A 57671-nucleotide genomic window follows, 5' to 3' on the forward strand; every position below is an offset into this window, starting at 1 on the left:
GAGACGTAGTGGAATCCGTGGTGGCGCATTTCCTCGGGGCGGTAGACATTGCGCAGGTCCACCACCACGGGAGCAGCCAGCGCCGCCTTCAGGCGTCGCAGATCCAGCGCCCGGAACATGTCCCACTCGGTCACGATCACCAGCGCATCYGCATCGCGCGCGCAGTCATAGGCGTCCTTGGCATAATCCACATCCGTGAGCATGTGGCTTGCCGCAGCCATGCCCTCGGGGTCATAGGCCCGCACCCTKGCCCCCGCATCCTGCAGCGCCGCGATCACGTCGATCGAGGGCGCCTCACGCATGTCGTCGGTGTTGGGCTTGAAGGTCAGCCCCAGCACCGCGATCGTCTTCCCCCGCACCGAGCCGCCGCAGGCCGTGATCACCTTGCGGCCCATGGCACGCTTGCGCTGGCCGTTGACCGCCGCCACCGTCTCCACCAGCCGCATCGGCGCSGCRTGRTCCTGCGCCGTCTTGATCAGCGCCAGCGTGTCCTTGGGAAAGCACGAGCCGCCATAGCCCGGRCCCGCATGCAGGAACTTCGAGCCGATGCGGTTGTCGAGGCCGATGCCGCGGGCCACGTCCTGGACATTGGCGCCGACCTGCTCGCACAGGTCCGCGATCTCGTTGATGAAGGTGATCTTGGTGGCCAAAAATGCATTGGCCGCGTACTTCGTCAGCTCCGCCGTGCGCCGCGACATGGCGAGCAGTGGTGACTGGTTGAGGTAGAGCGGGCGGTAGACATCGTTCATCGCGGCCTTGGCACGCTCGTCCTCGGTGCCGATGACGATGCGGTCGGGGCGCTTGAAGTCGGCAATCGCCGCGCCTTCGCGTAAAAATTCCGGGTTCGAGACGACCGCGAAGTCGGCGTCAGGGCGTGCCTCGCGGATGATGCGCTCGACCTCGTCGCCGGTGCCCACGGGCACGGTCGATTTGGTGACGACCACGGTGTAGCCGTCCATGGCCCCGGCGATCTCCCGGGCCGCCTGATAGACATAGGACAGGTCGGCATGGCCGTCGCCGCGGCGGGACGGGGTGCCCACCGCGATGAACACGGCCTCGGCGGCTTTGACGGGGCCTGCCAGCTCGGTGGTGAAGGTGAGGCGGCCCTCGCGCACATTCTTGGCGACGAGTTCGGCGAGCCCCGGCTCGAAGATGGGGATTTCGCCGCGGTTGAGGGCCTCGATCTTGGCCGGGTCCTTGTCGACGCAGCTACGGTTAGCCGGGTCATCTGTCACGCGCCTCATTCTTGCCGAAGGGCCATAGGTCGCATCGCCTACACTATGGAAATCTCGGCGGCAAGCAGGGCAGGGCCGCCACACCAGCGTGTCTAAGTCTAGAAAACCCAACGCTCACGCTTAAGGGCGATTCTCGGCTTATCTGCGCCCGAATTCTCACGTGACTTGGTTGGTCTTAGAGCTCCCTCAGATAGGCAGGAACCTCGCTGCGGCAGAGAGGCGAAATCCAAAGCCCGTCAGGCAACTTTCGTTAAAAGAAAGGGGTTGACCGGCGCACCTGTAGTCCCTACGCGTTCATAACAATGAAACGTTGGCCAATTTTTCCGAATTGGGCGAAATCTGCGATAAAGTCAGGCTTTGACGTAGGCAACTCATGAATGAGATCGCCGTCACGGTACGTTTCTAGAGACTTTTTGCCGTCGGAGACGCAACTTTGAAGCTGATTATCCAGATACCCTGTTACAATGAAGCCGGGACCCTTGCGATCGCTCTAGCGGCTCTTCCGCGCACCGTGCCGGGATTTGACGTCGTCGAGTGGCTCGTGATCGATGACGGAAGTGCAGATGAGACGGTGCGCATCGCCTTGGAAAACGGCGTCGATCATGTGGTGAGCCACAGTCGAAATCAGGGGCTCGCCCGCGGTTTCATGACCGGCTTGGAGGCATGCCTCGAACGTGGGGCGGATGTCATCGTCAATACGGATGCCGACAACCAATACAATGCGGATGATATCCCGGCGCTAGTGACCCCGATCCTGCAGCACAAGGCAGATATTGTGGTTGGTGCACGCCCGATCGATACGATCGAACATTTTTCTCCAGCCAAGAAATTTCTGCAGAAGCTGGGCAGCTGGGTCGTCCGTGTCGTCAGTCGCACCAGCATTCCGGATGCTCCAAGTGGCTTCCGGGCCATGAGCCGGGCAGCAGCGCAGCGCTTGGTCGTGTTCAGCGACTATACCTACACTCTTGAGACAATCATCCAGGCCGGGCAAAAGAACATGGCGATCGTGTCAGTTCCGATCCGCGTCAACGAAGACCTGCGCCCATCGCGTCTCCTCAAAAGCATCCCGTCGTATATCCAGCGCTCTATCGGCACGATGGTTCGAATCTTTGTGATCTATCGACCTTTCCGCTTTTTCGGCATCCTCGGCGGCGTCCTGTTCTTCCTGGGGTTCCTGCTTGGGCTGCGCTTCCTGTACTACTACTTTACCGGCACCGGTGAAGGTCATGTACAGTCGCTGATTCTAGCATCCGTGCTGCTCGGCATGGGATTCCAGACCTTTCTTGTCGCTTTCCTGGCCGATCTGCTGGCCGCGAACAGGAAGCTGCTCGAGGATATCCGCGTCACCGTCAAACGCGGTCCCACGGACATGAGCCACAACACCGTCAACCTTGAAGACGTGACATTGCGGCAGAATACCTCGACGTTCCTGGGACAACATGGAAGTGCGACTGGCGCTGAGACTCATGCAGAGAATGTGATAGCCAGCCGCTGAAGGCCGGGCATCTTTGGCCCGCGGCTATCAACTGATCAAAAGGTATGGCGATGAGCTCGAAGACTGCCGGTGGCGCCGAGGGGAATGGCTGCCCAGATCAAGAGCTCTCCACACCGGATCAGGCAAAGACGCCGGCCTCAGCTGCGCGCCGCTCCTCCTTGCTGGCCGGCATGAAGAAGTACATGCATTGGTTCGGCAGCGCCGTGGCCGTGATCGGAATTTTCTTCGTCGCTACCCGCCTGCGCGACTACAGCTCCCAGATCGATTTCAAGGATTTCGGCCAGGAGATCTGGTGGGTTGTCGGGGGCTGTGCGGTGGCCTACTGCATCGCGAACAACCTGATGGCGCTGGCCTGGTGGAACCTGCTTGTCCAGTTCGGGTCCGTGACGCCACGCCGCTGGGCAATCAGAACCTACGGCATCTCCCAGCTCGCCAAATATGTGCCCGGCAACATCTTCCACCTTGCCGGTCGGCAGGCCATGGGCATGGCTGCAGGCGTGTCCGGTTGGACTCTCGCGAAATCGACGTTCTGGGAACTGGGAATGCTCGCGATTGCAGGATCCCTGTTCGGCGCTTTGGTCCTGCCTCTGGTCGTGCCCTGGCTGCCGCTTCCGCTGGGGATCGCCGCCTTCGTTGTGGCGCTCGCGGTCGTGGCTTTCGGTTTCACAATGTATTTCGGCCAAGCGGCTCTGCGGGCATTCGGCCTTTACGTCACCTTCGTGACCATCTCGGGCGTTCTGTTCGTATGCCTGATCGAAATGATCTTCCCATCCGCCATAACATCCAGCTCGGGCTGGATCATGCTGTGCAGCGCCTACATCGTGGCTTGGCTCATTGGCCTGGTCACTCCTGGCGCGCCAGCCGGCGTCGGGGTCAGGGAACTCATCCTGGTCTTCCTGTTGCAAGGACTTGTCGGTGAGAGCGAACTGGTGCTGACCGTGGTCTTGGGGCGGGTCGTCACGGTGACAGGCGATTTCCTGTTCTTCCTGACCTCGTGGCTGCTGAAGAAGAGCAATCCTGCCACAGCCTAAGCGCTGAGTGCGAGATCGCAAGAGAGCCTGACGCCCTGTTCACGCCTTCGACACGTCGGCCCCTATTCCTCAGATAAAGAATATGATCCTCAAGGGTGGTGCTGGCGCCGGACCCCGCTTGGATCTGGCTGTGGCATAGCATCAGCTGGTATCGGCCCCGGCATAAGGATTGACCCCTGTGGTCGGGGTCAATATCGATTGGACATGCCTCTAGGGCGAAAGGCTCGCTCACCACCTGTGTGAGCGAGAAATCCTTTCCGCAATCAGCTATTCGACGCCGATCTTTTTGAGCATGACACCGAGAGATCTCGGGTCCTGAATACCGATCTTTGTCGGTGACAAAAGCTGATCGATCTTGAACTCCAAAACATTGATGCCATCCTCGCTCAACGCCGAGCTCGGCACTGTGATGGTTTCTACCTCCTCACGCTGAGGCCCGGCATATATGCGCTCGTGCACAACGGTCCCATTTATAACAAACTGCACCTTCATCTGATCCGTTGGACGTGGAACGAAGGGCGAGAGGTTGATCTGCAATTTCAGGTCCTGCTGCTTCGGTAAGTGGAGAAGCACATTGGACACTTTGCGTGTCGACCAGATCCCGGTCGTTTCTAAACGAGACCAGCCCCGGTGTAGCATGAGTTCGGGATTTATGCCGCCGATCTTGGTTGAGACGGACGAGCCTCTCTTGAGCTTGATCGGCTCCCGATTTCGCAGCTGGTCATAACTCTGCTGAACCCAGGCCTCACCCATTCCCTTCAGGCCCGGCTTCAGCCTGACGACTGCGAAATGATCGCTATAAGACACAGTGAGGCGAGGATCTTCGGCAAGCTTGGCGGCTATCGCTGAAAGTTCATCCTTGAAGACCAGTTTGAGAGGGGCGCTGTGAGCGGTCGCCAGAAAATCGATATAGGTGATCGCGACGGCATTCGCGTCCTCATTTTCGAGCACGGCTCTGACATTCGTCAAGAAATCAGGGTCGATCGCATCCTGGCTGAAGCGCTTCATCGTTTCCGGCCAAGCTTCCCGAGCGGCTTCGAGATTCTTGTCGCCGCCGATATTATACGTCCGGATATCGAGCTTGCTTGCGAGGTAATTGACGAAGAAGTCGTTCCGGAACGGCAGGAATGCGACGGTCTCCTCTTTGTTCACGAGAGGGGCCAGTTCTCGCACCACCTCGTCCCGGGACGAGACCGCAGCCCGTGCATTATGGTAGCTGCTGATCGTGCCAATGGCTGGGATATTGAATGCCATGACCACCAGCAGAACGACGATCTTCTGCGTGATCGACCAGCGCTGACTGGAAAGCACCAGGGCCAAGATAGCCCAGCAGCCGAATACGCCCAAGGCGACCCACCGATAGCTGGCACGCATGCTCTTGAAGCCTGGAAGGCGCTCAGAAAACCATGCATTTCCAGTCGGAAACAGTTCGAAGCTTTTAGGCATCAACTGATCCATGCCGTCTGGGCGTTGGACTAGGAGCTTAAAGGACGGTCCCAAGGACATGTAGAAGCCGAACACAGCGATTAGCCCGAATAGGACCAGCAGTCTTTTATCGCTTTTTGCTGTGGCTGCGGCGTAAATCGCCGCAAGAATGATAGCCACCGAGAAGGACGATTTGAAAACCGAACTGTCACCGAAATATTGGGGTGCCGTTCGTGCCTCGCTGAGCCCGATCAGGTCAGGCAGGAACAGGACGCCTTTCGTGGCGACGATGAAAAACTCCAGATTTGCTCCCCATCCGCGGAAGAAGTCGATCGGGGAGGGGACAAATTCGGCCTGTCCGACGTAAAGGGCGTAAAGGACATAAGAAACCAGAAGCCCCACGCCTATGGAGCAACATTTGATGGCTTCCCTGCCCAGATCGTTGCGACGGTGTTGGATCAAGGAAAACAGGAGCGCGAAGCCTGTGGCCACGGCGAACATCATGTACGTGTAGCCGTCCATGAATACCGAGATCTGGCATGCCAGCAGAAACAGAGCGAAGTTCGATATGCTTTTCGGATTATCGAGGACGCGAACCGCGCAATAAAAATAGAAGGGGAGCAGAGCGATTCCGAGCGCCAGCATGGAATAGCCATGATGGAACCAGAGCACCGGCATCGTGCACCAGAGCGTTGCCGACAGCAGAGACATGATCGCTTCCGCTCCGAGCCTCCGCGTAAGCTTGTATGCACCTGCGAATGCGATGGTCAGCCAGAGCGCGAACGCGGCCGAATAGGCATCCGCCGCCGAGAGTCCCAACTTCAGAAATGCGGAAGTCACCAACGCGCCCGACAGGCCAAAGGCTATTGCTGCCGGCTCCGGTGCTCCGATGTTGTGAGCAAATATGGAAAACCCATCGTTGATGAAGGACTGCGCGAAGCCGGTTGTCCAGAATGCTTGGGCTGTCGTTGGTATTAAAAGCCCCGGAACAGTCCCGTTGATGACGAAAACTACAGCAAGCAGAGGTATTGCTGTGGTTGCAACAAAAAGTCGATGAGTCGACATCGTCCGGTTCCCGTTTTCACTTACGGGTTGGCTGTATATCGGCGGTTGAAAGCTAAAGCTAGGCCCTGCGGGTTCATTTGCGCGAGAGGGCGCAAGTGGCATTCGCCTATAAGAATACTTTGAAACCACCTTGGGGCCAGAGGCCGCATCGACCAAGCAGACTGTGGGGAGGGGCGGCCTGCGGCTTTAGGGAGCAGTCCTCGTTATGCGCCGACCTGGTGCCGAATCAGATCCTGGGCGCTGGAGATATCTCAAAGGGGGGGTGACCTTGGGTAAGGCGCCCGGTCGTTGCGCTTCGGTGGCGTGAGGCTGTGTTGTTTCGCGAGAGATCAGGCCTGTCTGGAGGCCGAGATGGGGTGCTGGCCGTGTCGCGGTGGGATTCCCAAACGGCAGAGAATTTCGACGTGGCCTAATCTGCGGGCGGACCGGTAGAGTCGTTGACAGATCTTGAGCTTACACGGTAAGTGCAGCCTTCATGATGGGCAGCCGCCGGTTTTTCTGGAATTCGGCTCTGGACCTTGCCGGAAGGCAAGATGTCGGACCGGAGCGATCCGCGCCGAGCAGCGGGCTGAGCCATCACAGCGTCGGTCTCAGACTTCGGGCGCTTTCAAGTGATTAGTCGAGGTTATACGAGATGACGAATAGGAAAAAAGCGCTGATCACCGGCGTGACGGGACAGGACGGAGCCTACCTTTCAAAGCTTTTGCTGGACAAGGGCTATGAGGTTCACGGGTTGCTGCGCCGCAGCGCGTCGGCCGACGTCGTCGATTCCCGCCTCAAGTGGATCGGCGTGGCAGGCAAGATCGTGCTGCACGACGGCAACCTGACCGATCTGTCGGGCCTGATCCGGGTGATGAACGAGGTTCGGCCTGACGAGGTCTACAATCTGGCCGCGCAATCCTTCGTCAAATCCTCTTGGCAGCAGCCGCTCCTGACCGGCACCGTGACCGGTCTCGGCGCGGCCAACATGCTCGAGGCGGTTCGCCTCGCCTGCCCCGAGGCTCGCTTCTATCAGGCCTCCTCGTCCGAGATGTACGGCCTGATCCAGGAGCCGGTGCAGTCCGAGACGACGCCTTTCTACCCGCGTTCTCCCTACGCCGCGGCCAAGCTCTACGCTCACTGGATGACGGTGAACTACCGCGAGAGCTTCGGGCTGCATGCCTCGAGCGGCATTCTGTTCAACCACGAGTCGCCGCTGCGCGGCATCGAGTTCGTGACCCGCAAGATCACCGACGCCGCCGCGCGCATCAAGCTCGGTCTTCAGGACAAGGTCGCCCTCGGCAATCTCGACGCGACGCGCGACTGGGGCCACGCACGGGATTACGTCAAGGCGATGTGGCTGATGCTGCAGCAGGACACGCCTGACGATTATGTCGTGGCGACCGGCCGAACCGTTTCGGTGAAGGATTTCTGCCGCCTGGCTTTCTCCCATGTCGGCCTGAACATGGAAGACCACGTGACGGTCGATCCGCGCTTCCTGCGCCCAGCTGAAGTCGATGTTCTGCTCGGCGATCCGGCCAAGGCGAATGCAAAGCTCGGCTGGAAGGCCGAGACGAGCCTTGAGCAGCTTGTGTCCGAGATGGTCGAGGCCGATCTCGCTCGCTTGAAAAAGCATGAGCATCTCTGAGGCGATCCGGCAGCACTGATATGCGGATACTCATCACAGGTGTGCAGGGCTTCGTTGGTCCATACCTGGCTCAAGCGCTACGGCGCGCCTGTGGTGAAATTGCGATCATCCCGACAGGGAAAGGGGCAGGGGAGCACCCGCTCCTTGGCTCCGTTTCATCTCTGGACGTCACGGATCTGAACGCGGTCAAAGCCGCCATCAGCCGCCATCAGCCCACTCATGTCATCAATCTGGCCGGATTGGCTGCTCCTGCTGCGGCGACGTCCAATCCGGCGATCGCATGGCAGGTGCATGTTCAGGGCGCGCTCAATCTCGCTCACGCGATCCTGGACGTGGCGCCTCAGTGCTGGTTGCTCAATGTCGGATCCGGTCTGGTCTATGGAGACAGCGCGAAGCCGGGACTTCCTCTCGACGAAACCGCGCTGCTCGCCCCCGTCGACGAATATGGCGTCACCAAAGCCGCCGCGGACCTTGCCCTGGGCGCATTGACGCGGCGCGGTCTCAAGAGCATCCGCTTCCGTCCCTTCAACCATTTCGGTCCGGGACAGGCGGAAACATTCGTTATCCCAGCCTTTGCCATGCAGATCGCCCAGATCGAGGCAGGCCTTGCGAAACCTGTCATCCATGTCGGCAATCTCGATGCGGAGCGGGATTTTCTCGACGTGCGGGACGTGGTGGACGCCTATGCCTTGGCCGTTCTGCGCACGCAAGAGCTGCAGGAGGCCGGTCTTATCCTGAACGTGGCTTCCGGCGTGCCACGGCGCATCGGCGATGTGTTGCGGCAGCTGCTGGCGCAAAGCCGCGTAGATATCGCAATTGAACAGGACCCGGAGCGCCTTCGCCCGAGCGACCTGCCGCGCATTATTGGAAATGCCGATCGCGCCCGCGAAGCACTCGGTTGGAAACCGGGCCATTCCTTCGACGATACGCTTGCGGCCGTTCTGGAGGATTGCCGGATGAAAATCCGACCCTTGGGATAGTGGAGTTGCGCTAGATCGGCAGGAATTGCTGTAGATGAGCGCCAATCTCGACAGAAAAACCCCAAACCTCGATTCCCCGAGAATAGCGGCGTCTTTGAAGATCCATTGTACTCATGCTACATGCCGTGGTGCCCAGCAGGCTCGCTATTGAGCTTGTGCAATGGCAGTTCTGTTGTCTTGCCTACGGTATCGATAGAACGCCGGTTCATTGTGAATAGCTGCCAAGTCCAGCATAGGTTAAACGGGACATTGCCTTGACCATTACGTCGCACGCGCAGAATTTCGAAGATGTTATTCTTTGGCGCGCTCTGAAGCATGTGGAGCGCGGAACTTACATCGATATCGGAGCGCATGATCCCGTCATCGACTCCGTCAGCCTTGCCTTTTACGAAAAGGGATGGCGCGGCGTACACGTGGAGCCATTGGCCTCCTATGCGGAGCAGCTTCGGGTGGAGCGGCCCGACGAGCAGGTGATCGCAGCGGCGATCTCTCCGAGACAAGGATCGATCCCGTTCTACGAAATCCATCAGACCGGACTGAGCACGACAGATGCCGAGATGGCGCGGCGCCATGAAGCCGCCGGCCTTCGCGTACGTCGCATCGAGGTTCCAAGTGTCCCTCTATCGAAAATTCTCGACGAGTTCACAGGCCGGGATGTCCATTGGCTCAAGATCGATGTCGAGGGGGCGGAGGCAAAAGTCATCGAGAGCTGGTTGCCTTCCCGCGTCCGGCCCTGGATCGTCGTCATCGAGAGCACCGCGCCCAATGAACCCGTGCAGACCCATCTCGCATGGGAAAAAGAGCTTCTGGCGCTTGGCTATGAGTTTGCCTATTTCGACGGCTTGAATCGTTTCTACGTCAGCACATCACATCATGAGTTGAAGGCCAGTTTCGGCGCGGGTCCGAACTATTTCGATGATTTCGAACTTGCCGAAGCATCGCCCTTCGCTGCCGGCCTTCGCCGTGAGATCGATCTTCTCAATCAGCAGAATGCCGAGATGAAAGACCGCGTCCGCACGGCAGCCGCTCAGGAAAAGACGCTCAATCGCCGCGTGACGGTCCTTGAGCAGCAGCTTGCCACCATTCGCGGATCCTATGCGTGGAAGCTCGCTGCGCCACTTCGTGCGGCGGAGCGTGCCGCAGGATGGTCGTTGCGGCAGGCAAAGGCTTGGACGTCGCTGAAGTCTGGCTCCCGCCCGCGGCGAGCCGTTCGCACCGTCGTCGTCGGCCTCATCAATCAAGTTTTGAAGCGGCCGTATCTGGCCAATCTGGCGAAGCGCAGCGCGGCGCGCATTCCCGTGCTCAACGAGCGCCTGCGCCTCATGACCTACCATCAACGGGCCATGGGCTTCATGGGGCAGCGCAGGGCGCCGGAAGACGGCATGCTGGATTTGTCCCTGGAGCCGCAATCCACCCGTCTGGTCTATCAACGGCTCATGCGGGCACAGAGCAACCTGGCCCGTCTGGGTACTTCCACTCCGAGTGGAGCCAAGCCGCGCCTGGCATTCGTTGCGCCGCTGCCGCCTGAGAAATCAGGCATTGCGGATTACTGCGCCGAGCTGCTTCCCGAACTCGCCCAGTATTATGACATCGATGTTGTCGTGACCCAGAAGGACATCTCCGATCCGTGGGTCAATGCCAATTGCAAGATCCGGGATGTCGCCTGGTTCGAACAGCATGCCCATGGCTATGACAGGATCGTCTACCAGTTCGGGAACTCGCTGTTCCACGATCATATGTTCCGCCTGGTCGACAGGTATCCTGGCGTTGTCGTTCTGCACGACTTCTATCTCGGCGGGCTTCTCGCGCATCTGGAGCTGTATGGCGGCGTCTATGGCCTCTGGGCCAATGCGCTTTACCAATCACACGGGTATCACGCTCTTCGGGACAGGTTCGATCCCGCAAAAGAAACCGACATCGTCAACAATCTTCCGGTGAACCTGTCATTGCTGCAGAGGGCGCAGGGCGTCGTCGTTCACAGCGACTATTCGCGGCATCTTGCCCAGCTCCATTACGGCAAGAGCTTTGCGAACGATTGGATGATCGTTCCTTTCCCGCGCCACTTGCCTGACAGCATCGACCGCAGCTCTGCACGAACGGCTCTGGGCTTCAATGAGAACGATTTCGTGATCTGCACGTTCGGCATTCTCGGCGAGACCAAAATGAACCAGCATCTTCTCGATGCATGGCTGAAGACCCCGATGGCAGGCGAGGAGATCTGTCATCTCATCTTCGTCGGGCAGGACAGCCAGAACAATCCGTATTGCGAGCGGTTGCGCAAATCCATCGCCGCGTCGCCCGCCAGGAACCGTATTCGGATCACCGGCTTCGTGTCGCCTGAGGTCTACCGGCAATACCTGCAGGCCGCCGATCTTTCAGTGCAGCTGCGTGAGCTCTCGCGCGGCGAAACGTCGGCCGCGGTCTTCGACTGCTTAGCCCATGGCGTTCCGACCATCGTCAATGCCAACGGATCGATGGTCGAGCTGCCTGAGGGCAGTGTTCTCATGCTGCCGGACAAACTGTCCGTCGAAGATTTGGCCGACGCGCTCACGACGTTGCGGAGCAATCCGGAAATGCGGCAGTCGCTGAGCCGGGAAGCCCGTCGTGTGGCCGTTCAGCATTCGCCGAAGCAGGTCGCGGGCCGATACCGTGAGGCCATCGAGACGATCTCCAAACTGGCTCCGGCCACGGCGGACATGCGCGCGCTTTCAGAGCATGCATCCCTGATTTCGGCTCCTTTGGATGACGAGGCATGGCTTGAGACGGCCCGCAAGTTGGCCGGAGAGAGCCCGCTTCAACGTGGGGACGTTCGCCAGTTGCTGGTCGATGTCTCGGTTCTGGCGCGCGAGGATTTCAAGACGGGAATCCAGCGCGTTGTCCGCTCGCAGCTTCTCTCTCTCCTGAATAATCCTCCTGCCGGGTTCCGGGTCGAGCCGGTCTGGCTCGGGGACGCCGACGGCCACTGGCATTACCGCTACGCACGGCGCTACACCCTGCAGCTTCTCGGTTTGCTGGAGGACGTCCTGGACGACGAACTGGTAGAGGTTGCCGAAGGTGACGTCTTCTACATGCCGGATTTCTGGACGGATGGCGTGATCCACGCCACCGAGGCGGGACTTTACGCCGAGTGGCGCGCCAAGGGAGTCAAAACGAGCTTCATGGTCTATGACGTCCTGCCGCTGACGCGCCCCGAATTCTTCCCAGATCGCTTCAGCGAGATGCACGGACAATGGCTCTCGGCAGTTGCAGACAGCGGCGATCGCCTCATCTGCATTTCCCAAGCCGTTGCGGACGAGACGACGCAGTGGCTCGAAGCCAACAGGCCGGAGACGCTCGAGCATCTCGACATCGTGGCTCTGCATCTTGGTGCGGACATCGCCGCCTCCGCGCCGACCATGGGTCTGCCCGACAATGCTTCCAACGTGCTGGGCCAAATGTCGTCGCGCCAAAGCTTCCTCATGGTCGGCACCGTGGAGCCGCGGAAAGGCCATCTGCAAACCCTGGCAGCCTTCGAGCGGCTTTGGGCGGAGGGTGCGGACATCAACCTCGTGATTGTCGGGGCTGAGGGGTGGAAGGGTATTCCCCAGGACCAGCGCCGCACCATTCCGACGATTGTCCAGAAGCTCCGGAACCATCCTGAACTGGGCCGGCGGCTCTTCTGGCTCGAAGGGATCAGCGACGAGTATCTTGAGAAAGTCTATGCAACCTGCATCTGCCTGATTGCGGCGTCCGATGACGAGGGATTTGGCCTCCCTCTGATCGAGGCTGCGCGGCATCGCATTCCGATCCTGGCGCGCGACATCCCCGTATTCCGCGAGGTCGCAGGCGCCCACGCCGATTACTTCGCAGTCAATAATTCCGACGGTTTGGCTCAGGCCATCAAGGCCTGGCTCGCGCTCCATGCGAAGGGTGAGCATCGGAAGTCGGAAGACATGCCGTGGATGACCTGGGCCGAGAATGCCGAGCGCCTGAAGGCCATCCTGTTGGAGGATGCGAAAGAGCCGACCGAAACCTCCGAAAAGCTCTTCGACGCGGAGGCTCATCGAGCGCGTACCGGAGCTGTATGAAGGTCGACGCCATGTTGAAGCCGGTCCTGAAATTCGCTCACCGTCACGTCTGGCGCCGCCTGCCGCATAAGGCGCGCCGAGCGGCGCTGTTCCGTCTCGCGGCATGGCGGGCGCCTCGGCCGACAGCGGACGCAAGAGCGGCGACACCCATCGTTATCGTGGGAGTGCTGCGCCATGCATCGGGGCTCGGAGCGGCGGCGCGAGCCTGCCATGACGCGCTCAAGGCGGCAGGCCTTCCGGTTTATGGCATCGATCTGACCGAAAAGCTGATGCATGAGATCAACCATGCCGACTTCACCTATGACGACGGGCGGGAATTGCTCGGCGAGGGCACGGTCTTCCTGCACATCAGCGGCCCCCTCGTGCCGTTGGCGATGGGATATCTCGGACGCGCTTTCGTGGACCGCAAGCGCTTCGTCGCCCATTGGTTCTGGGAGCTGCCCGAGGTCCCGAAAGATTGGCCGCCTGCCATTCCTTTCGTCCACGAGATCTGCGTCAACACCACATTCGTGCGGGACGCCATCCGCCCCATCGCGCGCGGACGGCCGCTGCACGTCGTGTCTTATCCCCTGACCTTGACGCACAGGAGGCCGCGCGCTGCTCGCAGGCCGGAGGAGCCTTTTACGGCGCTGATCGTCTTCAACATCGCTTCCAGCTTCGCGCGCAAAAATCCTTGCTCGACGATTGCGGCGTTCCGGCAGGCGTTCGGCGACGATCCTTCCGTACGGCTGATCGTCAAATACATGAACGATTTCGTCTGGCCCGAGGCCCTGCCGCTCATGCAAGAGGCCGCAGGCGGCGCCGCCAATATCGAATTGATCGGAGGCGTTCTGGACGAGGCAAGCATGGATGCGCTCTATGGTCGTGCAGACGTGGTCATGTCCCTGCACCGGGCAGAGGGGCTGGGCCTGCCGGTGGCCGAAGGCATGCTGCGAGGCTTGCCCGTGATCGCGACCGACTGGTCGGGAAGCGCGGACTTCCTGACGCACGAAACAGGAGTGCCGGTCGGCTATGAACTCGTTCCGGTGAACGATCCGCAGGGCAAATATATTGGTGCCGACATGCGATGGGCGGAGGCGGATGTCGGCGCAGCCGCTGCGGCGCTTCGGGCACTTCGAAACGACCCTGATTGGCGGCAAGAGTTAGGCGCCGCTGCCGCTGCCCACGCGGCGGAGTTTTTTCTACCCGAACGTTATGCCCGGCAGATCATGAGCATGATCGAAGTGAGTGGTGCGACGAAGCAATATGGTATGACATCGGACGCCGGCGATGTGCCGGTCTGATAGGCAGTGGAATCTCGTGACAGGGAAAAGTCTGATAGGCACGATCGGTACTCAAGAATAATTGTCTGATGTGCACCATTTATTTGTGTGTTTTTCAGTCAATCAGTGAAATATATAAATATTGAATTTTATATTCGGCTTTATGCATCTTATAAATTGAATAATTCATAGTTTAGGTGCTCTGAAGTATGAGTATAATGATGGGGTTAAGTGAATTTTTTCTAGGTTGAGTGTCATTTTGTCTAGCGTTAATTTGCTTCTATGCGGTATTTTATAGGAATATTTTTGATTTGGCGTGTTGCTGGCCGCGCTTGACACGAATGTTTCAATGCAGCATGGAATTCTTAACGTCGGTAGGTGGATCGATATGCACGGGGCCTTTGCAAACGTTCGCGTTTTTTTGACCGGGCATACCGGATTCAAGGGTAGCTGGCTGAGCCATTGGCTCAAGCGCGATGGTGCGGTCTTGACTGGTCTGTCGCTGCCACCTGAGGTTGATCGGCCGAGCCTTTTCGAGGCATCTCGGGTCGCCCACGGCATGGTTTCCAATTTTGGCGACATACGCGATTTCGATTGCGTTCAGCAGGCGATAAATACTTCTAAACCCGAGATAATTTTTCACTTGGCCGCCCAGCCGCTCGTTCGTAGGTCCTACCGCGATCCGATCGAAACGTTCGCTACAAACGTTATGGGAACCACTCATGTGCTTGAGGCGGCGAGGCAGTGTCCCAGCGTTCGAGCCGTCGTCTGCGTTACGACCGATAAGGTTTATGACAATCGCGAGTGGGGGTGGGGGTACCGGGAGACTGATGCCCTGGGCGGTAAGGATCCTTACAGTGCGAGTAAAGCGTGTACTGAGATCGTTGCGGCGGCTTATCGCCAAACTATGTTCCCGCTTGCAGGCAACATACAAATCGCGACCGCTCGGGGAGGCAACGTCATTGGAGGGGGCGATTGGTCGGAAGATCGCCTGATCCCTGATATCGTCCGGGCGCTTCAGGCAGGTGAGCCCATTACTCTGCGCAACCCGCAATCTACGCGCCCCTGGCAGCACGTTCTTGAGCTTGTGCGAGGATATGCCGTTTTGGGCGAGAAGCTTCTGGGTGGCGACAAGTCTGCGGTTGGTGTCTGGAATTTCGGCCCTGATATCGAAAACGAGATCGACGTCGAGACGATCGTGAATGCATTTCTTGCTGAGTGGGGCCGCCAGGTGCCGGTCGATGTTCGCCCTTCAACCATGCCCGAGGCGCAATTCTTGCGCCTCGATATTTCGAAGGCGCGGTTCGAGCTCGACTGGAGGCCCGTCCTGAGCCGGCAGGATACCTTGGGAATGACCGCCCAATGGTACCGGCGCCATGCCAGCGGCGAAGATGCTGCCAGCCTTATGACGGAGCAAATCAACGAGTATGAGGCGAGGTTTCGCCGTGAACTTTGAAACCGCCTTAGTGACAGGAGGAACAGGGTTCATCGGCACCGCCCTGTCGCGCCGTCTGACTCAATCGGGCATTAAGACGACGGTGCTTGCGCGGCCCGGTGCGTCGACCCCTCCGGATTGTGAGGTCGTCAGCATTCCGGATCTGTCGCGACATGCAGTAACTAGCGCTCTGGCTGGATATAGATTTGATGCTGTATTCCACTTGGCCGCCTATGGCGTTGCTCCGGCTGATCGCGATCCGCGATTGGTCTTCGATGTAAACGTTGGTGGTACCGATGCGATCATTCATGTGGCAGCCGAAACAGGGGCCAAGTCTGTCGTGTTCCTGGGATCGTGCTCCGAATATCGGGACCTGGTCCAGGGTCAGCTGGTGGAGGAAGATGCGCCGATTGGAGTCAGTCGCCTCTATGGCGGGTCTAAGGCTGTCGCCGGCGTATGGGGGCAAGCCCTTGCTGCCCAGCTAGGTGTCGGGTTTCAATGGTTGCGACTTTTCAATGTATTCGGACCAGGGGAAGGCGCCTCACGGTTGATTCCGGCTCTCATCTCGCGTCTGAAAGCCAATGAGACCGTGGCTTTGTCTCCTGGCGAGCAGGTTCGCGACTTTCTCTACATCGACGATGTAGTGACAGGCATCCTGCTGGCTGCCGAAGCCTCCTTGCGAGGGCAGCACGGTCCTTTCAATCTCTGCTCGGGAAAACCCATTACGGTGAAAGAGATCGCACTTGCCGTTGCGGATGTCATGGGCAAGCCATATGACCTGCTTGGTTTCGGAGATCTGAATTATCGGCCCGACGATATTCACTGGCTCGTTGGAAGCCCAAATCGTTTTCACCGCGCGACAGGCTTCCGCCCACAAATGCCACTCCTCACTGGAATCGAGCAGATGATCGCGTCTGAACAGACCCACTGCGAGAGGAACTGAGAATGTCCTCCACACTCCCTCTCATTTCTATTTGTGTTCCGGTCTACAACGAAGAACTAAACATCGAGCCATTTCATCAGCGCGTGAGTTCTGTCATCGACGGACTGGCGGATCGGTATCGGTTCGAGATCCTGTTCACTGACAATCATAGCACCGACACGACTTTCGAACGGCTGGCGGAGCTCAGTCGCCGCGATCACCGCGTTCGTGTCATTCGGTTTTCTCGTAATTTTGGTTTTCAGAGATCAATCCTCACCAACTACATGAACGCGCGGGGTGAGGCCGCTATTCAACTCGATGTCGATCTTCAAGATCCTCCCGAGCTAATTGAGGATTTCCTGCGTCATTGGGAAGAAGGCTACAAGGTTGTCTATGGCATACGCCGTGAACGGCCAAATGAAAGCATGTGGCTGCACGCTCTGCGCAAAGGCTTCTACCGCCTCGTGGATTATCTGAGTGAAGAAACGCTTCCACATGATGCGGGCGATTTTCGGCTCGTTGACCGCTGTGTGCTCGAGCAACTGAAACTGGTCTCAGACCAGCAGCCTTATCTTCGAGGCCTGATCGCTTCGATGGGCTTTCGGCAGACTGGTATTGTGTACGATCGCTCCGCAAGAGAGTTCGGATCGAGCAAGTTCAACTTGATGCGTCTGTTCGGCCTCGCCCTAGACGGCATATTGCAGCATTCGGTAATTCCTTTGAGGATTGCCATATTCCTCGGGCTCATCATGTCCGGGTTGGCGGCCCTTGCTGCAGTTTATTACCTGTTAGCGCGGATATTCTTCGGAGCCGACTGGCCTCCAGGCGTTGCGACATCGACGATACTCACACTCTTGTCGATTGGGATGAACGCGCTTTTGCTCGGCATCATCGGCGAATATATCGGCCGCATTTACAAGAACGTGAAGCGGATGCCGATCACCATATCAGAAGCCGTGATTGATCACATGCCAGCATCGAATGGACTCAGCGAGGCTGTTTCGACCGATCACCTCTTGAGAGCCAATTATATCAACGGCCACTGAGCCTTACAGGCAAGGATTTTGTCAAATGAAAGTGGTATTGCTCGCCGGTGGGTTTGGAACGCGCTTGTCTGAGGAAACGCATGCGCGACCGAAGCCGATGATAGAAGTTGGTGGCCTTCCGCTGCTGCTCCATATCATGAAAATGTACAGCCATTACGGCCATAACGATTTCATCGTCTGCCTTGGCTATATGGGCTATTATATCAAAGAATATTTTTCGAATTATTTGCTCCACCGCAGTGATGTAACGATCAACTTCGCTACAGGAGAGACGCAGCATTTCAACACTGTGGTTGAGCCTTGGCGAGTGTCGCTAATTGATACAGGCCTCAACACGATGACGGGAGGGCGTCTGCGCCGTGTGCGGGAGCTGATCGGCAACGAAACCTTCATGATGACTTATGGTGACGGGGTGTCCGATGTGGACATCGGAGCTCTCGTCGATTTTCATCGTTCGCATAAGCGTGCGGCAACGATCACGGCGGTCCAGCCACCGGGCCGCTTCGGCGCGTTGGAGCTCGAGGCTGGCGGCGAGATCACGGCGTTTCGCGAGAAGCCCGCGGACGAGGCGGGCTGGATCAATGGTGGCTTTTTCGTGCTCGAACCGTCCGTTTTCGATCTGCTCGACGGTGACGAGAACGTCTGGGAGCGTGGGCCTCTAGAGGCGCTGGCTGAGCGCCGTGATCTTGTCGCCTATCGACATTCCGGCTTCTGGCAGCCGGTCGATACGCTGCGCGAGAAGAATCTCCTCGAGTCATTGTGGGCGTCCGGGGCGCCCTGGAAAAAATGGTGAGGCCATGAGCGCTCCAGACCGACAGCCGCAGGAATTTGACGCTTATAGCAACAGCTATGATGACCACGTGAATGGGGCACTGGCCTTCTCCGGGCTTGACGTCGACTTCTTCACTAAAGTGAAGGCCGCTTATATTGAGGAGATTCTGTCTAAGGCCTTTGGCAGTGCTAAGGTTGACGTTTTGGATGTTGGATGTGGCATTGGCAACTATCATCAATTGCTGCGGCCCAGCCTGAACAGGCTTTGCGGCGTCGATATTTCCAACGAGAGCTTGAAGACGGCAACGCAGCGGAACGAGCAAGTTGAATACTCACACTTCGACGGCACCAATCTGCCGTTCGCAGACGAGACGTTCGATGCTGCTTTCGCAATTTGTGTTTATCACCATGTCCCCATTTCCAGTCGGGCGGCGCTAACCGCCAGTGTGAGACGAGTACTCCGGCCCGGCGGGATATTCATGATCTTCGAGCATAACCCACGCAACCCTTTGACTATGAAGGTCGTGAACCGGTGTGAATTCGATCGCGATGCAGTTTTATTGAAAAACGAAGAGGCGGAAGGTCTCTTGTCGCAGGCGAGCTTCACGGATGTAGGATCGCGACATATTCTAACGGTCCCTTCCTTCAACAAGGCGACCCGGGTAGTGGATCAAATGTTTGGAGGCCTCAAGGTAGGCGCTCAGTACTATACGACCGGCAGAGTGTCGGCTGACACGACTACTCGATAATAGTTGCTATGACTCAGGTGGCTTGAAAGACATGCACCGGATCCTCCAACGGGCGAATCTCTGGGATTGGCCGCTTTCGCGTGTCATGAGAGTGGTAAGGTTCGCCCTCGTGGGAGCGGCCAGTTCAGGTGCTTATGCCGTCATCATGATGGTCGCAACGTCAGTATTTGGACTAGCACCCTGGGTCAGCAGTGCCGTCGCCTATGTTTTGGCAATGATCATCAATTTTCCGCTGCAGCGAAGCTTTACCTTCATGTCGAAAGGCGATGTTCGGCGGGAAGGTCTGAAGTATCTGAGCGTCCATCTCCTCAATCTCTTGGTGTCGGTTGCCGTCGTTCATTTGATCACGCAGATTCTCCAGTGGCCCGTGTTCGTCTCAGTAGCCGCCGTTATTATTATCATCCCGCTGATTCAGTTTCTCGTCCTCGAGATATGGGTTTTCAAGCCGTTAATGCGCGAACGGTGAGGTCTTTCATCCGGTGCCGATGATGTGTGCTGTAATATCTGCCCTGCTTTCAGGATCCTAATGGCCGGGCCTTGAAGACCGCTAACCGACCGTACATGGTCTTGAATTCCATAAGCGGTTCATACCATTCGTCGAAACGCGGTTGCATCGGGTTGATGAGCGGAAAATAAGGATCTTCGTAGACTACGACGAACGAGGGCCGTTTCTCTAGGCGAGCATAGAAGTCATGCGTCATCTCAATGCCTTTTCGCGGAATGGCCGGCATCAGCGGAAACGCACTCGACATAGCTAGGCGCGCATTCAAATCGAGCGCGATTCCTGGCGATCGGCTAAAGATCGCAATCGTCTGGCCACTCTCCATAATCGGGGCAATGCGCTCCCGCGTCAGGCGCAGGAGTTCGGCATCGTAGGGATGCACAGCGAGGCCGTCAAAGAAACCATCGCGCAGGCGCTCCCTTGCCGGCGTGTCTTGACCGGGGAGCTCTCCGTAAAGGAAGAACAGCGAGGTCGCGAGCAACCCGCAAATTGCAGCGAGAATTTGAACGGCGTCGGTCCATAATCTAGACTTGCCCCCTGGAGAGCCGACGATTGACAGGACAGCTGCAGGCAAGGCGCCGATACAGAAATTGAAGACCGAGTTGTTTGCCGTGAAGCAATACGTCAGAGCTGCCACGAGTGAGGTTGCATAGACGAGTGCGATGACCCGATCCGTCTGGTTCGCACTGGGCCTCAGTCCAGACAGGAGGCCTAGTCCCATCAGCGCGGCCAACGTTAGGACATCGTGTGAGCGGACATAAAGAGAGGGAGGTGCCAGAAAAAGACCTGCGAGAACGGCTGCAGCTGCAAGTTGAGTGACCGGCGGACCAAGGCGCCACCGCAGCAGGCCGATCAGAACCGCTGCGGCGCAGAGCGTTGCAAAAATCGATTTGGTTCGCAGAGTTTCGATTGCGAACGCCATCTTTCTGCTGACGCCTCCGACATCATTAATTGCGGACAGATATATGACACTTTCGTATAGGCGTCCGAACGATAGTGACAACACTGTCACTGCCCAGGCGAGACATAACGCAAAGATCGTAATGCCGATGAATAGGTATGGCTTGGGGAAGTCACGATTGCGGTAAAGCAATCCCGCTGCGCAGAGAAACGCAAGCGGAACAATCAGCGATGGATATGAAACCGTTGCCGCAGACCATGCGCAGGCGGAGGTAATGAGCCATCCCACCTGCTTTCGGGATCCAGCACTAGCAAGGGCTGCGCAACCAAATGCTCCTAAGGCGATTGCAAGTGTCTGTCCACCTAGTGTGTTATAGGAGGGCGCAGGCAGTCCAAAGGGCACAAAAGCGACGATGAGGATTCCTCCGACCCAAGCATAACTGCGATGCCCGAGACACTTTAGGAAGAGGATCCACACTACAGCTGACGCAGCGGAGCCTACGAGGAATAGCACTCGAAGAAACAAGAACATGCCATCAGTCGAACCGATAATCTTCGCGTAGAGCAGCGCAAATGGGTAAACGATCAGGGCTGCCGTCTGATGTAATGTCAGAAAAGTGCTCGTCTGTATGCTGCCTTTTATCCAGTCGTCCAAGAATATTGCATAGTAGGCTTCATCACTAAGATCGACGCCTTTCGTTAACCTCCATCCAATGAGAGCTGTAATCAACGCGAACACGAGGACGCCGACGGCGTCCTTTGTCCTATCATCTATATGCATCTTCATGCGTCAGCGCTTTTTCATGAGAGTGTGTCTAAGGAGGCATAGCAGAGGATCACTCTGATCAAGCTATATTCTGGCTTGGAAGGCAAGTGAAGCCATGTGTGCAAGAGATAAGGTTAGTTTTGCAGTCGATTTACTTAACTACTGTATCGATGAGTGAATAACAGCGATGCTGCGTAATAAGGCTTCGCTTCGATGCATTTTCGTCCAAGCCAGTAGGCTGACGCACAAATTCAACGCTTCCTATATGGCCACAAGCAGTTTCCAAGCTGGATTTGCTCCGGTATAGCGACCGGAAAGGAGAAGGCGACGGATGAGCCGAATGTTTGATCTGCGTATCGGGCGGGGTTTTATTGTAGTCGGGGCAGCATGGCTTCTCCTTGTAACGCTCCTGCTTGTCTTGCAGGCGTCTGGGCAGAACTTCGGCTTTAACGTCTGGCCGGTGGGAGAGGCACGGATATGGATGAAGTGGCTCCAAGATGGCCCAGGTCCTTTAGCAGCACAGATTTACTGGCGAATTGACGGCCGCAACCCTCTATCTCCCTGGTGGTACATTTCGGTCAGAGAGTTCATCCGAACCTACCCCGCTGCATTTCTGGTTCTACACTTGGCCACATCGCTAATGTTGGGACTCGCGAGCTATTTGCTCGTGATTACGATATCGGCAGGCCGCGCACGCTTGTATGGAGTATCTCTAGGTATTCTCGCTGGAGTTTTCGTATGCAGCACCAGAGTTGACAACATTCATTGGCTTTTCATCTTGGCACTAGTGTGCTCGCTCCTAAGTGTAGCTTGCTTTGCGCAGTTTCTGAATTCTGGGCGGCGTCCAGTGTGGCTATTATGGTCGCTCATCCTGTGGATGGTTGCGTATCAGACCTACACAATCCAATCTGGTGCCGTGTTGGCCGTGGGGGTCGTATCATTTTTGCAAGGCGGTCATCCGTATGACGCGCGGAATTTAGTTAAGCGGGCGTTCGGTGCAGTTGCAGACGCGCTGCCTTACGCAACGACACTTCTCTTATTTGTCCTCGTATGGAGGACAGCATCGACTGGCGTTACAGAAACAACAAGTTTTTCCGATCCAGGACGCATTTTCCAATCCTTGAGACAAGGCCTCTGGCATAGTGACTACTCTGCTTATTGGAATTGGGCGCTTCAACTTGAGCCAAGGGTTGTTCTAATTGTTTTGGTATCGCTGATACCGCTATTCTTTATGACACAATGGCTTGGGGGACGCTCTGATCGGGACGACATTCCAATCAACTTTCTAGACCTAGCGCGTTTAGTGTTAGTTGGTATCTGCTTGGTCGTGCCGACTGTTGTGCTGGAAGTGACCTCGCCAATGCACCCACCAGGATCACGGTGGATGATGTTGCTCCAGTTCTGGACCCCGCTACTAGTCCTATCGGTTACGGCTCTGGCACTCCTAGCACTTCCCCTATCATCTCGTCTCAAGTGTTGGATCTGGTGGGGAGCTACTGCCACCTTTGCGACCGGCGCTGTTGTATTGACGTTGGGGTTTAATCAATTCCAGATTAATATTTCGCGTCAAGAACGAGCTTTCATGTCTGAGTTGCGGCGGATTGCCGTTGAGGACAGGAGGGCCAAGGCAGAGTTTCCGCGCCATTATCTCATCAAGCCTGAGCCGGCCTATTGGATACCGTCCGATTTTTTAAGTCGCGCTTATATTGAGACGCAATCCAAGAGATTTGGTGAGGTGACGTTTCGCTATTTAAGGTCGGGAACAACCATGCACCCACCGATCTTCAGGCCGGACGGAGTCGCTAATCCCGAACAAGGGGAGCGTGGATTTGCGCCTTGGTCCCGCGTGGGAGTTCTAACTTGGGATGGAACCCACATGACGCGAATGTCGGGCGCAGACCGTTCAGCATTTGACGGTCTCGGGATTGATTGGCAACGGAGCGAACCGCTGCCGTGAAAAGGCTTCGGGCGCTGTACATTTCTCTGTACATCGCACGAACAAGTGTACTCAGTTTCGCCCTAGAGTGCTATTTTAAGGTGCAACTTCAACCCAATCGACGGCGAGACTGACACCGCGTATGGGGTCGATAGGTGCTGAGAAGCGAAGCTCATTCAAGCCAGATTTCAACAAACCATTTGGAATCGGTGCGTCGACCGTTGTTAGGTCAGCCCATGATAGAGCAATCGGATTTCCGTTGATGCTGATCGTCAAAGCGTTCTTCGTCTCTAAAGAGACCCAAGCAAACAAGTTTAAACGGATTCGGTAAGAAGCGTCTGTGATAGGATTGAGCTGGAACCAGAGATTGCTCTCGTCGCCTAGGATCCATGCATATGAGCGCGGTCGGAGAGCCGGCAACCGCCACCCGGCATCACGCCAAGCAGTGCCCCAGGGGGCTTCTTCAAGACTCCACCACCGGCCGAAATCATAGTGATATGTGCTCTGACTGTTTGGCGTGTACATGCAGGCGGACGAAGGCCAGCAGCCGAGTACGTTCTGCCAACGCCGTTCATCGCTCGGCAACATTTGGCCTATTTTTCCCATACCGCCCATGCGTTGAACGGACCCATTCGGATCAATAGTGAGGGTGACGATTTTATCCTTCTCGATGTTGAAGGTGGTATCCAACCCTTGCCCAATGATCCAAGCTGTCGGTTTCTCGACACATTGTCCGACTGCGCCGTTTGCTCTTACGTTGAATGAGCTATAAATCATGCTCGGCTCTAAACAGGTTATCGTATCAATAGGCTTTTGATAAAGATAAGTTAGAGCGTCACTTAATATCTGACCGCGGAGCATCCATGTGCTGCCGAGATGTCCACTTCTGTCGAGAATGAGAAGTTTTTCGCCTGGCTCCGGAGCCGGGACGGCTTGAAGAATGCCAGCCAGAAGCATCCTTTGGCGCATGGACAAATCTGTATAATGATTGACCTGAGCCCACTGCGCGTTCAATCCGAGGCCGATCAACGCAATCCAGGCGATAGCCCCAATGATCCGACTGCGCTCGTATAAAAATGCGCACACCGCGAGCATGACCAGCGCACCGCCGATTGATGCATAGATATAGGTCCTCTGCGAGATCAGGATGTGAGACATCGAAGACAAGTAGGGGATATATCCCAGCAGGGTTGCGAGGATTCCCGCCCCGATGATGCGCAGATAAAGAGAGCGGCTCGTGCGCACAGCAGGATATGTGCCTGATCTCGGAACAAGCAGGATGGCAAGCACGGCGAGTGATAGAATCGCAAGATATGGCCAGAATGCCGCCTGTTCTTGGAGCAGGCGCACACTATCGTACCATCCATGTACGAAGACTCTGTATAACGCGATGGTCAACAAGAAGGGAGTTCTACCCAGAACAGTTGTGACCGTCTTCGATAGATCACTACTGATGGATTGCTGGTAGAGGTTGGGATCCCTGCTGACAATGACCAGGTATCCGGCGGCAATAAGCACAGAAAGAAGCCAGCCAAAAATGGGAAGACGGTGCTGGAGCAGGCTCTTGAAGCCGGGTTTGACGCCGTATCTTGCCCACCAGAGTAATAGGGGCACCGGTGCCAGGAAGAGCCCCGCCTCATAAATAAAGCTTCCGATCAGGAACAAAGTGGCTGCAACAACCGTGGCAAGAAAGCGTCCTGGAAGCGATTTAGCTTCTGTCGCGAAGAGAAGGGCCGATATGGCGCTCAGGCTTAGCGCAACAGCCCAATCGATATGTAATGAGCGCAAGCTCATCTGCATGGTATCGGCAGGAAACAGCATGAATAGCAGGCCTGCGAGCACAGATATGAGGCGATTTCTGATAAGCCACCACACGAGATAGGCCATGCTCACAGTCTTCAGGACGAGACTGGCGCTCAGCAGAATGTTCCAGCCGACAAAGGACTCTGGTGAGAGACTATGTGCGACAGCAAAGGGCAGTATTGTGAGGGGGCGAAGCTTATGAGATGCAAAGGCGCTTCCATCCCATGCTAGGAATGTGGTTCCGTTCTGGGTGAAGCTTCCCAGGATAACCCATTCTTCAATCAGCCCTGTCACGGACATTCCAAGAGGTGTCCAGATCAGGCAAACAGCACCAATCGCGGCAAGCGTGACCATTAGAATTGAAGCGAGGCTACCTTGGCCGATTGGTCGAGTCATTGGTCTTCCACGTGCTTCCAGTTGTCTGCGGAGGGCGGCGGGGGCTAGTACCACCCAACTCTGAGCGCTGACAAGCAGATGACACTGTTATTACTGATCATACGTCTAGCCATAGGGTCTGAGCTCAGGCCTTGGGACGCGTTGCAAGCCTCTGGGAACTAAAAGCCGGGCGACTTGGAATCATGAAAAGCGCGATCGGCGGTCTGTAATATAATTCATTTGCCGCTGTGGCCTTCGCCTTGACCCGACAGTTTCCAGCATGTACCGCCTTTTCCTAAGGGTCTTAACGACACAGGGATTTAGATTGGTTATGCAACGGAAGAGCCGCCGCATTTTATGGCTACTCAACCATAAAACCTTGATGCCGTATGAGGTGCCTCTGATGACGGATCTCGGTTTCGAGGTATTCGTGCCGAAGAAAGTGCCGAAAACAAATTTTCGAAGCGCGGCGGTGAGTTTTGACTATGACAAGTCTCTGACGATACCGAAGGCGGTGCTGGACCGACTGAACGAATTCGATTTTTACCTAACCGATTGGCCGTCGGACATCATCAGGCTGGTCAATAGATATTTCGGGACGATCTTTGTCATTCCGTATGGAAGGCAGGTCATTGACGCCGTTAAGTATTTCGACGGGGAGATAGTCTTCCGCACCTTTGGTCTCGACAACCGGCACACCTACGACAAAGTCCTTCAAGACATGTACGGTCGCGGATTCCGCCACCGGATTGCAAGCGTTAAGGAGCGCTTTTGGTTCGGCGAAGGATATGATCACCTACACGAGATCGAACCCGCGCTATTTAAGGAAAAGTCCCTTTTCCTGCCTATCGGGATCCCGAACTCATTCTTCAGAAACGAGGGTAAGTGGAGAGGAACTCGCAAGGAGATCCTCTTTGTTGCGCCCAATGTCGTGACAGATTCCTATTATGCGAAAGTTTATCAGGACTTCAAGCGAGATTTTGGCGATCTTCCGCATGTGATCGTTGGTCATCAGGATACTCAAGTCGACGATCCGCATATGGCAGGCTTCGTGACTGACGAGGAGTTGCAGAACCTTTATTTGGATTGCGCGGCCCTTTACTATCACTCCAAAGAGACGCGGCACGTTCATTATTCTCCCGTGGAAGCTGCTATCAATGGGATGCCTATCGTTTATTTCGAGGATTCTCTGCTTGGCCGCATGTGCCCGAGTTCTGTGAAAGGCCGTGTCACATCGGTCGGCCAGGCACGGGAGATTCTCCAAAGGATCCTCTCAGGCGACGCGGCATTCATCGCAGACATTCGCGAGGATCAGAGAGATGTCGCATACCATTTCTCTGACGCATATTGCAGGCCTGTTTGGAGCGAAAATCTCCAGACCTCGGGACTTCTTGCAAATCTGGAGAAACAAAGTTTTGGCAAGACCCTTGGCCGCGAGTTGCTCCGGTCAGCGGCCAAGCTCGTTGGAAAAGCCCTTGATAATTCCAGGGCTTATTATCCGCATCTAAATAGCGAGATCGCAAAGAAGGTAACTGGGTCATCGCTAGAGGACGGTATCGATTTTACTCAAGAGGAGCTCCTGGAAGCCGTGGTTGACATCCAAGGTCTTTCCGAAGCGGAGCCTTGGGGGCGATGGAGCGACGCTGAGCGGGTCGTGCTCTCCCTCAATCATATGATGGACGGGGAGTTCATCCTTGATGTCACCGCGGTCGGGCATGATCGTAACGTTGGCGCTGACATTAAGGTCAAGATTGGCAACGTGACGAGGATTGCCCGGTTCGGGGCAGACATGGACAACCCGCAGACTGTCTCCCTTCCTTTCGAGCTGAGGAAGCCGGCAAGCATCATCGAGTTCACGGTTCCATATCCGGTCCAACCAGCAAGGGACAGCCGACAGATCGGCCTCGGTCTCGTTCGCCTCAATGTGCGTCCGCTCGGAGCTGTCTCTGAAGCGGGGAAGGAGGTTCATCCCCTCATGGCCAATTCGACTGAAAAAGAGCGCAGGACTTTTATCGAGGCCGGGATTGCTGCTGCCGCTTCCCCAGACGCTGCCTCCTCCGGGACACCTGCTGCAATACCTGCTCCTGAGGCTGATGCCTCCGGGCAGTCGGCTGCGATCCAGGTGGATGACGGTGGGAATGCAGACGGTCGACCGGCTTGGAGGCGCGCTGCCGGATCTGTCGTTCGGCGTGTTCGGCCCCTTTTCGTAAAAGTCGCTAATCGCTTCAGGGTGCATGTGCGAACAGCGATCGAAGAGACCGAGGTGCTGCCGCAATTGACTCGGGTGAATTCGGACCTGGCACAGGTAAAGGCGGAACTCGCGTCGTTGCGTCACGAGATCATCAGCTTGCGAAGGGTTCTCGATGTCCATGCCCGGCAGGTCCAGGTCGACGCGAAGGCGGATCGTAACGCCCTCGATGAGATGACCAAGACATTATCGGCTGCGGTGGAAAGGACCAGTGGGGCCCCGGCAGGTGCGCTCAAATCCGAAGGCGAAGCAACCGCCAGGAAAACCAAGCGGCTGCCTGCAGACGACGTCTGAGCGGCGCTTACAACAGCGAAGCCGGCTAGGGGCGGACGGGAAGTCAGCTGCCGCATACCAGGAAAGATGTTCTGAATGTCTGGAAACTTTGACCTTCACATCGTCGGGGCCGGCGGCCATGCCAAGGTGATCATCGAGCTGGCCCGCGCCGCCGGGTGGAATCCGATCGGTCTGCTCGATCCGGCGCCGGTCGGCAGCACTGTTCTGGGCGTTCCCGTTGTCGGCGATGACAGCGTTGCGCCGCAGCTCTTTGAAGAGGGCCATACGGCGGCATTCGTGGCCTTGGGCCGGAATGATCTGCGGCGACGCATCGGATTGCGCCTGCGCACCATTGGTTTTCGTATGCCGACACTCGTCCATCCGAGTGCCGTCGTGTCCCCGAGCGCTACGCTGGGAGACGGGATTGCCGTGCTGCCCCAGGCTGTGATCCATTCCTGCGTACAGATCGGCGATTTCGCCATCGTCAACACGGCCGCCGTCGTGGAGCATGATTGCGTCATCGGCGCGGGAGCGCATATGGCGCCGCGATCGGTGATGGGCGGCAACGTGACGCTTGGAGAAGAGGTTTTCTTCGGCATCGGAGCCGTTGCAAGGCCGCTCAGCGTGATAGGCGCCAGGACGATTGTAGGCGCGGGCGGAGTTGTGGTCGGCGAGATTCCCGGCGATATGGTTGCGATTGGGGTTCCGGCTCGTCCGCGGGCCCGGCAATAGGACTCCGCCGGAGGGATAGACAGCGTGAAAATCGGGTTGGTCTCATCAGCCATGCCTTTGGTCCAAGGCGGCGGGCGTTTCATCGCGGACTGGCTTGCTCCCAAGCTTGTGGAGGCTGGGCATCAGGTCGAGACGATCTGGATTCCGCAGATCGACGATCCGGCTTCGCTCTTCCAGCAGATGCTGGCTTTCCGTCTCATGGACCTGAATGACAGCTTCGACCGCGTCATCACGTTCCGGCCGCCGGCGCATGTCATCCAACATCACACGAAGATCGTGTGGTTCATTCATCACATCCGGCAGTTCTACGATCTCTGGGATACGGATTATAATCCGCTGCCGCGCACCGCTTACTGGGACGCCTACCGGAGCAACCTCGCGGCGGCGGACACCAAGGCTCTTGGCGAGGCGCGCAAGGTCTTCACCAATTCCGGGATCGTCCAGGGTCGCCTCAAGACCTTCAACGGCGTCGACGCGGAGGTGCTCTATCCTCCGGTCCTGGCGCCGGAGCGCTTCTTCTCGGAGGTCTGGGGCGGCGAAATCGCTTTCATCTGCCGGGTCGAGCATCACAAGCGCCAGCATCTGGCGATCGAGGCGATGAAGCATACGAAAACCCCTGTGCGGTTGCGCATCGCGGGGCGCAGCAGCTCTGCGGAATATGCCGATTCTCTCAGGAGGCTCATCGCGTTGCATGACCTCGAGGATCGGGTGACGCTCGACCTGCGCTGGATCAGCGAAGGAGAAAAGGCATCCCTGCTCTCGACGGCACTGGCCGCCATCTACATCCCGCTCGATGAGGACAGCTATGGTTATCCGACGATCGAGGCGGCGCTCGCTCGCAAGACGACCGTCACCGTCTCGGATTCCGGCGGAGTGCCCGAATTCATCACCGATGGAGTGTCCGGCCTCATCACTGAGGCCGATCCCGTTGCGCTTGCGGAGGCCTTCGATCGATTGTGGGCCAATCGCGCGCTTGCACAGGAACTCGGACACAATGCCCATCAGCGCCTGGCAGAGCTGAACATTCATTGGGAGCATGTCATCGAGAGGCTTACATCGTGAACGTCCTTGTCCTCACGACTCTGACGCCTTTCAGGCATGGGCGGGCGGAAGAGCTGACGAGCCAGCTCGTCCGCCACATGAAGCTGCACGGCGTGAATGCGGAGGCGATGCGGCTGCCGTTCAAGGCGCATCCTCCTGAGCGGTTGCTGGATGAGATGTTCATCTTCAAGTCGCTCAAGCTGTACAATGTCGACCGTGTCGTATCCCTGGCCTTTCCTGCCGAGCTTGTACCGTTCGAGAGCCGCTCCTGCTGGATGCTGCGCGAGTACCAGCAGGCCTACGATTACTGCGAGACGCTTGAAGCTGCGGCAGGGCAGGGGTCGCGTGCTGAAACGATCAAGGACGCCTTGATCAGGAACGAGACCCAATCCCTCCAATCGGCCAAACACCTGTTTGCCGGCTCGAGCACGGCCCAAGCCCAAATTCAGCGCTTTCACGGGCTCTCGTCGGACCTGCTCCTGCCGCCTCTATCGGACCCGGAGCTCTTCGAATCGACGGGAGATGACGGCTATATCCTGGCATCCGGCCGCATCGGCGCAGCCGAGCGGCTCTTTCCCCTGATCGATGCGATGAAGTTGGTTTCTCCCAGCGTAAGGCTCGTGATCGCCGGACAGCCGGAAAATCCTCTCGATGCTGAGAAACTGCGCGAACGGGTGCATGAGGCCGGCGTGGAAGGGCGAGTGGCTTTCGAGCCGCAGGCCGCACAGTCGCGGGAGGCCCTTGCAGGGCTTGTCGGCCGTGCCCGGGCGGTGGTCTCCCTAGAGGACGACGCCGACCCTTCGGCAGGCCTCTTCATGGAGGCTTTCCAAGCATCGAAGCCGGTGCTGGCGACAACGGGCTGGGCGCGTAACATTGTAAATGATGGGGAAGCTGGTATCGTGAGCGAAGTGACGCCCGAGGCGCTTGCCGATGGCATGAGGACGCTGCTGGAATCGCCCAACCGGGCCATGAACATGGGTGCTGCGGGTCATGAAAGGTGGCGTTCTCTCAAGGTCGACTGGCCCACAACCGTCGAACGTCTGCTAGCGTGAGGCTGTTATGAGGATCGGCTGGGCCAGTCCCTTCAATGAGCAGTCTTCGATTGCCCGCTATAGCCTTCGAGTGTGCGAAGAGCTGAGGCGTCGAGGTATTCGAGCGGAGATCATCCGGACAGAGGGTGGAGCCGAGGAGACGCCCTCCGCCCTTGACAGCTCATTGCCTGTCTATCCACCGGCTGAATACACAACGGAATTTCTCGAAACCCACTTCGATTTGTGCGTGGTCAATGCGGCCCGGGAAGCAATGGATCACGAGCGGATAATAGATATTGCCCGCCGGTTCCAAGTTGTTACGATATTTCATGAGCAAGACGCTTCGAATGGCGACGCTGAGTCAGTAGAGGGTGCCGCGCTGCCAAGTGATCCGGGCGAGATCGACTGGATCGCGCGGCTGGCGTCACTTTCAACCGGAGCGGTTGTTCATGCTGACCGCGACCATTCTAAGGTGTGCCGCCTTTGCGCGGGGCCTGTTGCTTTGCTTCCCATCGGTTCACTCGATGCTGGAGCTGATCTTCCGGTCTCTATAAAGGAAATGGGGGCGGATACCGTTGCAACCGTCCCGCTGCCGGAGGGAGAGGGCTGCGTCGAGAAGTATGTTGACGCCCTTATCGAAGTGCTAGATGAAGCGCTGCATCGAGCCCCCCTTAGGAATGCAGGGTGGACAATAGGCGCAACAGTGGCTGAAATGGGCCTCGCTTGGGATGACCCGCTCTCATCTCGCTTGGGGCATGAGATGTCTGCACTTTTTGAAGAAGCCGGAGGGGCTGAAAGTGACAAAAACTGACAAGATGACCGCACCACTTTCCATTCTTCCCGTTTATCAGCCTGATTTGTCCGGCAACGAGAAGAAATACGTCAACGAATGCTTGGACACATCCTGGATCTCGTCCCTTGGCGGCTTCATTGACCGCTTCGAGAGGGCCTTTGAGCGGGAAACCGGCGCCAAGCATGCCCATTCCGTCTCGAATGGCACAGTCGCGCTGCACCTTGCCTACCATTGCCTGGACATCGGCCCCGGCGACGAGGTGATCGTTCCGACCTTTACCTATATCTCGTCGGTGAACACCATCGCCCAGACAGGCGCTACCCCCGTCTTCGTCGATTGCCGCCCCGGCGATTGGCTGATCGACGTTGAGGATGTGGCCCGCAAGATCACCCCTCGCACGAAGGCGATTGTCCCGGTCCATCTGTATGGCGCAATCTGCGACATGGACCCGTTGATGGCGCTCGCGCGCGAGCGCAACCTGAAGGTCGTCGAGGACTGCGCCGAGGCTCTGGGTTCCACCATCAATGGACGGCATGTCGGGACGTTCGGAGATATCGGGACCTTCAGCTTCTTCGGCAACAAGACGGTCACCACCGGCGAGGGCGGAATGGTCACCGCCCATGACTCGGATCTGGCGGCTCGTCTGAAGATCGTCAAAGGTCAGGGGCAATCCCCCACGCGGCGCTATTGGCACACCGAGCTCGGGTTCAACTACCGGATGACGAATATCTGTGCCGCCATCGGGCTGGCTCAGATCGAGCGGATCGATGCCATCCTGGCCCGCAAGCGTGCCATTGGTGCGCTGTATCGCGAGCTTTCCAAAGACATGCCTGTCGAGTTCCAGACGCTGCTGCCGGGAGTGACGAGCTCGGATTGGCTGGTCAGCCTCCTGCTTCCGCGCGGCACCGACCGGGATGCCGTCATGGCTCAGATGTCGAGCGCAGGGGTCGAGACGCGACCGGTATTCTTCTGCGCTCACCAGATGCCGATGTACGCGAAGGGCGAGCACTTCCCTGTGTCGGAAGATATCGCAGCGCGCGGCATCAGCCTCCCCAGCTATCCCGGGCTCAGCGACAGCGATGTCGCCCGAGTTGTTGAAGAACTTCGCCGGGCAATCGCCCGGCAGTAAGCCGATCAGCTGCGTTAGGTCCTGGTTGAAGTGAAGGCACAGTGTCGGCCGTCCGCTGACGGCAGTCCCTGTGACAAGGCGCGAGGGAGATCTCGCCGACGTATGTTTGTTTTTGCCATCCAAGTCTCGAGGGCCGCTCCTGCGTGCTGTCGGGATTTAGATGGCGTCATCTTCATAGCCTGAAGGGCTCAGAAAAACCGAGGTTGCCTTGGGGCCGCCTCTACATTGGGACGGCCGGATGTGCAGCTATTGCGGTAAGGCATTGCACGGCTGTGGCCGTCCGTGTCGAGATAATTAAATCATGGACACAATTGATAATACGATGTCGACCCCCGGTGACATGCAGACGACGTTGACCGCCAGCGGTCCGGCGCGGAGGGCGTGGCTCGATCTCGTCCAAGGCTTTCAGAGCTGGCGCGTTTGGTGGCTCCTGGGAATTGGCGACATCCGTCAGCGCTATCGCCGCTCCCGTATCGGCCAGTTCTGGATTACGCTGAGCATTGCGATCTTCGTGGTTGCCATCGGCGTCGTGTATGCCGCGCTGTTCAAGCAGCCGATCAAGAATTACCTGCCCTATCTTGCAACGACTTATGTCGTCTGGGTTCTGATCGCCGGTATCGTGACCGACAGCACCAGCGCCTTCGTTCAGGCTGAAAGCTTCTTGCGTCAGCAGGCATTACCGAAAACGACGTTCATTCTGCGGATATTGGTCAGAAACGGGATCTCATTCGCTCATAACATCATCGTTCTCCCCGTCATTTTCATGATTTTCGGGGTTGCCCCATCGTGGACGTGGTTGGCCGCATTGTTCGGACTTGTGCTTGTCGTTGTCGCGGGCTTCCTTGGGGGGCTCATCTGCGCGATCCTTTGCACCCGTTTCCGTGACTTGCCGCAGATCATCCAGAACTTCATTCAGGTCGCCTTCTTCATTTCTCCGATTACCTGGCAGGTGGAGTTGCTCGACGAGAGTGCCCGTCACTGGGTCAACCTGAATCCCTTCGCTGCCTTTCTTCGCATCGTTTCGGAGCCGTTGCTTGGACGGATGCCCAGCGCCGTGACCTACGCTTCCGCCATAGCGACCATCGTCATTCTAGGCGCTATCGCGGCACCGCTCTTCGTCCGCTTCAGGCAGCGCATCGTTTATTGGCTCTAGGCATATCCCATGGCATCCATTTCGTTACGTAACGTAACAGTCGACTTTCCGATCTATAACTCCCGTGGGCGGTCGCTGAAGGCTAATGTCCTCAATCGCGTCGGTGGGCGGATCGCTGGCCAGAACGGTGAGATCGTGACCGTCGAGGCTTTGCGTGGGATCAACCTTGAGCTTCGCCCAGGCGATCGATTGGCGCTCGTCGGCCATAATGGCGCGGGAAAGTCGACGCTTCTGAGAGTTCTGGCCGGCGCCTATGAGCCGAGCCGCGGCATGGCCGAAATCCAAGGCAAGGTCTCCTCCCTGCTGGATATGACCATGGGAATGGATCCGGAGCTCACGGGGCGGGAGAACATCGTTCTGCGCGGGATCTTCCTCGGCATGACCTTCCGCGAGATCACCGATCTCGCGCCGTCCATCGAGGAGTTCTCGGAGCTGGGTGGTTTCGTGGACCTGCCGATGCGGACATATTCGAGCGGTATGACCCTCCGTCTCGCCTTTGCGGTTTCGACGGCGGTTCAGCCCGACATCCTGCTCTTGGACGAGATGATCAGCGTCGGTGACGCCGACTTTGCCGCCAAGGCAAGGGAGCGGATCGAGCAGGTCATGGAGAACTCCCGGATCTTCGTTCTGGCTTCCCATGATCCGAAGATGCTGCAGCGCTACTGCAACAAGGGCATCCTCCTGCGCGAGGGCCAAATCGTTGCTGCGGGCAGCCTGGATGACGTCCTTGCGGATCAGGCTGCCTGATCTATCGGGCGATGCTCTCATTCAGAGAGCGAAAGCATCGGCTCAACCCAAAAAGTGCAAATCCACTTTTTGGCCCGATGCTGTAGGACCTGATTGCGCATGGCGGTGCTTCTCCGGCGAGCGGTTGCTTACTTCGCCGGAGCCGGAATCCCGCCGGGGCCTTGGATAGGATCGATAAGTTCGCTCCAGCCTCGATTGGCCTGACACTCGGCCAACCAATCCGCTGTCGTCCGGAACAGTTCTGTAAGAGCGTCCGGCCGGTTGAGAACGGTTTGCAGGCACTTGCGGAATCCATCCGCGCCCGCTGTAGGGCTGATTAGGCCGGCTCTCCCAAACCCGATCTGCTCCGGCAGCGAGCCTGTCTGCATGACGAGGCTGGGCATTGCCCAGGACATAGCCTGCACCACCACGCCCGACTGGCTGGCCTCGACATAGGGGCAGAGCAGAAGGTGATGGTCCGAGAGCATCTCCTGGGCGCGCCGATCTGAAATCCAGCCAAGTTCTAGGTCGACCTGAGGCCATGCTTCGAACAGCCGTTGGACCTCACCCTCAAGCGGCCCCGAGCCCGCGATGGTCAGGCGCCATCCCGGGTTGGCTCGAAGAGCCTCCAAGGCGCTCGCGAGCAGGTCCAGGCCCTTGTAGGGAAGCAGGCGTCCATAGAAGAGCAATCTGATAGGCCCGCCATCGTAAGCCTTTTGCAGCCGCTTGGTCGGATAGGCCGTGGCCAAGGGAATGACGGACACCTTGCCGGCGGCTTCTGGGAACCTCTGTTCAAGGCGCTCGCGAACGCTCCCTGAGAGGGCGACGAGCTGGTCCGCGCCTCTTATGAGGAGATCCTGCGTGATGCGCTGCCAGAGCACGGCGTAGTCGCCAGGGTGGGGCTCGGCGTCATGCACGACATAAACGACCCTGATGCCACGCCTTTTCAGGGCACTTGCGAACGGCCAGGCGAAGGGCGCGTTCATGGTGATGATGACGGCGTCCGGCTTGGTCGCTGCCAGCGCATCCGCATGCCGTCTCAGGGCGCCCGGGAGCGACCAGACCTTGCGCCAGAGCGTCGAGAGGCCGGGGCGATCGAAGGTGAAGATCGGCAGCCCAAGAGCTTTGAAGCTCTCGGATTCCTCGTTATGCCTCGAAAGTGAAAGCGCGACGTCGATCTCGGGGGCTGAGCGGCGCAAATGCTGTGCCAGCGACAAGGTGAACTCGGATCCGCCACCGCGGCGCCCCCAATAATGGAGGATGACGCGGGTCCTCCTTTCGGGCTGAGGATCGAGAACGCTGGTGTTCATGCGGATGGTCTGGAAAGCTGCCTTGCCTGCGATGAGGGCTTAGTAAGGGAGATCGGACGCACAAATCCATCGTTTTCTGGGACAATCTCACTTCACAAGTGGACGGCTTCGTGGACAAGGTCTTTTGGATTGGTTGCCCTCCCCAAATACGGAGGGTGTGTGCGGTCGAGGGTCGCATCGGGTCCGCGATGCCTTTCATCGGGTTCCAAAACCGCAGGTCTTCTGTTGACGCCAAGTTGGCGGGTGTTTAGGACCGCCAAATGTAATAAAGAAGGGCTGGCTATGAGCGAGGGCGACAACAAGATCCTACCCGTGGTCATGTGCGGAGGCTCGGGGACGCGGCTTTGGCCTGCCTCCCGGGACAGCATGCCGAAGCAGTTCATCGATCTGCTGGGTGATCATTCGACTTTCCAGACCGCCGTGCAGCGCGTGAGCGCGCCGGAGGTCTTCCTACGCCCGACCATCATCTCCAGCAACGATGTGCGCTTCATCGTGGCGGAGCAGCTGGCCCAGATCGGCGCCAGCGCCGATATCATCCTTGAGCCGACCCAGCGGGACTCCGCCGCGGCCATCGCGGTCGCGGCCTGCCATGCGGCCAAGCACGACCCCGAGACGGTGGTGCTCGTGATCGCCGCCGACCATATTATCGACGACGCAGCCGCCTTCGCGGCCTCCTGCCGCGCGGCCCTCGAGCCGGCGCGCCAGGGACACATTATGACCCTGGGCGTGGTGCCGCAATACCCGGCCACCAGCTATGGCTATATCCAGACCGGTAAGCCGATCAAGGGCACGGATGCCTTCCGCACCGAGCGCTTCGTCGAGAAGCCGAATGCCGAGACGGCCCAGAGCTATATCGACCAGGGCTTCCTCTGGAACAGCGGCAACTTCCTGTTCCGCGCCGACGTGATGATCGAGGAACTCGAGCGCTTCCAGCCGGAAATCCTGGCTGCCGCGCGTGAGGCTCTCGACCACGCCGCGGCCGACCTCGACTTCATCCGTCTCGATGAAGCCGCCTTCACGCAGGCTCCCAAGATCTCCATCGACTATGCCGTCATGGAGCGCACGGACCGCTCCGGCGTTTTGCCGGTCTCCTTCTCCTGGTCCGATATCGGTTCCTGGGGCGCCCTGTGGGATGCTTCGCCGCATGACGATGAGGGCAACTCCATCCGCGGCAACGTGGAAGTGGTCGCGTCCCGCAACAGCCTCGTCCACAGCGACGAGATCCTCACCACGGTCGTCGGCATCGACGACGTGGTCGTGGTCGCCAAGCCCGACGCCGTGCTCGTGACCTCGCGCAGCCGCTCCGAGATGGTGAAGGAGCTCGTGGTTTCCATGCGCGCCAAGCAGCGCCCCGAGGCCAGCGAGCACCGCCGCATGTACCGCCCCTGGGGCTGGTACCAGCGCATCGATCACGGCGCCCGCTTCCAGGTGAAGCGCATCATGGTGACGCCAGGCGGCCGCCTGTCGCTGCAGAAGCATCATCACCGCGCCGAGCACTGGGTCGTCGTGAAGGGCACCGCCGAGGTGACGGTGAACGAGAGCGTGACCCTCATTCACGAGAACGAGTCCGTCTACATTCCGATCGGCGCGATGCACCGCCTCACCAATCCGGGCCGTATCCCCCTTGAGCTGATCGAGGTTCAGGTGGGCAGCTACACGGGCGAGGACGATATCATCCGCGTCGAGGATATCTACGGTCGCTAAGACTGCCCTTTAAAAGCCTTACAAAAAAGCTCTGGTCCATCAGGCCGGAGCTTTTTATTTGATCTTGGTAATCAGGCCGCGCTGGGTGGATCGAGGGTAATCGCCATCGAGAAGTCGCGGCTTTCTCCCGGCTGGATCATGACGATCCCGGGCTTGTCCTTGAACTCGCCCGTGAACCCGACAGGATCAGCATAGCCCTGCCAGGGCTCGATGCAGACATAGCCCGCACCAGGCTTCGTCCAGATGCCGAGATGCGGCATCTGGGGGAACGTGACCATGAGGGAGCGGTGACCGGGGACGCCATAGCGAACCCTGCGACTTGCAAGCTCGCTCCACACGAGAGCGCCGTCTTGAAACAGATCGTCGTGCAGCGCCAGACGATCGCCTTGCAGGGGCGTCTGACGTGAGGCCTCGCCGATCAGTCCATCCGACAACACGTGCAGGGAGGCTGGCTCGGCTCTCTCGAAGCGGATCTCGTGCGCGTTGCGGTCGCCGCCATAGGGCAGGGGCCAGCGCAGGGCCGGATGGAAGCCGAAGGAAACCGGCATCGCCCGATCACCCAAGTTGATGACCGATGCCGTGAAGATCAACTCGGCTTCCTCGATGCGGTACGTCACGTCGAGTCTGAAATCGAAGGGATAGAACTCCCGCGTCGTGTCGCTCGCACTCAGGCGCAGACGGCAACTTTGAGCATCCGCATGCAAGATGTCGAACGCGGACGTGCGGGCAAAGCCGTGCTGCTTGAGGGGATAGAGGCGCCCATCGATCAAGGCTTGGTCATCGCGCAGGCGCCCGACGGCCGGGAAGAGCAGGGGAGAACGCCCGGTCCAGTAGGCAGGATCGCCATCCCACAGAAGATCGCGCCCGGCCTCGTCCCGCAAGGAAACCAACTCAGCGCCGAGCGTACTGATCTGAGCTTGAAGCTTGGGGCCGGATAGGGTGATCGACATGGGGGAAGACCTTTCGAGACAACCGTCAATGTGCGGCGTGAAGCCCGTACCGCTCGACTTGATGGGCGCTGCTCAGACAAGCTCTATAGAGCGGTGGCTATGGCTAGAGCCTTCGAGAGCGTGAGGCAATCCTCATCTGAGCGCGCCGGATCTGCCTTTCGCAACAAGCCCGTGCTGGACGTTCCTGCGGAGCGCCTCACGGGCAATACTTTGATTGACGTAAATGAAACGCTGACGGGCGGAACTGGATCAGACTCGGTCGTGTTCGACTCGGCACTGATTGCGCGCACCAATGTGGACACGATCCTGGACTTCAAGACCAGCGAAGGCGACAAGCTTCTGCTGAAGAAGGACGGCGTTTTCGGAAATGGAATTGGCGATCTGGGCATGCTGGCCCCGGGCGCTTTCAGAGTCGGAGGCAAGGTGTCGGTGGATGCCGACGACCGCATCATCTACGATCCCACGGACGGCTCGCTCTATTACGATCCTAACGGCTTCTTTAAGGGCAGCGCTGGAACGGCCACCTTGTTCGCGAAGTTCAGGATCAACGCCAGCAACCTGGCACCTGAGCTGACCTACGAACACTTCTTCATAATCTGACCTAGGAGAGAACGGCATTGCATCTCCTTCCTGTAATATATAAAGTAACGCTATATCATATAAAGAGGGGCTCCCATGTCAATTAGGCTTGTTGCAATTTCTCATAACGGCGGCGAACAGTCGTCGATCAATGACAACCAGATGGAAGTGAACGAGAACATACCGACCGGTACGATTCTCGGGCGGCTTGAGGGCACGGACGGGGAGTTGGATCTTGCCAACCTCGACATCGTTGTAACAAGAGATTTTGGTCGCTTCGAGGTTTTCTACGGCGAGCATAATGGCGTCATGGGATATTACCTGCGCGTCACTGCTGGCGGCGATGCCATGCTCAATTTTGAGGATGAAGATAACGGCTATATCGAAGATCTCGCCGGCGCTGCATTCCAGTATCTCACTTTTGAGTTTTATGTAGACAAAGATAATCCGTCCACGCGCACTGGACAGGCGTCCCTCGACGTGTACTTGAAGGACGTTAATCCGGAGACGCCGGCTGACACGACGCCGGCCATCGGCGGCCTAGCGGCGAGCATCATCGAGGCCAATGATGCCACCGGCAATCCGTTTGCCGGTGTGATGATCACCAACGACACCGGTCAGGAAAGCACCGTCTTCATCTCGTTCGCCAAGGCAGCCGGAGCGCTGTCGGGTGCGGGCCTGACGCTGGTGACCGATGCGGACACGATGGTCTACTCGCTCACGGCAGCCAATGGCACGGCGCTGGCCACAGCCCTAGCAGCCCTCGACTTCGATCCGAGCAACCTGACGGTTGGCGCAACTGCAACGGACACCACTTTCACGCTCACGGTGACCGATGCGGGTCACCCGCGCGACACGGCCACCGGCCAGCAGGTCGGCACAGTCACCGTGATCGCTACGCCTCCGGCTGACGGCGCACCGACCGTCGGCAGCCTGAGCAATAGCGACATCGCAGCCAACGGCGCCACCGGCAATCCGTTTGCCGGCGTGACGATCACCAACGACACCGGTCAGGAAACCACCGTCTTCATCTCGTTCGCCAAGGCAGCCGGCGTGCTGTCGGGTGCGGGCCTGACGCTGGTGACCGATGCGGACACGATGGTCTACTCGCTCACGGCAGCCAATGCCACGGCGCTGGCCGCGGCCCTGGCAGCTCTCGACTTCGACCCGAGCAACCTGACGGTTGGCGCAACTGCAACGGACACCACTTTCACGCTCACGGTGACCGATGCGGGTCACCCGCGCGACACGGCTATCGGCCCGCAGGTTGACACAGTCACTGTCACCGCCACTCCGCCGGCTGACGGCGCACCGACCATCGGCGGTCTGCCGGGCGACAAGGTCAGCGTCAGCGCCAACGAGGGCACGGTCAATCCGTTCGATGGCGTGACCATCAACAACGAGACGGGTCAGGAGACCACGGCGTTTATCAAGTTCACAGCTGAGATGGGCGCACTCGCGGGTGCTGGCCTGGAGTTGGTAGAAGCAGCGAATACGCTTGGCATCGTTACCTACAGGGTCATGGGCACGAGCGCAGCCGATCTGCAGAATAAGCTCCGCGCCTTGACCTTCAATCCGCGCGACCTGGGGGATGGTGAGTCCGAAGAAATCGGCTTCGAGGTGACGGTGGTCGATCCTACCCACCTTACTCCCGGCACGCCTCAGACCGATACGGTTATCCTGGACTCGCGCGCTGACGACTCGGCGCCGGAGATTGGCGGGCTATCGACCACCCCGGTCGCTGCCAATGCCAACGAAGGCACGGTCAAGCCGTTCGGTGGCGTGACCATCGCCAATGAGGCATCTCAGCAGACCGTGGCCACGATCACGTTCCAGAATAATCTGGGCGCGCTTACAGGCGCGGGGCTGACCCTGGTGGGGGTCGACAACGATACCGGTATCGTTACCTACACGGTTACAGGTACGTCTCCTTCAAACCTGCGGGATCTCCTGCGTGGTTTGACCTTCGATCCGCGCAACCTGGCGGCGGGCGCATCCGAAAACATCACCTTCACAGTGAAGTTGACGGATCCCAACCACGCCACGCCTGGTGTTGAACAGACTGGCACGGTGACTGTGGCCTCGACCGCTCCGACTGCGCCCAACGCGGCTCCGACGGGCTTGGACCTCAGCGTTAAATTCATCAAAGAGGATGCTCAAGTCGGTTCGGAACTTGGCCTTCTCAACGCGTTTGACCCGAATGGTGATAATCCTCTCATCTACAAGCTCATCGACAGCGCTGGCGGCCGGTTCGCCATCTCTGGCAACAAGCTTGTGCTGGCAGGTCCTGGCGTCAACTTCGAAGAGGCCAAGTCTCACCAGATCAAGGTCGAGGTCAGCGACGGCAAGGGCGGTACGGAGGTTAAGACCTTCACCATCAATGTCGGCGACGAAGTCACCCTGGTGTTGAACGGCAAGACCACGAACGACAAGCTCAACGGCGGCGAGCGGGACGACATCCTGAACGGCATGAAGGGCAACGATACGGTCAAGGGTCTTAGCGGCGACGACAAGCTCTATGGCGATGTCGGCGACGACAAGGTCTACGGCGGGCTCGGCCTCGATACGCTCTATGGCGGCAAGGGGAACGACAAGCTGTATGGCGATGCCGGCAATGACGTGCTCTATGGCGACGAGGGCAACGATCTCCTCTACGGCGGCCTTGGCAGCGATACTTTCGTGTTCACCAAGAAGGCGAACAAGGCGACCAACTTCGACCAGATCAAGGACTTCCGTTCCGGCGAAGACAAGATCTTCCTCGACAGTGCGGTCTTCAAGAAGCTCGGCAAGCTCGGCACAATCGACGCGCCTGCGAAGCTCGATCCGAACATGTTCTCTATCAGCAAGGCGAAGGACAAGAAGGACTTCCTGGTCTACAAGTCCGGCGTACTCTACTACGATGCCGACGGATCGGGTAAGGGCGCTGCCGTCGAGATCATGAAGGTGAAGGGCCTGAAGGCCACCGACATCTTCATTATCTAACGAGCCCCTTCATCTAACGAGCCCCTTCGGCTTTGATTTCGGCCTCGGCAGGGAAACCTGCCGGGGCTTTTTCGTGGGCGGCAGCGAAAGACCTCTCGGTCTTCAGAACTCGTCGGAAGCTCAGCAATCGGCGGCACCGGGACGATCTTTTCGTCCACTCATGTGTTGTGCTTCCTGTATGCCAAAGGGAGGGACGGGACCGGATGGGGTCGAACGCGGATATTCTGGATTGCCTGATCGTCGGCGGCGGGCCTGCCGGGCTGACGACGGCGCTTTATCTGGCGCGGTTCAGGCGCCGCTTCCTGGTGATCGACAGCGGCACGCCAAGAGCCGCCTGGATCCCGACGAGCCACAACATTCCCGTCTTCGCCGAAGGCATCTCAGGCCCTGAGATCATCGAGCGCGCCCGGGCCAGCCTTGAGCGCTATGGCGGGCAGGTCCAGCCGGGGCGGGTGACGGGCCTGCGCAAGCAGCCGGACCGCTTCATCGCCTTCGTCGAGGACAATGACTGCCAGATCAGCCAGATCGCGGCCCGGCGCATCGTGCTGGCGACCGGAGCCGTGGATATCGAGCCCGACCTGCCGGATGTTCCCAATGCGGTGCAGCGCGGTCTGGTGCGCTATTGCCCGATCTGCGACGGCTATGAATCGCGCGGCAAGAAGATCGCCGTGATTTCCTATGGAGCTCATGGGATCGGCGAAGCGGTCTTCATCGCACGCACCTATTCCCGCGACGTGACTCTGCTGACCCTGGGCCAGCATCTCGACCTGAAGCCGGAGGAGCGAGCACGGCTCGACGAGCATGGGATCAAGATGGTGGAGAGCCCGGTCGACACCCTGGAGATGGAGGACGACCGCATCGCTGCCATCCATGTGGGCGGCAAGGAGCACCGCTTCGATGTGCTCTACTCGGCCCTCGGCCTCCAGTACCGTTCCGATCTCGCGCTCGCCCTTGGCGCCGAGCACGATCCTTCAGGCGGTCTCCTGGTCGACAGCCATTGCCAGACCTCGGTGAAGGGGCTCTACGCGGTGGGCGATATCGTCAGAGGCATCGACCAGATCGTGGTGGGCATGGGCCATGCCGCCCATGCCGCGACGCATATTCACAATCACTGCGAACTGCCGACCGAGGATGAGCCGGGCGGGGCGTAGGCTTCTCTCATCGAGATATGTTCTCCCACGTCATCACCGGCCTTGTGCCGGTATCCCGATGCTGTGAGGCGCCGTGCCTCTCCGACATGGCCGGGACGAGCCCGGCCATGTCGGAGAGGTGGAGTCCTTATGTAAGCGCTTTCGCCAGCAGCGGCAGGCTGGTATCCATGCGGTAATCCACCGAGGAGTGGTTGTCTGGGAATTCCTCATAGGTGTGCGGAATGCCCGCCGCTTCGAGCTTTCGGTGCAAGAGCCGTGAGCCGTAGACCATGTTGTATTGGTCGATATCGCCGCAATCGATGTAAAAGGACTTCAGCTTGCGCAGGTTCTCCTGGGTTTGCCCGTCATCGGCCATGCGCAGCGGGTCCCAGCGCAGCCAGTTGTCCCAGCGTTCCGGAATGACCTCGCAGGTTTCGAGGTCGACCGGCAGCCTGATGCCGCAGAACTGGCTCGGATCGGGGTCGAAGCTCGCGGCTTGAGCCAGGATCATCAGCACGTGCCAGTCCTGGTCCTTGGCCTTTGGACCTTCCTCGAACTTGCGCAGGAAAGTCTCGATGGACATGCCGTGTCCGGCCAGATGCCTCAGGGCGCCTGCGAATTCGCCGAGATGGTAGAGGAACTCGAAGCCTACATCGCCGGAATGGGAGGCCGCCGCGGACCAGACGGAGCCGCCATGGCGCAGGGCATGGACGAGGGAGCCATAGCCGCCCGAGCTTTTGCCGAAGACGCCCCGGCGGCCGTCCCCGCCGCAGCCGAAGCGCTCCTCGACGAAGGGTAACATCTCGCGGATGAGGAAGGTCTCCCACGGTCCCATGGCGGCGCTGTCCACGTATTGGTTGCCGCCGAGCCTGGTGAAGCAGTCAGGGAAGGCGACCACGACTGGCGGCATGGCGCCGGTGGCGATGAGACGGTCGAGGCGCTCGGGGACGTTCTCTCCGTAGTTCTTCCAGTTGGTGTGGGCCGGTCCGCCCGCCGTGTAGCCGACAAGATCTACGAGGAGAGGGAGGCCGCGCCCATCGTGCCCTGCGGGGATATAGACATCGATCCGCCGCCTGCTCGGGTCGCCCAGGAGATTGCCCTTCAGGAATTCGCTGTCGATCTGGAGGCTGTGTACCATGCCCTGGGGCAGGTCGTGGTTCTTGCGCATGGTCGCCCTCATTGCTTCGCGTGATGTCATGGTGTGACTGCCGCACAGGCACTTGTCCAGAATTCAGGCCTTCGCGGCGGTTAATAACTGAGCTGCGCCGCTAGCCTTTTCCCCGCTCCCGTGTCTAGGCTCACAATCGCGTCATTGCATGGGGGTGTCGATATGACCGATCGTTTTCTGCCGAACTGGACCCTGAAGAATGAAGGGGTCATCATGCCGGATGAGCGGCTTCCGACGGGCCAGATGGTCGTCGTGGGCCTGCAGCATGTAGTCGCCATGTTCGGCGCCACGGTTCTCGCGCCGATCCTGATGGGGTTCGATCCGAACGTTTCCATCCTGTTCTCCGGTCTTGCGACACTGATCTTCTTCTTCGTTGTCGGCGGCCGGGTGCCGAGCTATCTCGGCTCGAGCTTCGCCTTCATCGGCCCGGTTCTCGTCGCCACCGGCGCATCGGTGGGCAGCCCCAATCCCAACATCGCCCTGGCGTTGGGCGGCATCATCGCTGCCGGCGCTCTCTACTTCCTGATCGGTGTGGTGGTGCAGCTCGCGGGCCATCGCTGGATCGAAAAGATCATGCCGCCGGTGGTAACCGGGGCCATCGTCGCCGCCATCGGCCTCGTGCTGGCGCCGATTGCGATCAACAGCGCCTCGGGCGTCACGCCGGACAATGCCAACGGCAGCGATTTCGCCCGCTGGGTCGCACTTGCTACGGTTGCCGCCGTCGGCATCGTGGCGGTCTATGCACCGGGCATCTGGAAGCGTCTGCCGGTATTGGTCGGCGGTGTTCTTGGCTACCTGATCTACTACATCTTCGCGAACATTCTGGGCTACGGCGCGCCCATCGATTTCACGAAGATCGGGCAAGCCGCCTGGTTCGGCCTCCCGTCCTTCCAGGCTCCTGTCTTCGATACGCGGGCGATCAGCCTGATCGCGCCGGTCGCGATCATCCTGGTGGCCGAGAACCTGGGGCACATCAAAGCCATCGGCGCCATGACGGGCCGAAACCTCGATCCCTATCTCGGACGCGCCTTTATGGGCGACGGCCTCGCCACGATGCTCTCCGGCGCCTCCGGCGGCACCGGCATGACCACCTATGCCGAGAATATGGGCGTCATGGCCGTGACCCGCATCTATTCGACGCTGGTCTTCCTCATCGCGGCGGGCTTTGCGCTGCTGCTCGGCCTTTCGCCGAAATTCGGCGCCTTCATCGGCACCATTCCGGGGCCGGTTCTCGGTGGTCTCTCGATCGTCGTGTTCGGCCTGATCGCCGCGACGGCGGGCCGGATCTGGGTTGAGAACCGGGTCAATTTCTCGAACCCGCGCAATCTCATCACGGTGGCCGTGGCGCTGGTGCTGGGTGCGGGCAACTTCAAGCTCAATGTCGGCGGCTTCACGCTCGACGGCATCGGCACCGCGACCTTCGGCGCCATCATCCTCTACCATCTCCTGCGCATGACCACAGCTGAGGCGGCCGAGCATCCGCAAGCCGCCGAGTAAGCCTTTCCGCAGGAACACGCATCCGGAGCCCGCGTTGAGCCACAACGCGGGCTCTTCTCGTTAGAATGCCATTTGCCCGCATCGTTCTCTCAGAATGGATGATGCCATGAGTTCCGAACAACAGCAGACGCTTCCTCCGCAGGAGCAGGATCAGCAGCCCGGCCACGAGACGGAAATGAATCCGCGGCCCGATTACGAGCCGCGCTATCCCGGCAGCAATCGACTGCAGGGAAAGACCGTTCTCATCACGGGCGGCGACAGCGGCATCGGACGGGCCGTGTCGGTGCTTTTCGCGAGAGAAGGGGCCGATGTGGCCATCGTCTACCTGAACGAGACGGAGGATGCCGAGGCCACCAAGAAGCTCGTGGAGCGGGAAGGGCGCACCTGCCTGACCATCGCGGGAGATGTCGGCGATCCGTCTTTCAGCCGGAAGGTCGTGGATCAGGTAATCGAACGCTTCGGCAAGCTCGATGTGCTCGTCAACAACGCCGCCGAGCAGCATCCGAAGGGCGACATCGCCGAGATCAGCCCCGAACAGCTCGACCGTACGTTCAGGACAAATATCTTCGGCTATTTCTACATGACGCAGGCCGCCATGCCTCACCTGAAAGAGGGATCGGCCATCATCAACACGACTTCGGTGACAGCCTATCGCGGCAGCTCGAATCTCTTGGATTACAGCTCCACCAAAGGCGCCATCGTGGCTTTCACGCGCTCCCTTGCGCAGAAGCTCGCAGAAAAGAAAATTCGCGTGAACGGCGTAGCGCCCGGACCGATCTGGACGCCGCTGATCCCTGCCACGTTCCCGGCTGAGAAGGTAAAGACCTTCGGCTCCAACACGCCGCTGAAACGTCCCGGGCAGCCGAACGAGGTGGCGCCTTCCTTCCTGTTCTTAGCCTGCGAGGATTCATCCTATATCACGGGTTCGATCCTGCATCCCAATGGCGGTGACGCCACCGAGTCCTGACAAACGAAAGGCGGCTCACGTGAGCCGCCTTTTTCAGGAAGAGAATTGAGTGTCGTTCAGCGGCCGCGGCGCACACGCACCGGGACAGGAGCGGGGCCGGAAACGGTCACTGCGAAGAAGAGCATCATGGCGGAGAGGGAAGCGCCGATCATGAAGAGGGCTTCTGCTACCTGAGCCTGGGACGCCATGCCTGTGACGGCGGCGAGCAAAGTAAGAATGGAAAACATAAAAAACGCGCGCAGTGCAATGGAACGGGTCATCGGCATATCTCCCAAGTCTTGTGGAAAAACGTATCCATTCGACGTCGGTTCCATACTCACAAGGAGCGCGGCCAATACTTCAGCATAGGTTGTGGAAACTGATGAAGCTCGAGTCCTTGAGCGGAACCGCACAGTCGCGCTTGGCGTTGTTCTGACGTCATCGGCTTCACGTCGATTAAGTAATGCGAGGTAACACCATGCTTGGTTGGGCAGTCACGTTTCTGATCATCGCGCTTGTTGCGGCTCTCTTCGGTTTCGGCGGTATTGCCGGGACGGCAGTCGAGATCGCCAAGCTCATCTTCTTCGTCGCGATCGTTCTCTTCGCCATCTCGGCTGTGATCGGTCTGCTGCGCGGACGAAGCCCCATGTAACCGGGGCATAAACCGACTTGAAAACGCCGCCCATTGAGGCGGCGTTTTTTATGTGCTCTGAAGAGAAAAAGGATCAGCCCTGAAGCGCCGCGCGGGTCATGCTGTCGGGGCCGAGATCGTCGATGTCGTTGACGTTCAGAATTGCAGCGAGGCGAATGCGAGCCCGGTTCACGCGGCTTTTGATGGTGCCGACCGCACAGCCGCAGATCTCCGCAGCTTCCTCGTAGGAAAAGCCGGAGGCGCCAACCAGCAGCAGGGCCTCGCGCTGATCGGAGGGAAGCTGGGCGAGGGCGACGCGGAAATCCTCGAAATCGAGGTGCACGCCCTGCTCGGGCTGGACCTTAAGGCGACCGGCGAAGGAGCCGTCGGGATCTTCGACCTCGCGACGGCGCTTGCGGTATTCGGAATGGAAGAGGTTGCGCAGGATCGTAAAGAGCCAGGCATTGAGGTTCGTACCCGGTTCGAAGCGATGGAGGTTGGACAAGGCCCGCAGCAGCGTGTCCTGGACGAGATCGTCCGCCTTGTCGACTTGTCCCGAAAGCGAGATGGCAAAGGCACGCAGGCCTGGAACGGCCGCTAGAAGAGCCTCCCGCAGATCGGGCTCTGAGGTCATTGAGACCCCTCTTTCTTGGTGGGCACTTTATCCAGCTGGTCCAGGAGATCCTTGAAGCGGTCCGGGACGGGTTGCTGCATCAATTCGTCATACATGGCGCGCAGCTGGTCGCCGATGCGTTTCTGGCTTCCGCTATCGAGTTTGGGGTCGGTACCAAGCGTTGCACTGGTCGATGCATCCGGGAGCGCCCGGACCAGCTTGTTACCGTTTTCACCTGTCATCTGATTCCCCTTGCCATCCCGTACTTTATTAAGGGATAGCCAACCTTGGCAGTATCCGTATATTCATTTTCGAGCAATAACGCTCGGTATCCCTCACGGTTCCAACATGGAACTTTTTCAGCTTTGCCGAGTTGAATGGACCATCGGTACAACGATTCAAAAGCACATATAAGGGGAAGCGAATGTCGACAGCTCAGCTTGTCGTCCAGCATTTACCATACCTCCGCCGCTACGCACGAGCTCTCACAGGCAGCCAAATGGCTGGCGATGCCTATGTGGCAGCCACCCTTGAGACGCTGGTCAGCGAGCCCGAAACCATCGGGCCATCCGGCAACGTCAAGGTCGAGCTTTTCCAAGTTTTCACGCGCATCTGGAACTCGCTTTCGGTGAACGGCCGCAGCGAGCAGATCCAGCGCGATCTCCCGGCGGAAGTTCGCCTGGGCCAGATCACTCCTTTGCCGCGTCAGGCATTCCTCCTTTCCTGTCTAGAAGGCTTCGGGGAAGAGGAGGTCGGCCAGATCCTCGACGTGGACACCAAGACCGTCCGCGACCTCGTCGACGAAGCAGGCCGCGAGCTTGCCGCCGATATGGCGACAGATATTCTCATCATTGAGGATGAACCGCTGATCGCCATGGATCTCGAGGCGCTCGTCGAAGGTCTCGGCCATAACGTGACCGGCGTCGCCCGTACGCGCACAGAGGCAGTGAAGCTGGCTTCCGCCAAGCAGCCCGGCCTCATCCTCGCCGATATCCAACTCGCCGACGGCAGCTCTGGTCTCGACGCGGTGAATGACCTCCTGAAATCCTTCGAGGTGCCGGTGATCTTCATCACCGCCTACCCCGAGCGGTTCCTCACGGGTGAGCGGCCGGAACCGGCCTTCCTGATCGCCAAGCCTTTCCAGCCGGCCAACGTGTCGGCGGTGATAAGCCAGGCCCTGTTCTTCCAGCAGAGTGCCCGCCGGCGTGAGGTTCGAGCCGCCACGGCCTGAACCCAGCTCGACTAATATAACTGCTAAGTAATCGCCCGGCTCAACAGCCGGGTTTTTCTTTTGTCATGATGTAATCGGCATAAAAAAAGACGGGCTCAAAAGCCCGTCTAAAGGTGCCGGCCAATGCACAAGGGGAATGCGGGGAGGACCAGGAGGCCGGTACCTAAAGAACGCCCCGTGGAAAATAAAGGTTCCCACTTTTTTTCTTGCAATATCCTGAATGGGTGCTTAGGAACCGCGAAGATGAGGCTGCGTTGTTTTCTCGAATAGTTTAGCTGAGAAAGCAGGAGAGAGGGAATGCTCCGCGCCTCCATCACGTTGGTTGGCCTAGCTGGGATTAGCTTCCTCGCGGGCAGTTTTGCTCTCGCGAATTCGGAGCCCGATACCTTCACGAAGTCCAAGGACATTCTTCGGGTGGCGATGACGCAGCAGAATGCTGTCAAAGGCGACAGGCTGGCTGTTTGGGATGGCGATGTCCAGCAGAACACCGTTTCCATCGTTGAGGTGGTCGGGCTGACCCAAGCAACGGTGATCCTGCGCGGCGGCAATGGCGAAGTTCTCTATCGCTCCGATCCGCGTTCCGGAACGACCATTTTCTCAAAGAATACCGATCTGCCTATCCTTACTATGAAGGAAGAGACGCAGGGCCCCGCAGTGGAGCATCCGCCTGTCACCCGCCGCGAGGGCAGCGAGGAGATCCGCAAGCCGAAGCGCACTACGCCGGTGGGATGCATGGGTGATGTGAGCCCCCTTGCCAGGGCAAGCGCAAGCCGGATGCCAAGCCTTTGTCTCGCGTCGCTGGAGCATCCGCTGATCTGACGGCAGGAATGATGAAACGGCCCCGTCCAGTACGGGGCCGTTTCCCTTTTAGTGTTGCATAGAGGAGCTTGTTCAGCTTTTGGTTGTTGTGGGAATTCTGAATTCGTGTAGCGCGGGTCGGTATGAAGAGGGGCATTATTAAAGAGTATTCATTTTAAGGCGGCTTAATTTATACTCGATGACAATTATTTGATGCTCTGAAATATGGGAACGATTTCTGGCGAGTGACGTTCATCTCCCGCGCAATAAGGCGCACAACGCGATCCAATGTACACCCAGGAGAATTCGCAATGCTGAAGAAGCATATGGCAGCTTGCCTCGTCGTAACGGCTTTCGCGGCTGTGCCGGCCCTTGCTCAGACCTCGCCCGCGCCATCGGCCCCGACGGACCGTCCGGCTGCCACCGGCACGGGTACTACCAATTCCGGCTCGCCGGCCATGCAGCCCGGCACTGTGAGCCCGTCGACGAACTCGTCCGCGTCTATGAGCCAGGGTAGTGCGTCGCAGGGTCAGTTCATGACCCAGATGCAGGCTAATCAGATGATGGCGTCCGATCTCATCGGCACCCGCGTCGTCAGCTCCAATAACGAGTCGATCGGCGACATCAACGACGTGATCGTGGACCGTAACGGTCAGGTCCTGGCTGCCGTGGTCGGCGTAGGCGGCTTCCTCGGAATTGGTGAGAAGAACGTGGCCGTCCCGTACGACTCGCTGGAATTTGCCAACGCTCAGCAAGCGAAAGCCATGGATAGCAGCAACAACGGCGTAGCCACGACCGGTTCGACGGCCACGGGTTCTACCGCTGGCCAGAACACGGCGGCTCCAGCAACCTCGACGGTTTCCAGCTCGGCCTCGGCCAATGAGCCAGAGCGTGTTGTCCTGCGCATGACCAAGGCTGATCTTCAGGCTGCCCCTGCCTTCGACAAGAAGGCTGGAAAGGACAACGCGACCACGACGGGTACGACGGGCGCATCCGGCACGACGACGACGGCTCCCAAGCCCTAACCGGCAGCTATCGGGAAGACAGCGGCACTCCGGTCTCCGGGGTGCCGTTTTCTTTTTAAGCCCGTAGAGCAAAATAAAAGGCGCAGCCATTCATGGCTGCGCCTTTAAAAGTGCCAGTCCGAGGGGGCATTCGAACCGGTCGAAACTAGAACGGTATGAGGTGGCCTCCGGTTCCTGGAAAATATTGAAAATTTTTCGCGGGCCTCTCGAAGCTCGGCATTTCCTGGAAGGCCAAGGGTTTCGAGAACTTCACGCCGCAGCAGGAACCCGCGCTTGGCGCACACGTTGCCGAAACAAGAATGATGCGGAGGCGACAATGACTGCGACGAACGAATTGGATGCTGCGTTGTGCCAGGAAGAGTTGCCGGACGAGTTTTCCCGCCTGTCTTCCAGTTCTTCTCCTTATGACCGGCACAGCGCCGCGTTCGTCTTGAGCGGCATCGTGGCCAATAATCAGCAGGACGACGTCACGTGCCCCTTGATGCTGAGGCGTCATCTGGTCGTGCAGGCCTGGCCCCGGTCCTTTGCTCCCGGCGTTCAGCGTCACGTTTAATCCTCAAGTCATAGGTTTATTGTGGTGATGACCAGCGTAGACAGATCCTTCAACAGGCACGATGCGGTTGCAGTGCTCTTTCACCCGAGTGCCGTACCGGTCATCGATGTTTTCCGGTCGCTGGGAAGCCTGGAGGATCAGTACGACCTAGCGCTTCTCGATAGTCCCGAGACAGCCTTGTCCAGGTTTCTCGATCCAGGACTGGCCAAGGGCATCGTTTCGGACGCGCTCCTGCTTGCCTTCTCCCTGACCCGTCAGCGGGGGAGGCCGTTTCATTTCCGTCCTGTCGGTTCGCGGCAAGGTTCCGTCGATGAGTACTGCCTTTTGACCATGATCGCCGCATCGCATCAGGTTGGGCCGGAGGTCACGCAGGAAGCGGCCTTCGTTCTCGACGTTCAATCATTGGACCCTCTGAAGCCCTTGACCGGGGAGATCATCCGTCAGATCGATCTTGGGACAATCGTTTTTCAGGTGCCGAGTCTGTCCGATTTCCGGGCCATGCTTGGAATGGACGATGCCAGGACTGACGTGATCACGGAATGGCGGTTCGATCCCGCTCTGCATTTTAAGCAATAAGTCTTTTCGTTTTTCGTAATCGGGTAAAGTTAAAGGGGCCGTCCAGCGGCCCCTTTACTGCGATTGCCATGCGGCAATGCTATTCCTGAGTGCCGCGGGTGTTACCCGAGGCCTGACCGCCCTTACGGCCGGCTTCCGAGGCCAATTCGCGATCCTGCGAGAAGGAACGCTTTTCAGCCGGAACGCTCTTCCCGCCTTTGCTTGCGATCTCACGCTGACGGTCAGAGTCCATGGACGCGAAACCGCGCTTAGAAGTCGAACTACTTGGCGCCATCTTATGCCTCCTTAACGAATGTGTTCATGGTTGAACAACCGCTCTCAAATTCGATGGTTCCGGTTGGGAAGGCGCAACCTTTGCAAAAAGTTTGAAGAATAAAGTCTGCCCCGATGGAAGAAGGGTTGAGCTTTCTTGTCGCACCCAAATAATTGTGGCGACTTTTTGTTTATGAGCAACCAAGGATATTTTGCGGCATCGCAAAAATCAAAAGCACAAAGCATGGGATATTTAAGAAGATCGGTCGCGCGCCCTCGGTTTATTGAAAGCTGCGCGAGTCTCCCGCACGGAACCCTAAGCATCCCCTGGAAGAGTGAGACATCAATTCATCGGTCGAATATGAAGAATATTCTTGGCTTCAAGCTGGAGCCATCAGGGGCGGCCGGTTTGACTCGGGGATGGATTCACTCTGGTTCGTTCCTCTCTCCCAGCACTTCGCAGGCTCGAACTGCTCCAAGGCCTGCCAACAGCTCAAGCTCGCAAGAGAGATGATCGATGCCCGATCTCGGTGTATGAGCATCGGACCCATGGATGACGAGAGGGCAGGATGACCTACGACGACACCAATGTTTTCGCGAAGATCCTCAGAGGGGAGCTTCCCTGTCACAAGATCTACGAGACGGATCAGGTTCTGGGCTTCATGGACATCATGCCGAGAGGCGAGGGCCATGTGCTGGTGATCCCGAAGACCAAGGCCCGCAACATCCTCGACGCGAAGCCTGAAGACGTCGCGGAACTCGCCAAGGCGGTTCAGGTCGTGGCCCGCGGGGTGAAGGAGGCCTTCTCCGCCGATGGCGTGACTGTCCAGCAATTCAACGAGAGCGCGGGCGGGCAGGTGGTGTTCCACCTCCATGTCCATATCATCCCCCGCTTCGAGGGCGTGCCGTTGAAGCCGCATACGGGGCAGATGGAGGCCAATGACGTGCTGGCGGATCATGCGGCCAGGATCAGGAGCGTTCTCGGCGCTTGAACGAGAAGGGCGGTTCGCGACCGCCCGTACTTCTTAAGGAGCCCAGTCGAGGGAGCGGGCGACGGCCTTGTCCCATTCCGCGTTGAGCTGGGTGCGGCGCGAGGCCTCCATCGACGGGGTCCAGCGCTTGTCGATGGCCCAGTTGCGGGCGACCTCTTCCTTGCTCGTCCAGAATCCGACGGCGAGGCCGGCCGCGTAGGCGGCGCCCAGGGCCGTCGTTTCGATCACTTTGGGGCGCACCACCGGCACATCAAGGACATCGGCCTGGAACTGCATCAGCAGCTCGTTCACCACCATGCCGCCATCGGTGCGCAGGTCTTTGACCGCGATGCCCGTGTCCTTGACCATGGCCTCCAGTACCTCGCGGGTCTGGAAGGCCGTGGCCTCCAGGGCGGCGCGGGCGATATGGGCCTTGTTGGCGTAGCGCGTCAGCCCGCCGATCAGGCCGCGGGCGTGGGAGTTCCAATGCGGGGCGTAAAGGCCGGAGAAAGCCGGCACGATGGTCACGCCGCCATTGTCCTCGACGCTGCGGGCGAGCGGCTCGATATCGTGGCTTGCCTGGATGATCCCGAGATTGTCGCGCAGCCACTGCACCAGGGCGCCCGCGATGGCGATGGAGCCTTCCAGCGCATAGACCGGCTTCTCGTTCCCGAACTTGTAGCCCATCGTCGTCAGCAGGCCGCATTTGGACGGGTAGGGCGTCTCGCCGGTGTTCATGAGCATGAAGCAGCCGGTGCCGTAGGTGTTCTTGGCTTCGCCCGGCTGGAAGCAGGCCTGGCCTACGAGAGCCGCCTGTTGGTCGCCGAGGATGCCTGCAATCGGCACGCCGGCCAGATTGTCGGTCGCGACGCCATAGACCTCGCTCGACGAGAGGATCTTCGGCAGGCAGGCGCGGGGAATGTCGAAGAGCGAAAGGATCTCCTCGTCCCATTCCAGGGTGTTCAGGTTCATCAGCTGCGTGCGGCTGGCATTCGTCACGTCGGTGATGTGGCAGCCATTGTCGATGCCGCCGGTCAGGTTCCAGACGAGCCAGGTGTCGATATTGCCGAACAGAACATCGCCCGCCGCAGCCTTCTCCCGCGCACCGGGCACGTTGTCGAGCAGCCACCGCAGTTTGAGGCCCGAGAAGTAGCTCGCGAGCGGCAGGCCAGTCTTGACCCGCAGGCGGTCATAGCCGCCGTCAGCAGCGAATTCCTCGACGATGGAATCGACGCGAGTGTCCTGCCAGACAAGCGCGTTATGGAGCGGCTTTCCGGTGCGCTTGTCCCAGATCAGCGTGGTCTCGCGCTGGTTGGTGATGCCGATGGCGGCGAGGTCCTGTGGCTTCAGGCCCTTCTTGTCCAAGGCCTCAAGGATCACTCCTTGCGTGTTGCGCCAGATCTCGAGGGGATCGTGCTCCACATGCCCGGGCTTGGGATAGATCTGCTCGTGCTCCTTCTGGCCGACGGAGACGATGCTGCCGGCGCGGTCGAACACGATGAAGCGCGAGCTGGTCGTGCCCTGATCGATAGCGCCGACATACTGAGCCATGATGAATCCCCTGGACGTTTCTTATTGGGCAGCGACGGATGCAGCCTTGTGCTTGGCGATGTAGGCGTCAATCCTCGCCGGAGCGTCGGCGGGCACATGAAGCCCGAGCTTCGAACGACGCCAGAGGATATCCTCGGCGCTGCGCGCCCATTCGCGGCGCATCAGGTAATCGACCTCCGCGCCCGTCAGGCCGGCGCCGAAATCCTCGCCGAGATCGGCCATGGACTTGGTCTGGCCCAGCAACTCATCGATCCGCGTGCCATAGGCGCGGGCGAGGCGATGGGCCACCTGCTCCGGCAGGAAGGGCCAGCGCTGGCGCACGGTCGCGAAGAAGCGGTCGAAATCTGCATCCGGCATGTCGCCGCCGGGCATCTTCGCATTCTCGGTCCAGGACGGCTTCATGTTCGGGAAGAAGGTCTTCAGCTCATCGAGCGCGTGCTCGGCAAGCTTGCGGAAGGTCGTGATCTTGCCGCCGAAGATCGACAGAACCGGCGCCTTGCCGCCTGCCGTGTCCATGTCGAACACGTAATCGCGGGTGACGGCGGAGGCGTTGGAGGAGCCGTCGTCAAAGAGCGGGCGCACGCCGGAATAGGTCCAGACCACGTCCGTGGGCGTCACCTGCTTCTTGAAGAAGTGGTTCACGACATTGCAGAGATACTGCACCTCGTCCGCGCTGATCTCGACCTTCTTGTCGGGCACGGATTCCACGGGGATATCCGTGGTGCCGATGAGCGTGAACTTCTCCTGATAGGGAATCGCGAACACGATGCGCTTGTCCGTGTTCTGCAGGATGAAGGCTTCCTTCGTGTCGAAGAGCTTCGGCACCACGATGTGGCTGCCCTTCACGAGGCGTACGCTCTTCTTGGTGTTGAGGCCGAGCTTGGCATTCAGCACGTCGGCGACGAAGGGGCCGCCCGCATTGACGATGACCTTGGCGCGGACATCCTGCGTCTGGCCGGTCTCCGTGTTCTCGAGCGTCGCCACCCAGATATCGCCCTCGCGGCGGGCCGAGGTCAGCTTGGTGCGCACGCGGATATCCGCGCCCTTCTCGAAGGCGTCGATGGCGTTGAGCGCCACCATGCGGCTGTCCTCGACCCAGCAATCGGAATAGACGAAGGCCGTGTCGAAGCCGGGCTTCAGGGCCTGGCCTGCGGGATGGCGGGTGAGCTTGATGCCTTCCGTTCCCGGCAGCTTCTTGCGCGGGGCGAGGTGGTCGTAGAGGAACAGGCCGAGACGCACGAACCAGGCCGGGCGGATGCCCTTCTCGTGGGGCAGGATGAAGCGCAGCGGCCAGATGATATGCGGAGCCGAATTGAGCAGGCGCTCGCGCTCGAACAGGGCCTCGCGGACAAGGCGGAACTCGTAATATTCGAGATAGCGCAGGCCGCCATGGATCAGCTTCGTCGAGGCGGAGGAAGTATAGCCCGCCAGATCGCCCTGCTCGCAGAGCACCACGGAGAGACCCCGGCCCACCGCATCGCGCGCGATGCCCGCGCCATTGATGCCGCCGCCGACGATGAGAAGATCAGTTACTGCCGTCACGGAACGCGTCTTTCTTCAAAAACCAAGCAATTATGTAGCTCAGCACATGAGTTCTTTAGCCGTCTAACGCAAGTGGATTTTCGGGATTTTCCCGATCCTTTTGAAACAACAGCACGGCAACAAAGAAGCCCAGGGAGAGAAGGGACATGCCTAAGCACATGATCATGACCGAACTGTAACTGCCTGACCATGCCCAGAGCGCCCCGAACAGGAATGGGGCGGCAGCCGTGGTGAGGCGGATCGGCATGGCGATCAGGCCCTGGACCGTGCCGTAATCCTCGCGCCCGAACAGCTCTGGCGGCAGGAGGGCCCGCACGATGGTGATCATGCCGTTGGCCGCGCCGTAGAGAGTCGCGAAGGCGATGATCGTCCAGAACCCAACTGAGATGAAGGGCAGGAGGGCAAAGGCCATGACGGCGATGATCATGGTCGCAAGGCCGATCGCCTTAAGGCTCAGGCCCCGCTCGCCGAAGCCTGTCAGGAAGCGCGCCGCCACCTGGGCGGGGCCGATGACCGTGTAGGCGGCCACGGCAGTCTCGATGGGGAAGCCCTTCTCGAGGACCATGGGGATCAGGTGGACGGGAATACCGGTAGAGAGGATGCCCTGGAGAACGAAGGCTCCGACGAAAAACCAGAAGGCGGGACGGCGGAGAATCCGGTGCGGATGGGATGCGGGCTTTATTTGACTGGCTGTCGTGCTCTTCCTTTCGCGGCGAACGGCCGGAATGGTGACCGCATGGACAAGGGTGCAGATGCCGATGTTCAGGGCCGCCAGGACCAGGAGAGTACCCCGCCAGCCATAGAGCTCGATGGACCAGTGGAGGAGGGGGATGAAGATCGTGCTGGCGAACCCGGCAATGAGCGTCATGATGGTGATGCCCCGGCGGGTCTGTACGCCGAGATGAAGCGTCAGCACGGCAAAGCTCGCCTCATAGAACACGGCGCTCATGACGGCCCCGATGCCGAGCCAGATCAGCACGATGGTGAGGTATTGATCGGCATGGGCCCAGAAAGCGAGAAGGACGGCGGCGAGGGCGGAGCCCCCGGTCATGACCCAGCGGCCATAGCCCTTATCGATCAGGCGGCCGACGGGCACGGCGCATAAGGCGAAGGAAACGAGGGCGAGGGAATAAGCGCCCCCGAG

At 58.9% G+C, this 57671-nt stretch carries 48 protein-coding genes (1 of these 48 running past the window's edge); 34 read left to right on the forward strand and 14 right to left on the reverse strand.

Annotated elements, in window-relative coordinates; genetic code table 11:
- Positions 1 to 1235 (reverse strand): UDP-glucose dehydrogenase family protein (locus tag AB4Y85_RS16405; RefSeq protein ID WP_441985991.1); only part of this gene is annotated, 1235 nt, incomplete at its 3' end.
- 433 nt (positions 1236 to 1668) lie between these two features.
- Here AB4Y85_RS16405 and AB4Y85_RS16410 point away from each other — a divergent pair.
- Together AB4Y85_RS16410 and AB4Y85_RS16415 are read left to right on the forward strand one after the other, a co-directional pair.
- On the forward strand, positions 1669 to 2730 hold the full coding sequence (locus tag AB4Y85_RS16410; RefSeq protein WP_441985992.1) for a glycosyltransferase family 2 protein: 1062 nt from the start codon (positions 1669 to 1671) through the stop codon (positions 2728 to 2730).
- 50 nt (positions 2731 to 2780) lie between these two features.
- Entirely contained in the window at positions 2781 to 3761 is a 981-nt protein-coding gene (locus tag AB4Y85_RS16415; RefSeq protein ID WP_441985993.1) for a hypothetical protein, read from the forward strand.
- Positions 3762 to 4028: 267 nt separating this feature from the next.
- Here the strand turns inward: AB4Y85_RS16415 and AB4Y85_RS16420 are convergent, their stop codons facing one another.
- The gene (locus AB4Y85_RS16420; protein WP_441985994.1) at positions 4029 to 6251 is read right to left on the reverse strand and encodes a hypothetical protein; all 2223 of its coding nucleotides are present in this window, start codon (positions 6249 to 6251) and stop codon (positions 4029 to 4031) included.
- A gap of 634 nt (positions 6252 to 6885) precedes the next feature.
- On the opposite strand from AB4Y85_RS16420, the gene gmd reads away from it, so the two are divergent.
- From gmd to AB4Y85_RS16470, 10 genes are all read left to right on the forward strand, one after another.
- Positions 6886 to 7878, forward strand: a complete 993-nt coding sequence (gene gmd / locus AB4Y85_RS16425; protein ID WP_441985995.1) for a GDP-mannose 4,6-dehydratase — start codon at positions 6886 to 6888, stop codon at positions 7876 to 7878.
- Between the two features lie 20 nt (positions 7879 to 7898).
- The gene (locus AB4Y85_RS16430; RefSeq protein ID WP_441985996.1) at positions 7899 to 8858 is read left to right on the forward strand and encodes a GDP-mannose 4,6-dehydratase; all 960 of its coding nucleotides are present in this window, start codon (positions 7899 to 7901) and stop codon (positions 8856 to 8858) included.
- A gap of 254 nt (positions 8859 to 9112) precedes the next feature.
- The gene (locus AB4Y85_RS16435; RefSeq protein ID WP_441985997.1) at positions 9113 to 12925 is read left to right on the forward strand and encodes an FkbM family methyltransferase; all 3813 of its coding nucleotides are present in this window, start codon (positions 9113 to 9115) and stop codon (positions 12923 to 12925) included.
- A gap of 11 nt (positions 12926 to 12936) precedes the next feature.
- Positions 12937 to 14208 (forward strand): glycosyltransferase, encoded by a 1272-nt coding sequence (locus tag AB4Y85_RS16440; protein WP_441985998.1) that lies wholly within the window; start codon positions 12937 to 12939, stop codon positions 14206 to 14208.
- 295 nt (positions 14209 to 14503) lie between these two features.
- Complete coding sequence (rfbG, locus tag AB4Y85_RS16445) at positions 14504 to 15643, forward strand: CDP-glucose 4,6-dehydratase (protein WP_441985999.1); 1140 nt, start codon at positions 14504 to 14506, stop codon at positions 15641 to 15643.
- Positions 15633 to 16565: an NAD-dependent epimerase/dehydratase family protein gene (locus tag AB4Y85_RS16450; protein ID WP_441986000.1), complete on the forward strand. Its 933-nt coding sequence runs from the start codon at positions 15633 to 15635 to the stop codon at positions 16563 to 16565. The genes rfbG and AB4Y85_RS16450 overlap by 11 nt, the downstream gene beginning before the upstream one ends.
- A gap of 2 nt (positions 16566 to 16567) precedes the next feature.
- A complete protein-coding gene (locus AB4Y85_RS16455; protein WP_441986001.1) occupies positions 16568 to 17590 on the forward strand; it encodes a glycosyltransferase family 2 protein in 1023 nt (340 codons plus the stop codon).
- A gap of 25 nt (positions 17591 to 17615) precedes the next feature.
- Positions 17616 to 18383: a glucose-1-phosphate cytidylyltransferase gene (rfbF, locus tag AB4Y85_RS16460; RefSeq protein ID WP_441986002.1), complete on the forward strand. Its 768-nt coding sequence runs from the start codon at positions 17616 to 17618 to the stop codon at positions 18381 to 18383.
- 4 nt (positions 18384 to 18387) lie between these two features.
- Complete coding sequence (locus AB4Y85_RS16465; RefSeq protein ID WP_441986003.1) at positions 18388 to 19110, forward strand: class I SAM-dependent methyltransferase; 723 nt, start codon at positions 18388 to 18390, stop codon at positions 19108 to 19110.
- Between the two features lie 109 nt (positions 19111 to 19219).
- Positions 19220 to 19576, forward strand: a complete 357-nt coding sequence (locus AB4Y85_RS16470; RefSeq protein WP_441986004.1) for a GtrA family protein — start codon at positions 19220 to 19222, stop codon at positions 19574 to 19576.
- Between the two features lie 49 nt (positions 19577 to 19625).
- On the opposite strand, the gene AB4Y85_RS16475 is transcribed toward AB4Y85_RS16470, so the two are convergent.
- Positions 19626 to 21299, reverse strand: coding sequence for a hypothetical protein (locus AB4Y85_RS16475; RefSeq protein ID WP_441986005.1), 1674 nt, complete (start codon positions 21297 to 21299; stop codon positions 19626 to 19628).
- A 319-nt stretch (positions 21300 to 21618) separates the two neighbouring features.
- Here AB4Y85_RS16475 and AB4Y85_RS16480 point away from each other — a divergent pair, with 319 nt between their 5' ends.
- Positions 21619 to 23235, forward strand: coding sequence for a hypothetical protein (locus tag AB4Y85_RS16480; protein ID WP_441986006.1), 1617 nt, complete (start codon positions 21619 to 21621; stop codon positions 23233 to 23235).
- A gap of 75 nt (positions 23236 to 23310) precedes the next feature.
- On the opposite strand, the gene AB4Y85_RS16485 is transcribed toward AB4Y85_RS16480, so the two are convergent.
- Entirely contained in the window at positions 23311 to 25413 is a 2103-nt protein-coding gene (locus AB4Y85_RS16485; protein WP_441986007.1) for a hypothetical protein, read from the reverse strand.
- Positions 25414 to 25795: 382 nt separating this feature from the next.
- Between AB4Y85_RS16485 and AB4Y85_RS16490 the strand changes: the two genes are divergently transcribed.
- The 8 genes from AB4Y85_RS16490 to AB4Y85_RS16525 all read left to right on the forward strand — a co-directional run bounded on the left by AB4Y85_RS16490 (position 25796) and on the right by AB4Y85_RS16525 (position 34539).
- Complete coding sequence (locus tag AB4Y85_RS16490) at positions 25796 to 27934, forward strand: DUF7024 domain-containing protein (RefSeq protein ID WP_441986008.1); 2139 nt, start codon at positions 25796 to 25798, stop codon at positions 27932 to 27934.
- A 75-nt stretch (positions 27935 to 28009) separates the two neighbouring features.
- Positions 28010 to 28645 (forward strand): NeuD/PglB/VioB family sugar acetyltransferase, encoded by a 636-nt coding sequence (locus AB4Y85_RS16495; protein ID WP_441986009.1) that lies wholly within the window; start codon positions 28010 to 28012, stop codon positions 28643 to 28645.
- 24 nt (positions 28646 to 28669) lie between these two features.
- Complete coding sequence (locus AB4Y85_RS16500) at positions 28670 to 29707, forward strand: glycosyltransferase family 4 protein (protein WP_441986010.1); 1038 nt, start codon at positions 28670 to 28672, stop codon at positions 29705 to 29707.
- Positions 29704 to 30738, forward strand: a complete 1035-nt coding sequence (locus AB4Y85_RS16505) for a glycosyltransferase family 4 protein (RefSeq protein ID WP_441986011.1) — start codon at positions 29704 to 29706, stop codon at positions 30736 to 30738. Before AB4Y85_RS16500 ends, AB4Y85_RS16505 begins: the two co-directional genes overlap by 4 nt.
- A gap of 7 nt (positions 30739 to 30745) precedes the next feature.
- Positions 30746 to 31528 carry a hypothetical protein gene (locus tag AB4Y85_RS16510; protein ID WP_441986012.1) on the forward strand — a complete coding sequence of 261 codons (783 nt, stop codon included), beginning with the start codon at positions 30746 to 30748 and terminating at the stop codon, positions 31526 to 31528.
- Between the two features lie 4 nt (positions 31529 to 31532).
- Complete coding sequence (locus tag AB4Y85_RS16515; protein WP_441986052.1) at positions 31533 to 32639, forward strand: DegT/DnrJ/EryC1/StrS family aminotransferase; 1107 nt, start codon at positions 31533 to 31535, stop codon at positions 32637 to 32639.
- Between the two features lie 322 nt (positions 32640 to 32961).
- The gene (locus AB4Y85_RS16520; RefSeq protein ID WP_441986013.1) at positions 32962 to 33792 is read left to right on the forward strand and encodes an ABC transporter permease; all 831 of its coding nucleotides are present in this window, start codon (positions 32962 to 32964) and stop codon (positions 33790 to 33792) included.
- 9 nt (positions 33793 to 33801) lie between these two features.
- Positions 33802 to 34539 (forward strand): ABC transporter ATP-binding protein, encoded by a 738-nt coding sequence (locus tag AB4Y85_RS16525; protein ID WP_441986014.1) that lies wholly within the window; start codon positions 33802 to 33804, stop codon positions 34537 to 34539.
- 128 nt (positions 34540 to 34667) lie between these two features.
- Here the strand turns inward: AB4Y85_RS16525 and AB4Y85_RS16530 are convergent, their stop codons facing one another.
- The gene (locus AB4Y85_RS16530; protein WP_441986015.1) at positions 34668 to 35828 is read right to left on the reverse strand and encodes a glycosyltransferase family 4 protein; all 1161 of its coding nucleotides are present in this window, start codon (positions 35826 to 35828) and stop codon (positions 34668 to 34670) included.
- 282 nt (positions 35829 to 36110) lie between these two features.
- Between AB4Y85_RS16530 and AB4Y85_RS16535 the strand changes: the two genes are divergently transcribed.
- Entirely contained in the window at positions 36111 to 37532 is a 1422-nt protein-coding gene (locus tag AB4Y85_RS16535; RefSeq protein ID WP_441986016.1) for a mannose-1-phosphate guanylyltransferase/mannose-6-phosphate isomerase, read from the forward strand.
- A gap of 71 nt (positions 37533 to 37603) precedes the next feature.
- Here the strand turns inward: AB4Y85_RS16535 and AB4Y85_RS16540 are convergent, their stop codons facing one another.
- Complete coding sequence (locus AB4Y85_RS16540) at positions 37604 to 38482, reverse strand: aldose 1-epimerase family protein (protein ID WP_441986017.1); 879 nt, start codon at positions 38480 to 38482, stop codon at positions 37604 to 37606.
- A gap of 99 nt (positions 38483 to 38581) precedes the next feature.
- Here AB4Y85_RS16540 and AB4Y85_RS16545 point away from each other — a divergent pair, with 99 nt between their 5' ends.
- The 3 genes from AB4Y85_RS16545 to AB4Y85_RS16555 all read left to right on the forward strand — a co-directional run bounded on the left by AB4Y85_RS16545 (position 38582) and on the right by AB4Y85_RS16555 (position 43194).
- Positions 38582 to 39082: a hypothetical protein gene (locus tag AB4Y85_RS16545; RefSeq protein WP_441986018.1), complete on the forward strand. Its 501-nt coding sequence runs from the start codon at positions 38582 to 38584 to the stop codon at positions 39080 to 39082.
- 75 nt (positions 39083 to 39157) lie between these two features.
- Positions 39158 to 42043 (forward strand): M10 family metallopeptidase C-terminal domain-containing protein, encoded by a 2886-nt coding sequence (locus AB4Y85_RS16550; protein ID WP_441986019.1) that lies wholly within the window; start codon positions 39158 to 39160, stop codon positions 42041 to 42043.
- A 203-nt stretch (positions 42044 to 42246) separates the two neighbouring features.
- Positions 42247 to 43194: an NAD(P)/FAD-dependent oxidoreductase gene (locus AB4Y85_RS16555; RefSeq protein ID WP_441986020.1), complete on the forward strand. Its 948-nt coding sequence runs from the start codon at positions 42247 to 42249 to the stop codon at positions 43192 to 43194.
- A 127-nt stretch (positions 43195 to 43321) separates the two neighbouring features.
- On the opposite strand, the gene AB4Y85_RS16560 is transcribed toward AB4Y85_RS16555, so the two are convergent.
- On the reverse strand, positions 43322 to 44341 hold the full coding sequence (locus AB4Y85_RS16560) for an alpha/beta hydrolase (protein ID WP_441986021.1): 1020 nt from the start codon (positions 44339 to 44341) through the stop codon (positions 43322 to 43324).
- Between the two features lie 162 nt (positions 44342 to 44503).
- Between AB4Y85_RS16560 and AB4Y85_RS16565 the strand changes: the two genes are divergently transcribed.
- Positions 44504 to 45838, forward strand: coding sequence for a solute carrier family 23 protein (locus AB4Y85_RS16565; RefSeq protein ID WP_441986022.1), 1335 nt, complete (start codon positions 44504 to 44506; stop codon positions 45836 to 45838).
- A 106-nt stretch (positions 45839 to 45944) separates the two neighbouring features.
- Positions 45945 to 46805 (forward strand): SDR family oxidoreductase, encoded by an 861-nt coding sequence (locus AB4Y85_RS16570; RefSeq protein WP_441986023.1) that lies wholly within the window; start codon positions 45945 to 45947, stop codon positions 46803 to 46805.
- Between the two features lie 56 nt (positions 46806 to 46861).
- Here AB4Y85_RS16570 and AB4Y85_RS16575 read toward each other — a convergent pair whose 3' ends face one another.
- The gene (locus AB4Y85_RS16575; RefSeq protein ID WP_441986024.1) at positions 46862 to 47065 is read right to left on the reverse strand and encodes a hypothetical protein; all 204 of its coding nucleotides are present in this window, start codon (positions 47063 to 47065) and stop codon (positions 46862 to 46864) included.
- 197 nt (positions 47066 to 47262) lie between these two features.
- Here AB4Y85_RS16575 and AB4Y85_RS16580 point away from each other — a divergent pair, with 197 nt between their 5' ends.
- Positions 47263 to 47436, forward strand: a complete 174-nt coding sequence (locus AB4Y85_RS16580) for a DUF1328 domain-containing protein (protein WP_009494036.1) — start codon at positions 47263 to 47265, stop codon at positions 47434 to 47436.
- Between the two features lie 73 nt (positions 47437 to 47509).
- Here the strand turns inward: AB4Y85_RS16580 and AB4Y85_RS16585 are convergent, their stop codons facing one another.
- The gene (locus AB4Y85_RS16585) at positions 47510 to 48049 is read right to left on the reverse strand and encodes a sigma-70 family RNA polymerase sigma factor (RefSeq protein ID WP_441986025.1); all 540 of its coding nucleotides are present in this window, start codon (positions 48047 to 48049) and stop codon (positions 47510 to 47512) included.
- A complete protein-coding gene (locus AB4Y85_RS16590) occupies positions 48046 to 48270 on the reverse strand; it encodes a NepR family anti-sigma factor (protein WP_441986026.1) in 225 nt (74 codons plus the stop codon). The genes AB4Y85_RS16585 and AB4Y85_RS16590 overlap by 4 nt, the downstream gene beginning before the upstream one ends.
- 182 nt (positions 48271 to 48452) lie before the next feature.
- Between AB4Y85_RS16590 and AB4Y85_RS16595 the strand changes: the two genes are divergently transcribed.
- The 5 genes from AB4Y85_RS16595 (at position 48453) to AB4Y85_RS16615 (ending at position 52211) form a co-directional block, all read left to right on the forward strand.
- A complete protein-coding gene (locus tag AB4Y85_RS16595) occupies positions 48453 to 49259 on the forward strand; it encodes a response regulator (RefSeq protein WP_441986027.1) in 807 nt (268 codons plus the stop codon).
- A gap of 297 nt (positions 49260 to 49556) precedes the next feature.
- On the forward strand, positions 49557 to 50078 hold the full coding sequence (locus AB4Y85_RS16600) for a hypothetical protein (protein ID WP_441986028.1): 522 nt from the start codon (positions 49557 to 49559) through the stop codon (positions 50076 to 50078).
- 290 nt (positions 50079 to 50368) lie between these two features.
- The gene (locus tag AB4Y85_RS16605; protein ID WP_441986029.1) at positions 50369 to 51082 is read left to right on the forward strand and encodes a PRC-barrel domain-containing protein; all 714 of its coding nucleotides are present in this window, start codon (positions 50369 to 50371) and stop codon (positions 51080 to 51082) included.
- Positions 51083 to 51398: 316 nt separating this feature from the next.
- Positions 51399 to 51635: a hypothetical protein gene (locus AB4Y85_RS16610; protein ID WP_441986030.1), complete on the forward strand. Its 237-nt coding sequence runs from the start codon at positions 51399 to 51401 to the stop codon at positions 51633 to 51635.
- Positions 51636 to 51659: 24 nt separating this feature from the next.
- Positions 51660 to 52211, forward strand: coding sequence for a hypothetical protein (locus AB4Y85_RS16615; RefSeq protein ID WP_441986031.1), 552 nt, complete (start codon positions 51660 to 51662; stop codon positions 52209 to 52211).
- A 79-nt stretch (positions 52212 to 52290) separates the two neighbouring features.
- Here the strand turns inward: AB4Y85_RS16615 and AB4Y85_RS16620 are convergent, their stop codons facing one another.
- Positions 52291 to 52485, reverse strand: a complete 195-nt coding sequence (locus tag AB4Y85_RS16620; RefSeq protein ID WP_441986032.1) for a general stress protein — start codon at positions 52483 to 52485, stop codon at positions 52291 to 52293.
- Between the two features lie 547 nt (positions 52486 to 53032).
- On the opposite strand from AB4Y85_RS16620, the gene AB4Y85_RS16625 reads away from it, so the two are divergent.
- Positions 53033 to 53455 carry an HIT family protein gene (locus tag AB4Y85_RS16625; RefSeq protein ID WP_441986033.1) on the forward strand — a complete coding sequence of 141 codons (423 nt, stop codon included), beginning with the start codon at positions 53033 to 53035 and terminating at the stop codon, positions 53453 to 53455.
- Positions 53456 to 53488: 33 nt separating this feature from the next.
- On the opposite strand, the gene glpK is transcribed toward AB4Y85_RS16625, so the two are convergent.
- The 3 genes in view from glpK to AB4Y85_RS16640 are tightly spaced (at most 55 nt apart) and all read right to left on the reverse strand, a layout consistent with a single transcriptional unit that may run on beyond the window.
- Positions 53489 to 54985 carry a glycerol kinase GlpK gene (gene glpK / locus AB4Y85_RS16630; protein ID WP_441986034.1) on the reverse strand — a complete coding sequence of 499 codons (1497 nt, stop codon included), beginning with the start codon at positions 54983 to 54985 and terminating at the stop codon, positions 53489 to 53491.
- A gap of 21 nt (positions 54986 to 55006) precedes the next feature.
- Positions 55007 to 56527, reverse strand: a complete 1521-nt coding sequence (glpD, locus tag AB4Y85_RS16635) for a glycerol-3-phosphate dehydrogenase (protein ID WP_441986035.1) — start codon at positions 56525 to 56527, stop codon at positions 55007 to 55009.
- A 55-nt stretch (positions 56528 to 56582) separates the two neighbouring features.
- Positions 56583 to 57671, reverse strand: partial view of an MFS transporter gene (locus AB4Y85_RS16640; protein ID WP_441986036.1) — the 3' portion only. It continues 141 nt past the right edge of the window; 1089 of the gene's 1230 nt are visible here — the last part of the coding sequence; the start codon falls outside the window, past its right edge; it ends in the stop codon at positions 56583 to 56585.

Source organism: Microvirga sp. 2YAF29 (assembly GCF_052114605.1).
GTDB lineage: Bacteria > Pseudomonadota > Alphaproteobacteria > Rhizobiales > Beijerinckiaceae > Microvirga.

What these genes read in the sequence shown, in the direction of transcription:
- AB4Y85_RS16465 (WP_441986003.1), top strand. Translation starts at nt 18,388, where the DNA reads ATGAGCGCTCCAGACCGACAGCCGCAGGAATTTGACGCTTATAGCAAC.
- AB4Y85_RS16540 (WP_441986017.1), bottom strand. Translation starts at nt 38,482, where the DNA reads ATGTCGATCACCCTATCCGGCCCCAAGCTTCAAGCTCAGATCAGTACG.
- gmd (WP_441985995.1), top strand. Translation starts at nt 6,886, where the DNA reads ATGACGAATAGGAAAAAAGCGCTGATCACCGGCGTGACGGGACAGGAC.
- rfbF (WP_441986002.1), top strand. Translation starts at nt 17,616, where the DNA reads ATGAAAGTGGTATTGCTCGCCGGTGGGTTTGGAACGCGCTTGTCTGAG.
- AB4Y85_RS16520 (WP_441986013.1), top strand. Translation starts at nt 32,962, where the DNA reads ATGTCGACCCCCGGTGACATGCAGACGACGTTGACCGCCAGCGGTCCG.
- AB4Y85_RS16430 (WP_441985996.1), top strand. Translation starts at nt 7,899, where the DNA reads ATGCGGATACTCATCACAGGTGTGCAGGGCTTCGTTGGTCCATACCTG.
- AB4Y85_RS16610 (WP_441986030.1), top strand. Translation starts at nt 51,399, where the DNA reads ATGACTGCGACGAACGAATTGGATGCTGCGTTGTGCCAGGAAGAGTTG.
- AB4Y85_RS16535 (WP_441986016.1), top strand. Translation starts at nt 36,111, where the DNA reads ATGAGCGAGGGCGACAACAAGATCCTACCCGTGGTCATGTGCGGAGGC.
- AB4Y85_RS16620 (WP_441986032.1), bottom strand. Translation starts at nt 52,485, where the DNA reads ATGGCGCCAAGTAGTTCGACTTCTAAGCGCGGTTTCGCGTCCATGGAC.
- AB4Y85_RS16625 (WP_441986033.1), top strand. Translation starts at nt 53,033, where the DNA reads ATGACCTACGACGACACCAATGTTTTCGCGAAGATCCTCAGAGGGGAG.
- AB4Y85_RS16525 (WP_441986014.1), top strand. Translation starts at nt 33,802, where the DNA reads ATGGCATCCATTTCGTTACGTAACGTAACAGTCGACTTTCCGATCTAT.
- AB4Y85_RS16415 (WP_441985993.1), top strand. Translation starts at nt 2,781, where the DNA reads ATGAGCTCGAAGACTGCCGGTGGCGCCGAGGGGAATGGCTGCCCAGAT.
- AB4Y85_RS16490 (WP_441986008.1), top strand. Translation starts at nt 25,796, where the DNA reads ATGACGGATCTCGGTTTCGAGGTATTCGTGCCGAAGAAAGTGCCGAAA.
- AB4Y85_RS16560 (WP_441986021.1), bottom strand. Translation starts at nt 44,341, where the DNA reads ATGCGCAAGAACCACGACCTGCCCCAGGGCATGGTACACAGCCTCCAG.
- AB4Y85_RS16555 (WP_441986020.1), top strand. Translation starts at nt 42,247, where the DNA reads ATGGGGTCGAACGCGGATATTCTGGATTGCCTGATCGTCGGCGGCGGG.
- AB4Y85_RS16575 (WP_441986024.1), bottom strand. Translation starts at nt 47,065, where the DNA reads ATGACCCGTTCCATTGCACTGCGCGCGTTTTTTATGTTTTCCATTCTT.
- AB4Y85_RS16570 (WP_441986023.1), top strand. Translation starts at nt 45,945, where the DNA reads ATGAGTTCCGAACAACAGCAGACGCTTCCTCCGCAGGAGCAGGATCAG.
- glpK (WP_441986034.1), bottom strand. Translation starts at nt 54,985, where the DNA reads ATGGCTCAGTATGTCGGCGCTATCGATCAGGGCACGACCAGCTCGCGC.
- AB4Y85_RS16420 (WP_441985994.1), bottom strand. Translation starts at nt 6,251, where the DNA reads ATGTCGACTCATCGACTTTTTGTTGCAACCACAGCAATACCTCTGCTT.
- AB4Y85_RS16580 (WP_009494036.1), top strand. Translation starts at nt 47,263, where the DNA reads ATGCTTGGTTGGGCAGTCACGTTTCTGATCATCGCGCTTGTTGCGGCT.
- AB4Y85_RS16440 (WP_441985998.1), top strand. Translation starts at nt 12,937, where the DNA reads ATGTTGAAGCCGGTCCTGAAATTCGCTCACCGTCACGTCTGGCGCCGC.
- AB4Y85_RS16600 (WP_441986028.1), top strand. Translation starts at nt 49,557, where the DNA reads ATGCTCCGCGCCTCCATCACGTTGGTTGGCCTAGCTGGGATTAGCTTC.
- AB4Y85_RS16475 (WP_441986005.1), bottom strand. Translation starts at nt 21,299, where the DNA reads ATGAAGATGCATATAGATGATAGGACAAAGGACGCCGTCGGCGTCCTC.
- AB4Y85_RS16515 (WP_441986052.1), top strand. Translation starts at nt 31,533, where the DNA reads ATGACCGCACCACTTTCCATTCTTCCCGTTTATCAGCCTGATTTGTCC.
- AB4Y85_RS16595 (WP_441986027.1), top strand. Translation starts at nt 48,453, where the DNA reads ATGTCGACAGCTCAGCTTGTCGTCCAGCATTTACCATACCTCCGCCGC.
- AB4Y85_RS16455 (WP_441986001.1), top strand. Translation starts at nt 16,568, where the DNA reads ATGTCCTCCACACTCCCTCTCATTTCTATTTGTGTTCCGGTCTACAAC.
- AB4Y85_RS16590 (WP_441986026.1), bottom strand. Translation starts at nt 48,270, where the DNA reads ATGACAGGTGAAAACGGTAACAAGCTGGTCCGGGCGCTCCCGGATGCA.
- AB4Y85_RS16480 (WP_441986006.1), top strand. Translation starts at nt 21,619, where the DNA reads ATGTTTGATCTGCGTATCGGGCGGGGTTTTATTGTAGTCGGGGCAGCA.
- AB4Y85_RS16545 (WP_441986018.1), top strand. Translation starts at nt 38,582, where the DNA reads ATGGCTAGAGCCTTCGAGAGCGTGAGGCAATCCTCATCTGAGCGCGCC.
- AB4Y85_RS16550 (WP_441986019.1), top strand. Translation starts at nt 39,158, where the DNA reads ATGTCAATTAGGCTTGTTGCAATTTCTCATAACGGCGGCGAACAGTCG.
- AB4Y85_RS16605 (WP_441986029.1), top strand. Translation starts at nt 50,369, where the DNA reads ATGCTGAAGAAGCATATGGCAGCTTGCCTCGTCGTAACGGCTTTCGCG.
- AB4Y85_RS16485 (WP_441986007.1), bottom strand. Translation starts at nt 25,413, where the DNA reads ATGACTCGACCAATCGGCCAAGGTAGCCTCGCTTCAATTCTAATGGTC.
- AB4Y85_RS16510 (WP_441986012.1), top strand. Translation starts at nt 30,746, where the DNA reads ATGAGGATCGGCTGGGCCAGTCCCTTCAATGAGCAGTCTTCGATTGCC.
- AB4Y85_RS16565 (WP_441986022.1), top strand. Translation starts at nt 44,504, where the DNA reads ATGACCGATCGTTTTCTGCCGAACTGGACCCTGAAGAATGAAGGGGTC.
- AB4Y85_RS16585 (WP_441986025.1), bottom strand. Translation starts at nt 48,049, where the DNA reads ATGACCTCAGAGCCCGATCTGCGGGAGGCTCTTCTAGCGGCCGTTCCA.
- AB4Y85_RS16530 (WP_441986015.1), bottom strand. Translation starts at nt 35,828, where the DNA reads ATGAACACCAGCGTTCTCGATCCTCAGCCCGAAAGGAGGACCCGCGTC.
- AB4Y85_RS16495 (WP_441986009.1), top strand. Translation starts at nt 28,010, where the DNA reads ATGTCTGGAAACTTTGACCTTCACATCGTCGGGGCCGGCGGCCATGCC.